This is a genomic window from Rhodococcus sp. DMU1 (assembly GCF_012272955.1).
GTDB lineage: Bacteria > Actinomycetota > Actinomycetes > Mycobacteriales > Mycobacteriaceae > Rhodococcus > Rhodococcus aetherivorans.
The window spans coordinates 5,249,052-5,306,722 of sequence record NZ_CP050952.1; the positions used below are offsets into that span (position 1 = coordinate 5,249,052).

Genomic DNA, 57,671 nt, shown 5'->3' on the forward strand with positions numbered 1-57,671 from the left:
CAGGAGCCGCACGCCGCACGAGATGTCGAAGCCCACGCCGCCGGGGGAGACGACGCCGCCGTCGTCGATGTCCGTCGCCGCGACCCCGCCGATGGGAAAGCCGTAACCCCAGTGCACGTCCGGCATGGCGAACGACGCGGTGACGATGCCGGGCAGCGTCGCGACGTTGGCGACCTGGGTGAGCGCCTCGTCCCCCTCCGCGACGGGGAGCAGGGACCGGGTGGCGAAGACGATCCCGGGTACGCGCATCGCGCCGGCCCGATCGATCCGGAACCGGTACGGGGTCTCCTCGACGATCCTCATCACTGTCCGATCCGGGGGCGGGAACGCGACGTCGGCGGCCTCGTTCCACCATAGGATCTGCAGTGCCTGCTGCACAGGCCCGGGAGCGAATCATGAACGGAAGCGGGTACCGGTCGGTGCCGCACACGGCGGATCTGCGCATCGAGGCGTGGGCACCGACCCGTGACGAGTGCATCGCGCAGGCGGTGCGCGGCGCCGTCGCGAGCTTCGCCGACATCTCGTCCGCGGGACCCGGCCGGGTCCGCAACCGCCCGTTGACGGCCGACGGCGACGAGGACCTGCTCGTCGCGGTGCTCGACGAGGTGATCTATCTGCTCGACACGGCCGGGGAGATCCCGATCGACGTGGTCGTCGAATCCGGCGGCGGCACAGCGGAGGCGCGGTTCTCGATGGTCGACGCCGCCGCGGTGCCCCAGATCGGTGCGGTCCCGAAGGCGGTGTCGCTCCACGAGCTGCGCCTCGACCGAGGACCGGAAGGGTGGTCGTGCTCGGTGACGCTGGACGTGTGAACCGGCGACGAGCGCCGCAGTACCGGTCGCGGCACGCCGATCGCAGGCGACCGTGTGGGCGCCCTCGCCGTTGTGACTTTCCGCTGTAGATGGCCGGGATTGCCTGCTGGGCCGGTGCCCGTTGCCGGGGCCGAGACCCGGGTGGTCGGCGAGCTCCGGCGAGCGGCTGCGCTACATCGGCATGTTCATCATGGGCATCCCGCCCATCTGGTGGAGCCACATCATCAGCTGGTGCAGCAGGGTGTGCGCCTGGTCCATCATGCCCATCATGTTCACGGCCGTGACCTTTCTGGAGCCGAGTAACCCTCGGGGGCGGGATCGTCCCACTATGACGCTCTGTTGTTCCCCGATGTGCCACCTCGCGTGCGAGATCCGTCTTCTTCAACAGATCTTCACGAGATCTCGACTTTCGGTGTCCGGACACGGCAGGAGTGGGCCGCAGCACCCCCGCACTTCGGAACCTGCCGGCGCGCATGGCGTAGCACCGGTTCATTCGAGCTGTCGTGCGCCGCCTGGGGTGGGTGCGCTGCGGGCTGTGCCAGTGGAGCGGTGCGGTTGCCCGCTCGGAGGTCAGTCCGCAGCGATGATGGGGGTGCCGCGGTCGGCCAGCCACTGCGCCGGGTCGGTCTTGGCGCCGGAGCGGTCTTCGACCTCGAAGTGCAAGTGGGGTCCGGTGGAGTTGCCGCGATCTCCGACGGTGGCGATCTTCTGCCCGGCTTCGACTCGTTGCCCGGCCGTCACCAGGTTGGTGTTGTTGTGGCCGTAGGTGGTCACCGTGCCGTCGTCGTGCCGGATGCGTACCCACAGCCCGTAGCCCTGTGCCGGTCCGGCGCTGATGACCTCCCCGTCGGCGACGGCGACGATCGGTGCGCCCATGGTATCGGCGATGTCGATGCCTCCGTGTCCCCGCCCGTCCCGAAGGTGGAGGTGATCACCCCGGCGGTCGGGGCGACGGACCGCCCGGTCCCGCCCCAGTGCCCGCCGTCGGCCGGGCGCGGCAGGGTGGGGCTTGCGGGTGCGGCGCCGGGGTCTTCCCCTCCGGTGGCGCTCTTGTTGCCGGGGGCCGTATCGGGTGTGCCCCTAGCAGGCGCGTCGTCGCCGCCGGGCGGCGCCCCAGGCTCCGGTGCCGGGGGTTGCCCGAATCTCGCGTGCTCTCGACCGCTACCGTCCCCCCTACACTGAGGGCACTCGGTCTGTCGAGTGTGAGAGGAGCGGAGATGCGGAACCTGTCGCCGCTGACGATCGTGCTGACCGAGCAGGAGCGCCTGCGGGTGCGCGAACAGCTCCGGCAGCGAGCTGCATGAATCGCGACCAGTTCTCCATGGATCTCAAGGCGCGTGCGCGCACCTGGACGAGCCTGCCGGGCGCGGTGTCGGCGTTGGCCGCAGCTGCCCTGCTCGTGGCCGGGTGCTCGTCCCCCGACGCCCCTCGCGCGGCGACCGTACCCTCCGGCGCCGCCACCGCACCGCGCGTTGCGTTGTCCCCGGCGCTCGATCACGTGCACGGGCTGAGCGTCGATTCCGCCGGCACGATCCTGGCCGGCACTCACAGCGGACTGGTCGCGGTCGCGCCGTCCGGCGCCACCACCGAGGTCGGCACCTCCGACGACGATCTGATGGGGCTGGCCGGGGTGTCCGGCAGCGACGTGCTGGTCGCCTCGGGCCATCCGGGTCCGTCGAACCCCGGCCCCAACCCGCTGGGTTTGCGCCGCAGCGACGACGGCGGGCGCACCTGGACCGACCGGTCCCTGCTCGGAGAGGTGGATTTCCACGCCCTGGCCACGGACGGCACCGTGGTGGTCGGTTTCGACGGCACCCGCGGCATCCGGGTGTCCACCGACGCCGGCGCCACCTGGAGCGCCGGTGCCACCGTGGCGGCCGCGGCCCTGGCCCTGACCCCGGACGCGGTGTGGGCGATCACGCCGGCCGGGCTCGAGCGCAGCACCGACCTGGCACGCACCTTCACCCCGGTCGAGGACGCACCCGCCCTCGTGCTGCTGGCCGGCACCGGCGACGGGCTGTGGGGCATCGATGCCGACGGCTACGCCTGGCGCAGCCGGGACGGCGCCGCCTGGGAGCAGCGGGCCTTCGTCGGGCAGGTGGAGGCGCTGACCGCCACCGGGTTCGACACCGCCTACGCCGCCACGGCCGAGGTCTTGTACACACTGAACTGACGCGGTCGGACCGGGCGGTGCTCCCCGCTGACCGGTGGGGCCCGGCACGTCCGCGTGCCGGGCCCCACCGTGTCGACCGCGCGATCGCGGCGGCTTTCTCGCGGTCACAACGAGGACAAAATGTTCTCCATCGTGGTGATCTCCTGCTGCTGCGTCTCGGCGATGGTGCGCGCCATGGCCACCGCATCGGAATTCTGCCCGGAGTCGACCTCGGTCTGCGCCATCGCGATCGCGCCGCGGTGATGTTCGATCATCTGGGTCAGGAACAGGCGGGACGCGTCGACACCCTGTGCGTCGCGCAGGGCGGTCATGTCCTCGGCCGACATCATCCCGCTCATGCCGCCACCCATCTGTCCGCCGCCGGGCATCGTGGTGGACTGCATCGGCATGTCGTGTCCGGGCATCTCCATCCCGGGGGACGACATGGGCATGTTCGGAGTGGCCATCGGCATGCTGGTCGTGCCCATGGGCATGGTGGGCTGCCCCCAGTCGGTGAGCCAGCTCTGCAGCTGCTCGATCTCCGGGCCCTGGGCGGCCTTGATCTGCTGGGCCAGTTCGGTGACCCGCGGGTCGATGCCCTCCTTGGCCAGGATGACGTCGCTCATCTCGATGGCCTGGCTGTGGTGCGGGATCATCTGCTGGGCGAAGGTCACATCCGCCTGGTTGTGGTCGGCGGCCGTCTCGGCGGAGGCGCTGGTGGTCGCCGTCGCCGACGGGCTCGCCTGCGAGGCCTGATCGTTGCCCGAGTCGCTGCAGGCGGCCAGGGTGAGCGCCGCAGCGACCGCCACTGCGCCGGTGGCCAGAGACTTCTTCCTCACAAGAACATTCCTTTCCGTCGTGTACACGCACCGGGCCGACACCACGGTCGCGATAGCGAAGGCATCCCCCACAGCGGCTGCGGCAAACCCGGCCCGCCTCACCCCTCGGCGGGGGACGCGGACCACTGCGGGTGTGATACGCCCTCTGCGGTGCGGCCGACCGGCCGGCCGCACCTCGTCCGGATCCGAGCCTGGCAGCCGCACCCGGCGACAACTCGGACCTTTCGGTGAAGATTTCCTGAAGAACCACCGCGCCGAGCCCGGAGCCGGGGTCACACGGCGCTCCGTGCCCGGACCGTGGACGCTGCGGCCCCTTCCCGCCCCGGCCCCTCCGGCAATCGGCGACCGACCCGGACGCCTGGGCGACCATCGCCGCTGTTCTTGAGCAGATCTTCACGGAAACGACGGCGAAGAGCTCATCGAGGCCGGGCACCGTGGACAGCGAACACACCGGGACCGCGCACCGCTGCCCCACGCGGGGTGCCGGTGCTGCGGCCGACCGGGTCGGACAGCCGGTGTCCGGTAGCGCCGACCGAGGGCGAGGAAGGGTGGTTTCGATGATGTTCTGGTACGGCAACGGCATGAACGGTTGGGGTTATGTGCTCATGACCGTCGGGATGGTGGCGTTCTGGGCGTTGGTGATCGTCGGCATCGTGATGCTGGTGCGCGCCGCGACTCCCCGGTCGACACCACCGCCGGCGCCCCATGCCCCGACGCCGGAAGAGATTGTGGCCATGCGCTTCGCCCGCGGCGAGATCGACGAGGACGAGTACCGGCGCCGTCTCGACGCCCTGCACACCCATCGGCCCGGCCCGGGGGCGTGAAGACCGCAGTCAGGTCGAATCGCCCTGCCCACCTCAGGTGCGCCGGGTCAGGAGCGGCGGTGTCAGCGGCGGTAGTGGCGACCGTCGGAGTCGTCGGTGACCAGGCGGTACAGCACGTAGACCGAGAACCAGACGATCAGCACGGACACCAGCACGAGCGCGATCTCGTACACGAGGACCACACCACCGATCCTACGGCCGCGCCGGCCACCCGATCCCACCCTGGCGTCGACCCCTGGATGCGCCGACACCGCGGTGAGGTCAGCGGTGCGGGCTGGTAGGGATCGGCTCCGGTGCCGGGCGCGGCGCCGGTTGCTCCTGCGGTGGGGACGGCAACCGCAGCCGCTTGAGCATCAGCGCATTGACCGCGACGATCAGGCTCGAGCCGGACATCGACAACGCCGCGATCTCCGGGCGCAGCACCAGCCCGAAGGCGGGCTCGAACACGCCGGCGGCGATCGGCAGCGCGATGACGTTGTAACCGACCGCCCAGCCGAGATTCTGCCGCATCTTGCGCAAGGTGCCCCGGCCGATGCGCAGCGCAATCGGCACATCCAGCGGGTCCGAGCGCATCAGCACCAGATCGGCGGTTTCGATCGCGACGTCGGTGCCGGCACCGATGGCGATCCCCAGATCCGCCTGCGCGAGGGCGGGTGCGTCGTTGACGCCGTCGCCGACCATGGCGACCTTCTTCCCGGCTCTTTGCAGTTCGGCGATCTTGTCGGCCTTGTCGCCGGGCAGCACCTCGGCGATGACGGTGTCGATGCCCAGTTGTCCGGCGATGCGGCGGGCTGTGGCCACGTTGTCGCCGGAGAGCATGACCACCTCGATGCCGAGTTCGTGCAGCGACGCCACCGCCTCGGCCGAGGTCTCCCGGGCGGCGTCGGCCAGGGCAATCGCCCCGACGCCGCGGCCGTCGACAGCGACGAGGACCGCGGTGCGGCCGGTCGAAGCCAGCTCGTCGCGCCGGTCCATCAACGCGCCGAAGTCGACGTTCTCGGCGACCATGAGTTTGCGGTTGCCGATGGCCACCCGCCGGCCCGCCACCTCGGCGACCGCACCGTGTCCGGGCACGTTGCGGAAGTTCTCCAACGACACCGCGGGAAGGCCGCGGGCGGCGGCATAGCGCACGATCGCACCGGCGAGAGGATGCTCGGATTCGCGTTCGACCGCCGTCACGAGGGTCAGCAGCTCGTCCTCGGTGAGACCGTCGACGACGACGTCGGTGACCTCCGGCTCGCCCTTGGTCAAGGTGCCGGTCTTGTCCATCACCACGGTGTCGATGCGGGCCGAGGTCTCGAGGGCAGCGGCGTTCTTGAACAGCACGCCGCGCTGGGCGCCGAGACCGGTGCCGACCATGATCGCGGTCGGGGTGGCCAACCCGAGCGCGTCGGGGCAGGTGATCACCACGACGGTGATGGCGAACAGCAGCGCCCGCTGCACATCCCCGTCGACCGCCCACCACACCACGAACGTGCCCAGCCCCCCGATCAGGGCGACGAGCACCAGCCAGAATGCGGCGCGATCGGCCAGGCGCTGGCCGGGTGCCTTGGAGTTCTGGGCCTCCTGCACCAGCGCGACGATCTGCGCGAGGGCGGTGTCGGAGCCGACCTTGGTCGCCCGTACCCGCAGAGTGCCGGTGGTGTTGATCGACGCACCGATCACCTCGGATCCTTCGGCCTTGGTCACCGGCAGGGACTCCCCGGTGACCATGGATTCGTCGACCTCGGAACTGCCGGTCTCGACGGTGCCGTCGACCGGGATCTTCGCCCCCGGTCGGATCAGGAGCAGGTCCCCGACCACGACCTCGGCGGTGGGGATCTCCACCGGCTGCCCGTCGCGCAGTACCACCGCCATCGGCGGGGCGAGTTCGAGCAGGGTCCGGATGGCATCGTTGGCGCCGCCGCGGGCGCGCATCTCGAACCAGTGCCCGAGCAGCACGAAGCTCGCCAGCACGGAGGCGGCCTCGTAGAACACCTCGCCGCCGCCCGTCAGTGTCACGCCCACGCTGTAGAGCCAGCCGGTGCCGATCGCGACGGCGACGAGCACCATCATGTCCAGGGTCCGCGCCTTCAAGGCCCGGTAGGCACCGTCGAAGAAGATCCACGACGAGTAGAAGATCACCGGCAGGCTCAGCAACAGGGTGAACACGTCGTCGCGCAGGCCGAACGGCGCCGGGACGGTGAACCCGAACATCTCGCGACCCATCGGCGACCACAACATGATCGGGATCGACAGCACCAGCGCCACCAGGAACCGATTGCGCATGTCGCGGACCATGGCGTCCATCGACATCCCGGCGTGACCGCCGTGATCCATCAGCTCCTGCGCGGTGTGCCCGCCAGGCATCTCGTGCGCCGCCGGCTGCGGGGGATGTGCGGGTGTGCCCGGGCCCGGAGCCGGTTCGCTCATCGGGTCGCACACGTGCTCGGGCACCGAGCGGCCGGCGCAGTGATAGCCGCAGTCCCGCACCCATTTCGACAGCTCCGCCACCGACGTGCGGTCCGGATCGTAGGTGACGGTGGCGGTCTGGTTCACCGCGTTGGCCTCCACCGCGGTCACTCCCGGTCGGCGCAGCAGGGTCGATTCGATGACCGGCGTCGACGTCGCCCAGTGCAGGCCGCCTACTTCGAGAACGGTGGTTCGGTTCATTCGATCCGGTCCCTCCCTCTGATGGCGGGGACGCGTTACTCGCCCCGTACGCAGTGCGGTTCCGCCGAACCGCAGTACCGATAGCCGACACCGGTGAACGGTCATCGCTGATCGAGTCCGAGTCTGCCCCGCCCCGACCCGGCATCTTCTGGTGGTTGGATGAAGATCCGTTGAAGAAGTCCGGGTCCCGGGTCAGGGTCCGTGCTCGTCGGTACCAGTGCCCCGGCGATGATCAGCCATCTCGCCTCCTCGGATTCCCGATGTGCGGGTCGGTGGGTACCGGAGCCGTGCGCCGATGACTCTTCCCGCCGCGGTGGGGGTTTCGGCTGGTGGTTCGGTGAAGATCTGTTGAAGACTCTGTATCCCCCGAAACGGGTACCGCCGGGCCCTGCGGTGACAGTCCCTCAGCCGCTGTGGTGTTCGCCGTGGTCGGCCGGGACGGTGGTCGTCGGCACCGAGTTCGGTCCCGGCGCCGGTGCAGGGTTCGGGGCCGAGGGGCCGGTCAGAGCCGGTCCGAGCACGAACGCCGAGAGCGAGAACATCGCCGCGAACACCACCAGGGCGATCGCCGGGGCCTTCCAGGTGGCAAACCGCCGATACAGCCGGCGCAGCAGCGGAATCGAGAACACCACCCCGAGGGCGAAGAACAACAGGTTGCCCCCGGCGCCGGTGACCAGCGCGGCCCCGGCGATCAGGCCGACGTGGTGCAGCACGTGCGGCGCCAGCCCCATCACCGCGCCGAGGGCCGCGGACACGGCGTTCCAGGTCGCGGCCAGCGGGCCCTTGCGGGCCGGCACGGCCGCCGGTGGGGTGCTCATGGCTTCGGCGGTGGCGGGGTGCTCGCCGGGAGGAGTCGTCATACGCAGACTCCGTCTTCTCAGGCGCGGTAGGACAGGGTCGTCATCATTCCGGCTTCCTGGTGGTAGGCGTTGTGGCAGTGCAGGGCCCACTGGCCCGGGTTGTCGGCGTCGAACTCGATTTCCACAGTCTGCATCGGACGCACCGTCACGGTATCCTTGCGGGCTCCGCCGTCGACCAGGGCGAAGGTGTGTCCGTGCACGTGCATCGGGTGGAACATGGCCGACATGTTCCGTAACCGCATCCGTACCCGTTGTCCCTGGGCGACGGTCAGCGGCGCGGTGTCGGGGAAGGTGGCGCCGTTGAGCATCCACCGGTACGGGGCCATCGTGCCGCCCATGTCGACGCTCAGGTAGTTGTCGTGGGATCGTCGGGGCAACCGCACCTGCTCGGCCGGGGACAGGGCGGTGCCGAGCAGCACCCGCCGATCCAGCTCGCCGGGCCGGGTATCGGTGGCGGCCGTCCCGGCGGCGGTGCGCACGACGGCCACCGCGTGGCCGGGTTTGCCTTCGGCGGCGGCGTAGAGCGGGAACACCCCGTCGGCGAGGGTGACCAGCACATCGAACCGTTCGCCCATACCGATCAGCACCGCGTCGGTGTTCCGGGGGGACACGGGGAAACCGTCACTGTGGGTGACCGTCATCGCATGTCCACCGAGCCCGACGCGGAAGGCGGTGTCCGAGGCGGCATTGACCAGCCGGATCCGCACCCGCTGCCCCGGGGCGGCGGTCAGGGTCACCGGGTCGACGGGGGTGCGGCCGTTGAGCAGGTAGTACGGGTAGTTCACGTCGCCGGCGCCGCCGAGCAGGTCCGAGCGCATGCTCTCTGCACCCATCATCGAGCCCATGCCGCCCATCGCGCCGTGGTCCATCATCGAGCCCATCCCACCCGCACGGGGGGCGGGCCGGCCGGGGGCCGGCATGCCGAGTTCGCGGGCGACATCGTCGGGGGTGCGGCCGGTGCCGTCGACCCAGTCGTCGAGCACGACGACCCATTCGTCGTCGTAGCCGCCGGGCTCGGCCGGGTCGTCGATCACCACCACCCCGTACAGGCCGCGGTCGAGCTGCAGCCCGGTATGCGAGTGGTAGAAGTAGGTGCCCGGATGCGGGGGCGTGAATTCGTAGGTGAACGACTCCCCGGCGACGATGGGCTCCTGCGTGAGCCCCGGTACCCCGTCCATGTCGTTGCTCATCGCGATGCCGTGGAAGTGGATGCTGGTGTCGGCCTCGAGTCGGTTGTCGACCCGCACCTGCAGCAGATCCCCGGCCCGGGCCCGCAGCAGCGGACCGGGCAGCGTGTCACCATAGCCCCAGGTCGAGACCACCGTACCGCCGAGGTCGACCTGCACAGGCCGCGCCGTCACCTGCGCGGCGACCACCGCCTGCCCGGTGGTACGGCGTTGGGCCTCGAGCCGGCGCACCGCCTCGGCGCCCGGCCCGACCGGATTTCCCGCTACACCGGGGCGGGCGCAGCCGACCGGCCCACCGAGGGCCATCGCCCCGGCGGCCGCGGACGCACCGAGCAGAAACATACGGCGGGACATCTGCACCACACACATCTCCTGGAAACGTTGGGACGACAACGGACGACACGAGGTCGGCGCCGCTCACCGATAGGGACGCAGCGCCCGCCGCCGGGCTTGGTACTCGTCGGCGTCGATCTCGCCCCGTGCGAAACGGTCGTCGAGGACGCGCAGCGGATCGGCCGGCGGTGGCGGGGTGCCGGTGCGGTGACCGGTGCGGAACAGCGCGGCGATGCCGAAGGCCACCAACGCCCAGAAACCGATCATCGTCAGCGCCATCACCATCCAGCCGGCCCAGCCCACTGCGCCCGATCCCCACATCACGGCCGCTCCTTTCCTCGAAAGGCCCGGATCCGAGTCTGGGCCCGTTACCCGACGCCGCGGGTTGGCGTTCGATGAAGGTTCGCTGAAGAACGTCGCCACCGGCCCGCCGCGGCGGTCACGATGGGACATGGCCTCCGGTTCCGATCAGCTCGTCCCCGCCTCTGCCTCGAGCGCAGCGGTCCCCCCGAGCGGCCTGCGGGCGCTGGTGGTCGAAGACGAAGTGGCGCTGGCCCGGGTTGTGGGCACCTACCTCGAACGCGCCGGCTGCGAGGTCACGCTCGTGCACGACGGGCTCGACGCCGTCGAGCGCGCCCGGCAGGTCGATCCGGATGTCGTGGTGCTCGATCTGGGGTTGCCGCACCTGGACGGGATCGAGGTGTGCCGGCAGCTGCGCACGTTCTCCGACGCCTACGTCGTCATGCTCACCGCCCGCGCCGACGAGATCGACACCCTGGTCGGCCTGTCGGTCGGCGCCGACGACTACATGACCAAACCCTTCAGTCCGCGTGAACTCATCGCCCGCATCCAGGCCATGTTGCGGCGCCCCCGACCCTCGACCGGGGACGGCCGCACCCCCGCGCAGTCCGGCACCGATACCGGCCGCCGTACGTTCGGGTCGTTGACCCTCGATGCGGCCGGCCGCGAGGTGTGGGTCGACGGTACCCCGATCGCCTTGACCCGCACCGAATTCGACCTCCTCGCCGCGCTGTCCGCACACCCCAACATGGTGTTCACCCGGGCGCAGCTCATCACCGCGGTGTGGGGCCCGAGCTGGGTCGGCGACGAACACCTGGTCGACGTGCACATCGGGCACCTGCGCCGCAAACTCGGCGACGACGCCACCCGCGGGGTCTTCGTGCGCACCGTGCGCGGGGTCGGATACCGCATGGGAGCCGGGCAGTGACCACACCACCCCCACGGGCGGCAGCAGGGCGGAGGCCCGGGCGCCGCAGTGTCGGATTCGGCAGCCGGCTACTGGCCGCGCAGGCGATCGTCGTCGTCGGCGGCGCGATCAGCGCCTGGCTGGTGGCCGCCGCCGTCGCCCCGGGACTGTTCCACAACCACCTCGAGCAGGCAGGTATCGAGCACGTCTCGACCGAGGCGGCGCATGTGGAGGAGGCGTTCACTTCGGCGATGATCATCTCGCTGGCCATCGCGCTGGTGGTCTCGGCGCTGATGGCGCTGGCGGTGAGCTGGTACTTCACCCGCAGGGTGCAGCGCTCGGTCACCGGCGTGGCCGCCTCGGCCACCGAGATCGCCGGCGGCCACTACGGCGTGCGTCTGCCCGGACCCGGTCTCGGGCACGAATTCGACCAGCTCGCCGAGACGTTCAACCAGCTCGCCGATCGGCTGGACTCGGTCGAAACCACCCGGCGGCGCATGCTCTCGGATCTCGCGCACGAGATGCGCACCCCGCTGGCCACTCTCGATGCCCACCTCGAGGCCCTCGAAGACGGCATCCGGGTTCCCGACGCCGAGACCCTCGCGGTCCTGCGGTCGAGCACCGCCCGGCTCGGGCGGCTCGCCGAGGACATGGGCGCGGTCTCGCGCGCCGAAGAGGGCCGGCTGTCCGTCACGCCCGTGCCCACCGACACCCGCACCCTCGTCGACGCCGCGGTCCGCGTCGCCGCCGACCGCTACGCCGCCAAGGGCGTCGCCCTGGTCGAAGACGTCGAGCACCCCGCCGCGGTCACGGTCGACCCGGACCGGATCGGGCAGGTGCTGGGCAATCTGCTCGACAACGCCCTGCGGCACACCCCCGCCGGGGGCACGGTCACCGTCGCCACCACCGCCGTCGACGGAGAAGCCGGGATCACCGTCACCGACACCGGCGACGGCATCGCCGCCGAGCACCTGAGTCATCTGTTCGACCGGTTCTACCGTGCCGACCCCGCCCGCCGACGGCAAGAAGGCGGCAGCGGCATCGGATTGACCATCGCCCGCGCCCTGGTCGAAGCCCACGGCGGTACGCTGACCGCCTCCAGCGGCGGAGCCGGAACCGGCGCCCGATTCACCGTGCACCTGCCCACCGCCGCAGGCGCCCGCAGCAGCGCGCGCACCACCCCTCCGCGGGGTGCCGTGCACGCCGGCACCGGTCCCCGGGAGCGGCGATGAAGAAGCTTGCGCTCGATGCGCTCGCCCGTCACCTGGCCGCGCATGCCGCCGCCGCGCCCAGCGGCCGCAGCGCCGAGACCGTCTACGGCGGGCACGAACACGTGCTGCGGCAGACCCTCGTGGCGTTGCAGGCCGGACAGTCCATGGCCGAGCACGTCAGTCCCGGTGAGGCCACGGTGTACATCCTGCGCGGGCGCATCCGTGTCGTCGCCGACCGGACGAGCTGGGACGGACGCAGCGGCGACCTGATCGCCTTACCCCGCACCCGGCACCGGATCGACGCCGTCGCCGACACGGTCGCGCTGCTCACCGTCGCCAAGTACTGACCTCCGGGTGGTTCAGAGCCCGTCGCCGGGGAGCGGCTGCGCCCACTGCGACGGCTCCGGCTGCAGCATCGGGCTCTGCCCGATCCCCAGATCCTCGAACGGCACCAAGAACGCGATGAACGTCCGATGTCGGCGCTGCCCACCGCTACCGACTGGCGCCGAGCCGGGAATCCGCCCCGGTCCGCTACGGAGGTGGGCTGCGACAAAGCCCTGCTAGGGCAACAGGCCTTGCCGACGGGCCTCGACGACCGCCTCGTGCCGGCTGCCGACCTCGAGCTTGCCCATCAGATTGCGCATGTAGCTCTTGACGGTCTCCACGCTCAGCGACAGCCGCTCGGCGATCTCGGCGTTGCGGCACCCGAGCGCCACATACGCCAGCACATCCCGTTCCCGCGCCGAGAGCCGCACCGTCGGTGTGGCCGCCCCGCCGGTCAGCGTCCGCAGCTTCTCCTCGACCTCCCGCAGGCGCGCTTCGATCCCCGGGTCGGACGTCTGTGCCGCGATCTCCCGCAGGGCCAGGTAGCTCTCGGTGATGCCCTCCGACACCGACGCGGACACGGCGGACGGGGCGGCGGCGCGGGCGTTGTCGATGAGGGCGACCCGCCGGTCCACCTCGTCCCGGATCTCGATCTCGCGGGCGAGCCTGCGGGCCGACCGCATCACCTGCTCGACGACCACGTCGCCGATCGGCAGGCTGGTCCGCAGGCCGCCGTACAGGGCGGCGCGGGTGCGGCGGCGCACCACCACCGGAACGGCGAGCAGCGACTCGATGCCCTCCCCCGCGACCTCCCGGTCGTACTCGTGGGAGATCTGGGGGGAGTTGAAGTAGTCCGACACCGCACCGGGCCGTTGCTCGGCGACCACCTTGCCGCCGAGTCCGCACTCGGAGCTGATCACCAGGTCGCGGAGGATGCCGCTGCGGGTGCCGACGAAACCGGACAGCAGCATGTCCCCCCCGTGCACGGTGCCACCGAACAGCACGGGCATCCCGGTCGAGATCTGCAGCTGCCGCAGCTCGGCGCGCAGGGCGTCCTCGTCGCTCGGCCGCAGGTGCGCGTGCGGGCCCTGGCGCGTCGCCGCAACATTCGGCGTCCCGACCCGTGTCGATGCCGGGTTCGTCGACGCCGTGCTCGTCGACGCTGGGTTCGTCGACGCTGGGTTCGTCGACACAGACCTCACCGGAACCACCTCCGAGACCGCGAATACCCACTTCGGAGGGTAGCGGGGAATCTGTCGTGACTCATAACCTCCACCCGTTCCGGTGTTGCAGCGATCACAATGGCGTACACCGACCGAGTGCCGAAGTCCCGGAGGTATCCGTGCCCACCCCCACGTCCGTCCCCACCGCCCGAACGGCGAACCACACCCCGCTCAGCCCCCTGCGGTTCCTCGAGCGTTCGTCGTCCGTGTTCCCCGACCGCACCGCGATCGTCCACGGCGACCGCCGCTACACGTACGCGCAGTTCGCCGACGAGGCGCAGCGCCTGGCCCGCGTCCTGCGCAGCCGGATCCAGCCGGGTGACCGGGTGGCCTTCCTGGCGCCGAACGTGCCGGAACTGCTCATCGCGCACTTCGCGGTGCCGCTCGCCGGAGGCGTGCTGATCGCGCTGAACTCCCGGCTCGCCGGGCCCGAACTCGAGTACATCCTCGGGCACGCGGAGGCGTCGCTGCTGTTCGTCGACTCGGAGTTCGTGGGGTCGGTCGCCGGTGTCACGGCCGGCGTGCCGTCGCTGACGGCGGTCGTGGAGGTGCCGGATTCGACGGTCCCGTACCCCGACGTGCCGGCCGGGATCGTCACCACCCGGTACGACGAGTTCCTCGCCGCCGCCGACGACCTCGACGACACCCCGCTGCCCTGGGGCGTCGACGACGAGGAGCAGGTCATCACCCTGAACTACACGTCGGGCACCACCGGCAAGCCGAAGGGCGTGATGTACACGCACCGCGGCGCCTACCTCAATTCCTTCGGCGAGACGTTCCACAACGGGTTCGACGGGAAGACGCAGTACCTGTGGACCCTGCCGATGTTCCACTGCAACGGCTGGTGCACGCCGTGGGCCGTGACGGCGGCCGCCGGCACGCACATCTGCCTGCGGGCCGTGCGGGCGGACGCGATCTGGGACGCCATCGACAACCTGGGCGTGACCAACCTCTGCGGCGCCCCCGCGGTGTGCTCGACCATCGCCGAGGCCCCGCAGGCCCACCGGCTGGACCGGCCGCTACGGATCACCACGGCGGGCGCGCCCCCGTCGCCGACGGTGATCGCGCAGCTCGAGGCGATCGGCGTGACCGTCGTGCACGTGTACGGCCTCACCGAGGTCTACGGGCCGTACACGATCTGCGAATACCAGGACTCGTGGGACGACAAGCCCGCCGAGGAACGCGCGGCGCTCCTGTCGCGGCAGGGCGTGGGCATGCTGCAGGCGGAGAACGCACGGGTCGTCGACGCGAACATGAACGACGTGCCCGCGGACGGGCAGACGATGGGCGAGATCGTGCTGCGCGGCAACAACGTCATGGCGGGGTACTTCAAGGATCCGGAGGCCACGGCGGAGGCGTTCAAGGGCGGCTGGTTCCACACCGGCGACCTGGGCGTGATGTACCCGGACGGATACATCCAGCTCAAGGACCGCGCCAAGGACATCATCATCTCCGGCGGCGAGAACATCTCCACCGTGGAGGTCGAGCAGGCCATCGTCAGCCACCCGGCCGTGCTGGACGTCGCGGTGGTGGGCGTGCCCGACGAGAAGTGGGGCGAGCGTCCCAAGGCGTTCGTGATCCTGAAGAAGGGCGAGACCGTGACGGCCGAGGAGCTGATCTCCTACACGCGCACGTTGCTCGCCGGGTACAAGGTGCCGCGGGAGATCGTGTTCCCGCTGGATCTGCCGCGGACGCCGACCGGCAAGATCCTCAAGTTCGAGCTGCGGGCCGCGCACTCGGCGCAGGCCTGACGCCGGCCGCGCCGCCGGGTCCGGCGGCGCGGCCGTTTCGACTTCGATACCGCGGATTGGATACTGAGAACCATGGCACTCGGTCCCGACTCCGCCCGCCGCATCGACGCGACCGGCCCCGATCCCGCCCAGTTCCGGGTGCACGTGGTGACGCAGGCGATCCGCCTGTTCTCCGAGTACGGCTACGAGTCGACCACCGTCGAGCAGATCGCGTCGGCCGCGGGAGTGTCGCGACGGACCTTCTTCCGGCAGTTCCGCTCGAAGGAGGACGTGATCTTCGCCGATCACGAATCGCTGCTCGAGCAGGTCGGACACTATCTGTCGGGGAACTTCGACGATCCGTGGGCGGCCGCCGCCGAGGCCGCCGAGCTGGTGTTCGGGCACTTCCGGGACAAGCGGGAGCTTGCGGTGTGGCGGTATCGCGTGGTGCAGCGGGTGCCTGCGCTGCGCGAGCGGGAGCTGGTCACGACGTACCGCTACGAGCGGCTGTTCACCGACTACCTGCGCTCGGCGGTGCCGTCGGAGTCGGGGGTGCGGATCGTCAGCTTCGCGGCCGCGATGACCGCGACGCACAACTTCCTGCTGCGCGCGATGATCCGCGGCGACGAGTCCGCGACGGCGGAGGAACTGCGCCGCGCGCTGCTCGAGGTGCGGCGCTCGTTCGGTGTCGCACCGGGGCAGAGCGCCGCGCCGGCCGTCGGTCCGGCGCGGGACGCCGAGCGCGCGATCACGGTGGTGACCTATCCCCCGGGCACGTCGCCCGCGGAGGTCGCCCGCCAGGTGCAGGCGCAGCTCGAGGCGGCGTCGGACTGACGTCAGGGGGTGGCCGACGATCCACCACCCCATTGACGTGGCACTGAGTGCCGTGGTTCACTGGAACCGATTTCGTGACGTCGCGAGCCCTCCACTCAGTAGGATGGATGCGACACCCAAACAAGAACTGGCACTGCGTGCCGATAGGAGTCCGCCGTCATGGCCTTCAACCCGGAGTTCGGTCTGTTCAAGCTGGGCGAGGAGCACGATGAGCTTCGCGCCGCCATCCGCGCGCTGGCCGAAAAGGAGATCGCGCCCTACGCCAAGGACGTCGACGAGAACTCCCGCTTCCCGCAGGAGGCCCTCGACGCCCTCAACAAGTCCGGCTTGAACGCGATCCACGTCCCCACGGAGTACGGCGGCGACGGCGCCGACTCGGTCGCCACCTGCATCGTCATCGAGGAGGTCGCCCGCGTCTGCGGTTCGTCCTCGCTGATCCCGGCCGTGAACAAGCTCGGCACCATGGGCCTGATCCTGTCCGGCTCCGAGGAACTCAAGCAGAAGGTCCTGCCCGACCTGGTCAAGGGCGACATGGCGTCCTACGCGCTGTCCGAGCGGGAGGCCGGCTCCGACGCCGCGGGCATGCGTACCCGCGCCAAGGCCGACGGCGACGACTGGATCCTCAACGGCTCCAAGTGCTGGATCACCAACGGCGGCAAGTCCAGCTGGTACACCGTCATGGCCGTCACCGACCCCGACAAGGGCGCCAACGGCATCTCCGCGTTCATGGTCCACAAGGACGACGAGGGCTTCGTCGTCGGCCCCAAGGAGAAGAAGCTCGGCATCAAGGGCTCCCCGACCGCCGAGCTGTACTTCGAGAACTGCCGCATCCCCGGCGACCGCATCATCGGCGAGCCCGGCACCGGCTTCAAGACCGCCCTCGCGACCCTCGACCACACCCGCCCCACCATCGGCGCGCAGGCGGTCGGCCTCGCGCAGGGTGCGCTCGACGCGGCGATCGCCTACACCAAGGACCGCAAGCAGTTCGGCAAGCCGATCTCCGACTTCCAGGGTGTGCAGTTCATGCTGGCCGACATGGCCATGAAGGTCGAGGCGGCACGCCTGATGGTGTACACCTCCGCGGCGCGCGCCGAGCGCGGGGAGCCGAACCTGGGCTTCATCTCCTCCGCCGCCAAGTGCTTCGCCTCCGACGTCGCGATGGAGGTCACCACGGACGCCGTGCAGCTGTTCGGCGGTGCCGGCTACACCACCGACTTCCCGGTCGAGCGGATGATGCGCGACGCCAAGATCACCCAGATCTACGAGGGCACCAACCAGATCCAGCGGGTCGTCATGTCCCGCGCGCTGCTCCGCTGACGCGGCGGCAGTAAGTTCACCCTGGTCCAACCTTCGTATCGAGGAGAATCTCCCGTGGCAGTGGAATTGATCGGTGTAGTCGGTGGCGGCACGATGGGGGCCGGCATCGCCGAGGTGTGCGCCAAGGCCGGCAGCGACGTGATCGTGCTCGAGACCAGCGAGGAGTTCGCCGACGCGGCCCGCAAGCGCGTCTCCGGCTCGATCGGCAAGGGCGTCGCCCGCGGCAAGATCACGCAGGAGGAGGCCGACGCCGCGATCGCGCGGGTTCGGGTCACCACCGATGTCGCCGATCTCGCCGACCGTGATCTCGTCATCGAGGCGGCGCCCGAGATCGAGTCGCTCAAGGTCGACATCTTCACCAAGCTCGACGCGGTCGTGAAGCCCTCCGGCATCCTGGCGACCAACACGTCGTCGCTCCCGGTGATCAAGATGGCCCAGGCGACGTCGCGTCCGGGACAGGTGGTGGGTGTGCACTTCTTCAACCCGGTGCCGGTGATGCCGCTGGTGGAGATCATCTCGGCGCTGACCACCGAGGAGGAGACGGCGAACGCCGTCTTCGACTACGTCAAGAACACCCTCGGCAAGATGACGGTCCGCGCGGGCGACCGCGCCGGCTTCATCGTCAACGCGCTGCTGATCCCGTACCTGACGTCCGCCGTGCGGATGCTCGAGTCGGGCTACGCGACGAAGGAAGACATCGACGCCGCGATGAAGGGCGGCTGCGGCTACCCGATGGGCCCGCTCACCCTCATCGACACCGTCGGTCTCGACGTCACCCTCAACGCCGCCCAGTCGCTGTACGACGAGTTCGCCGAGCCGCACTACGCGCCCCCGGCGCTGCTGCGCCGCATGGTCGACGCCGGCCGCCTCGGCCGCAAGACCGGCCAGGGCTTCTACAGCTACAACTGAGCCCCGCAGCACGAACCCCGTCGCGACGCGCTCGCGGCGGGGTTCGTCGTATCCGTGATCCCCCGCGCGCATCGGTGCCGTCCGCGCGCGGCCACGCCGGGCGAGCGGACCTACGCCGGGGGTGCGTCCCGGTCCGCCTCGGACCGCTCCTCCACGTGCCGCTGCAACGCGCCGATCCGCGAGTCGAGATCCCGGGCGCTCTCCGCGGCGGCGCGCAGTTCGTCGAGCATCTCCCGCGGGACGTGACCGTCGAACTCGGTGCGCAGCCGCGTCGCCACGCTCTCCCACGACTCCATGACCCCGGTGCGGATCTGCACCTCCACGTACACGGTCCGCACCCGGCCGGTCGACGCCACCGGCACCTCCACGACGAGGCACAGCCCGCGGTACCCGTCCGGGCCGGCGCGCTTGATGTAGTCCCTCGCCTCGATCACCCGCACGTCCCGCCGGGCGACGAGCAGGTCCCGTACGCGGTACACGTCGGCGGTGACGGCGCACGTGAGCCGGATCCCGGCGACGTCCCGCCCGAGGTCCTCGACCCGCAGCGGTGGATCGGCCTCGTCCAGGACCGAGTCGGGCGTGGTCAGCCACGTTTCGGCATGCTCGACGGGATCGTAACCGTGGGTGTCGGCGAACTCGCTGCGGACGATGTCGATCTTCGTCCGCAACTCTTCGACACCGAACCCGCAGGTCTTCAGGAACCGAGCCAGATCCCGCCGGAGGATGTCAGTCCGCCCGGGTCCGCTCCCCGTCATCGCCAGCCTCCTCGATCCGCGTCTGCGAATTCGCCGGCCCCGCGCGACGACCGTCGCGCAGCACCTGCCGCAGCGTCCGCGGCGACACGCCCGCCTCGCGGCGGGCCTTGCCGCGGGTGACGAGCACCCCGATGATCGCCACGACCCACACGGGATACTGCGCCAGCCAGGCGACCCGGAACGCCTCGAAGGTGTAGCCGCCGAGACGCTGCAGGATCAACCCCATCGCCTGGATCACCAGCAGGGACGCCAGGAATCCGCCGATGTTGACCATGCCCTGGGCGGTGCCGAGCGCGGTGCTCGGGTTGAATGTCCGCGCATAGTCGAATCCGATCATAGACCCGGGTCCGCCCACCGAGATGGTCACGATCAGGAGGACGAGCAGCCACATCGGGGCTGGCGCCGGCAACAGCAGCACGACCGTCCACATCGCGGCGTTGCTCACCATGATCGACAGCACCAGCCACGATCGGTGCAGCGGGAACCGGCCGCTGAGGATCCCGAGCACCGGGCCGGCCGCGATCGCCGAGACCACGGAGAGGGTGAGCAGCGAACCGGCGGCCGCCGCGGACAGGCCCTGCGCCGACTGGAGGTACGGCACGCCCCACAGCAATGCGAACGTGGTGATGGAGAATTGGGTGCCCATGTGGGTGAAGAAGCCGAGCCGTGTGCCCGGTCTGCGCCACACCACCCTGATCTGCCCGAGCACCTGCCGCATCCCGGCAGCCTCGGTCCGCACGACCACCCCCGGCGGCGCGTCGCGCACCACTGCGACCGCGAGCACGCAGGCGAGCACGCCGAGCGCCGCGGCGCTCGCGAACGCCGCGCTCCACCCCGCTCCGCCCAGGATCAGCACGAAGGGCAGCGCCGAGAGCACCTGACCCAGCTGCCCCAGGATGCCGGTCAGCTGCGACACCAGCGGCACCCGCCGCGTGTCGAACCACACCGGCACCAGCCGCAGCACCGAGATGAAGGTCAGCGCGTCGCCCGCCCCGACGAAGACGCGGGCCGCATAGGCGGCGGGCAGGGACTCGGTGAACGCCAGCACCAGCTGCGCCACCGCCATGATCGCCGCACCCGAGGCGATCATCACCCGGGAACCGAACCGGTCGAGCAGCACCCCGGCCGGGATCTGCATGCTCGCGTACACCACGATCTGCAGGACCACGAAGCCCGACAGCACGGCCGGGGTGATGTCGAAGCGTTCGGTCGCGGCGAGTCCGGATACGCCGAACGACGTGCGATGCATGACGGCCACGACATAGGCGAGGACACCCACGCCCCACACCCACCAAACCCGTTTCATGATGAAACGACCCTACGCGGCGACGCGACTACCCGCCGGTAGTCACTCCCGGCCCCACGACACCCAGGTCGGGTCCGCGGCCCGCCCACCCACGACCGCGTCGGCGAGGGTGTCGAGCCTGGCGACGTGCTCGTCGGTGAGACGCACGTCGAGCGCGCCGGCGTTCTCGGTGACCCGCGCGGCGGAGCGGCTGCCCGGGATCGCCACCGACGGCAGCCCGAACTGCCGCGCCTTGGCGTCGAGCCACGCCAGCGCCACCTGCGCGATCGTCGCGCCCACCTCGTCGGCCACCGCGCGCACCGCGGCACGCACCTGCAGGTTCGCGGGCAGCGCGTCGGCGGCGAATCGGGGGAAGCGCCGGCGCAGGTCCTTCTCCCCGATCCGGGCGGCATCGAACGCGTCGGTGAGCAGACCTCGGCTGACCGGCGAGTACGGCACGAAGCCGATGCCCAGCTCGGCGGCGGTCGGCACGACGTTCTTCTCGACGTCCCGGGAGACGATGCTCCACTCGGACTGGATCGCGGCGATCGGGTGCACGGCGTGCGCGCGGCGCAGCTCGTCGCCGGTGGCCTCGGACAACCCGATGTGCCGGATCTTGCCGGCCTGCACCAGCTCGGCCAACGCGCCGACCGTGTCCTCGATGGGCACGTCCGGGTCCACACGGTGCAGGTAGTACAGGTCGACGCGGTCCACCCCGAGCCGGCCGAGGGACTCGTCGAGGGCCTTCTTCGCGTACTCGGGACGGCCGTCGATGCCGCGATTACCGCTGCCCAGCGCACCGACGAGCCCGAACTTCGTGGCCACCTGCACCTCGTCGCCGCGGTCCTGCAGCAGCTTCCCGACGACCCGTTCGCTGGTGCCGTCGCCGTAGACGTTCGCGGTATCGACAAACGTGACCCCCAGGTCGACGGCGTGATGCAGCGTCGCCAAGGCCTCGTCGAGATCGACGGGTCCGTAGGCGGGCGAGACCGACATCGCGCCGTATCCCTGTGCGCTGACGGTCAGGCCGGGGGCGAGGTCGACGGTGGGGACGGGCATGACTACTCCAGTACTGTCCGGACGATCGGGGGACCGCACCAGGTGCGGCGACACCGATCCTTCCGAACATCGCGGGCCGCCGCACGCCGGGAAACCCGGTGCCGCCGCCACCGCCCGCCTAGGCTGAATCCATGTCGTACGACTGGCTCGAACTGCAGCACATCGCCCGGCAAGGTTTCGAGAGCCGGCTCTCGGCGGTCACCGACTGGTCCGCCCCCACCCCCGACACCGAATGGGACGTCGCCACCCTGGTCCGGCACGTCGTGGACGAGCAGCGGTGGGTGCCGCCGCTGCTCGCCGGCAGGACGATCGCCGAGGCGGAGGCCGAACTCGACCCGCTCGGCGACGACCTGTCCGCCGAATGGGACCGGCACGCCGTCGATGCCTCCGTCGCGTGGGCGTCCACCGACCCGGACAAGCAGGTGCACCTGTCCTACGGGATGGTGCCCGTCCGCGACTATCTGCGGCAGCAGGTCGCGGACATCGCGATCCACACGTGGGACCTGGCCCGGGCCGTGGGGGCCGACGAGCGCCTCGATCCCGACCTGGTGGCGGCCGTGTGGGAGGACATACAACCGCAGCGGGACATGCTGGCCGCGAGCGGGCTGTTCGCGCCGCCCGTGCCGGTGCCCGACGACGCGGCCGTGCAGGACCGGTTGCTGGCGCTGACCGGGCGTGATCCCCGGTCGGGAGGAACGCGATGAGCACGCCGACCGAGCCGGAGGCGAGCAGCGCGACCGAGCCGGACATCAAGCCCCGCAGCCGCGACGTCACCGACGGCCTCGAGAAGACCGCGGCGCGCGGCATGCTCCGCGCGGTCGGCATGGGCGACGACGACTGGGGCAAGCCGCAGATCGGGGTGGCCTCGTCGTGGAACGAGATCACCCCGTGCAACCTGTCGCTGGACCGGCTGGCGCAGGCGGTCAAGGACGGCGTGCACGCCGCCGGCGGGTATCCACTCGAGTTCGGCACGATCTCCGTCTCCGACGGCATCTCGATGGGCCACGAGGGGATGCACTTCTCGCTGGTGTCGCGGGAGGTGATCGCCGACAGCGTGGAGACGGTCATGCAGGCGGAGCGGCTCGACGGGTCGGTACTGCTCGCAGGATGCGACAAGTCCCTGCCCGGAATGCTGATGGCCGCCGCGCGTCTCGACCTGGCGGCCGTGTTCCTGTATGCGGGGTCGATCCTGCCGGGCGTCGCGAAGCTGTCCGACGGATCCGAACGCGACGTGACGATCATCGACGCCTTCGAGGCGGTCGGCGCCTGCGCCCGCGGGCTGATGAGCCGGGAGGACGTCGACGCGATCGAGCGGGCCATCTGCCCCGGCGAGGGCGCGTGCGGCGGCATGTACACGGCGAACACGATGGCCAGCGCGGCCGAGGCGCTCGGCATGTCGCTGCCGGGAAGCGCGGCGCCGCCGGCGACGGACCGCCGCCGCGACGGGTACGCCCGCCGCAGCGGGCAGGCCGTGGTGAACCTGCTGCGCCGCGGCATCACCGCCTCCGACATCCTCACGAAGGAGGCGTTCGAGAACGCGATCGCCGTGGTGATGGCGTTCGGTGGGTCGACCAACGCGGTGCTGCATCTGCTCGCGATCGCGCACGAGACGCAGGTCGAGCTGAGCCTGGACGACTTCTCCCGCATCGGTGCGCGCGTCCCGCACCTGGCCGACGTCAAGCCGTTCGGCCGGCACGTGATGCAGGACGTCGACCGCATCGGCGGCGTGCCGGTGATCATGAAGACCCTGCTCGACGCGGGCCTGCTGCACGGCGACTGTCTCACCGTCACCGGGCGGACCGTCGCCGAGAACCTGGCCGAGATCGCCCCGCCCGACCCGGACGGGAAGGTGTTGCGCGCACTGAGCGAGCCCATCCATCCAACGGGGGGCATCACGATCCTGAAGGGCAGCCTCGCCCCGGGCGGCGCGGTGGTGAAGTCCGCCGGGTTCGACGAGTCGGTGTTCGAGGGCACCGCCCGGGTCTTCGAGCGCGAGCGTGCCGCGATGGACGCGCTCGAGGACGGCACGATCACCGCGGGAGACGTGGTGGTGATCCGGTACGAGGGCCCGAAGGGCGGGCCGGGAATGCGGGAGATGCTCGCCATCACCGGCGCGATCAAGGGTGCCGGCCTCGGTAAGGACGTGCTGCTGCTCACCGACGGGCGGTTCTCCGGCGGCACGACGGGCCTGTGCGTCGGGCACGTGGCTCCCGAGGCGGTGGACGGTGGCCCGATCGCCTTCGTCCGCGACGGCGACCCGATCCGCCTCGACGTCGCGAACGGCACCCTCGACGTGCTGGTCGACGAGGAGGAACTCGCGTCCCGCCGGCAGGGGTGGGAGCCGCTGCCTCCCCGCTACACCCGCGGGGTGCTGGCCAAGTACACGAAGCTGGTCGGTTCGGCGTCGAGCGGCGCGGTCTGCGGCTGACCCGATTCGCGGATCCGTCGAGGCGGTGGAGAATCGGCCTGCGCGACGGCGCCCTACAGATCGAGGCCGAGGTCGACGTCCCGGCCGTCGAGGGCGCCCCGCAGGATCGCCTGGTCGGCCAGGTCCTCGGCCAGGAATTCCCGGAGCAGGTCCACCGCCTGCACGATCTTCCGGCTGCGCAGCGAATAGAAGACGTTGTTGCCGGAACGTCGCGCGTTCACGATGCCGCGCTCGCGGAGAACGGACAGATGCTGGCTGGCGTTGGACTGGCTGAAGCCCAGCGCCTCGCACAGGTCACCGACGCTGAGTTCGCCGTCCCGCAGCTCGTTGATGATGAGCAGTCGCTTGGGGTCGGCGATGGCCTTGCAGACTCGGGCGTGGAGTTCCTGCAACTGTGCCGCGATGTCCTGTTCCATCACCCCTCCGAACCGAGCGTCGGGTGCCGATTATAGGTGCGCCGGCCGGGCGGCAGCGGATCGCGGCGGGGCGCCGGCCCGGCGAGCGCGACGGTGCCGTCGGTGGCCGCACCGCTCAGTGGGCGGTCTTCAGCGAGGTGGCTGCCGCGCATTGGTTGCGGCCGACGTCGAGGACCTCGAGCTCGTCGTCGGCGGGGGCGAGTTGTCCGGCGTTCACGCGGCGGATCGTCTCGTAGGTGTGCGGGGCTGCGGGCAGCGAGTTCACGATCTGCTCGACGAAGCGTTCGAGGGCGTGCTCGTTCAGCAGTGTGGCGGTGAAAACCTCCTCCAACGTGGTGACGACCAGTCCTTCGGCGTTGATCTCCTCGCTGCTCGACCAGTGGGCCGGGGCGATCATCGTTCGCGGGTCGAGGGGGCGCAGCCTGTCGTGCACGCTGCGGAACAGATCCCGCGCCAGCTCCTCGGCCCGGCCGGTCAGGTCGGGCCGGCCGAGTCCCCGGACGAAGACGGTGTCGCCGACGAGCAGGACCGAATCGCTGACCAGCAGCGCCGTCGTGCCGGGGGTGTGGCCCGGCAGGTGCATGGTCATGGCCCGGACGACGGTGGACCCCAGGTCGAGTGCGTCGCCCTCCTTCAGCGGCCGGTTGGGGAACGGGACGATGCCGCCGGCGTCCTCCGGCGGCAGGTGATACTCCGCATCGAGCCGGGCGGCCAGTGCCGGGCCACCACTGACATGGTCCGCGTGCACGTGGGTGTCCACGACGTGCACGATCGAAACATCTTGCATTCGAGCAAGTTCCAGGTATGCCTCGGTCGATCTGGCGGGGTCGACGACGATGCCGCGGCCGCCGGGCACGCCGACGAGGTACGACAGGCAGGCCTTCGCCGGGCGCTGGAACTGCCAGATGCGCACGTCGCCGGGGAGTCCGGTGATCTCGACGGGAACGAGGAGCCGGTTCCACGCGTCGGTACCGCCCTCGAGGGAGAGGGTGCGCAGGCCCAGCGTCTCGAACTCCTCGGCGACCAGTTCGGAGCCGTTGCCCTGTCCGCAGACGACGACGGCGCCCGCCCGCGTGACGGCGGCCTGTTCCTCGAGTTCTTCCATCACCCGATAGACCGGGACGTGGCGAATGGGAACGGGCCGGGGTCCTTCGATCCGGCCGGCCCGGAAATCCTCGGTGCTGCGGATGTCGAGGATCTCGGGAACGGTGCCCGCCTGGAGCTCGCGAAACAGTTCCAACGCTGTGACGGTATCGGCCACGTGTCCTCCCAGGGACGAAACGGGCGGGTGGTCCGCACACCGGGAGGGTGACTTTCCGAACCATCTTGCGGTATGCGCATACACGAATGTAGTGTTCTGGATCACATATCGCAACACTCCGCGCGAAGGCCGCACGAGGCCTCCCCGGCAACCACGAAAGGGGCCGGCGCATGTCGGACAACCCGCAGCGTGACGTCGACGACGCCCCGGAGAGCATGACGATCGTGGCGTGGAGCGGCGATCTGGACAGAATGTGGCCAACCCTGATCCTCGGCTCCACCGGCGCCGCCTACGGCATGTCCACGACGATCTTCTTCACCTTCTGGGGACTGTTCCCCCTGGTGCGCGACGACGTCCGGATCACCGGCACCGACGCGATGACCAAGGCGCTGGCCGGCATGAACCGGCCGGGCATGCGGCACATGAAGCTGTCGAAGCTCCACCTGGCCGGCGCCGGGCCCTGGATGATGAAACGACTTGCGCGCCAGAAGAACGTGGCCCACCCCGCCGAGCTGGTCGAGATGTGCACCGAGCTGGGCGTGAACCTGTGGCCGTGCGAGATGACCATGGACCTGCTGGGCCTTCGCCGCGACCAGCTCCTCGAGGGAGTGGGCGAGCCCGTCGGTGCCGCCACCGCCCTGTCCGCGATGAGCAGGTCCCAGATCAGCCTCTTCATCTGACCCTTCGGAACCCAGGAGCGGACCGTGGACTACCAGATCGACGTCGTCGTCGACGCCAAGGGACAGAAATGCCCGATGCCCGTGCTGCTCGCCTCGCGTGCGATCAAGAAGCTCGAGACCGGGCAGATCCTGCTCGTCGAGGCCACCGACGGCGGATCGAAACGCGACATCCCGTCGTGGGCGACCGACACGGGAAACGAACTGCTGGACAACAACAGCGAGGACGGCGTCCACCGCTACCTCATCCGGAAGAAGTGAGACGGTGCGCTACGGCTTCGCGATCGATCAGCGCACGTGCATCGGCTGCCACGCCTGCACGGTCGCCTGCAAGACCGAGCACGAGGTGCCGCTCGGCCAGTTCCGCACGTGGGTGAAGTACGTCGACGCCGGTGAGTTTCCGAACACCACAAGATCTTTCGGTGTGATGCGCTGCAACCACTGCACCGACGCACCGTGCGTGAAGATCTGCCCCACCGGCGCGCTGTTCAAGCGCGACGACGGAATCGTCGACTTCGACAACGAGCGCTGCATCGGCTGCAAGAGCTGCATGCAGGCGTGCCCCTACGACGCCATCTACATCGATCAGGACACCCACACCGCGGCGAAGTGCAACATGTGCGCGCACCGCGTCGACAACGACATGGAGCCTGCCTGCGTCGTGGTGTGCCCCACCCACTCGATCTGGGTCGGCGACCTCGACGACCCGACCAGCGGCATCGCCACCCTGGTCAGCACGCAGCAGACCGCCGTGCGCTCGCCGGAACAGAACACCGGGCCGAACGTCTTCTATCTCGGTGCCGACCGGGCGGTCCTCGATCCGCTGGTCGCCCCGGTCGCCGACACCTACATCTGGGCCGAGCCGGACGCGCACCGCCGCGAGACCGCGGCCGACCTGCCCGGGGATCGCACCACGAAGGCTCGCACCACGCTGAACACCGCGCATCCCCGGCCGTGGGGATGGCGCGTGACGACCTACCTGTGGACCAAGGCCGTCGCCGCCGGCGCCCTCGCCGTCGCGGGGCTGGCCCACATCCTGGGCATCGACCTGGGGTGGCTGGGTGACTACGCGGCGCCCGCAGTGGCCATGGCGGGCGCGGCCCTCACCGGAGTCCTGCTGATCTGGGACCTGAAGCGGCCGGAGCGTTTTCTCTACATCTTCCTGAGATCCAACTGGTCCTCGTGGCTCGTGTGGGGCGCCTACGCGCTGGCCGCCTTCGGCGGGGTGGCCGCCCTGTGGGTCCTCGCCGCCTTCCTCGGATCGGCTTGGGGCGCAACCGTGCTCGCCTGGGCCGCCCTGGTCTCCGGCGCGCTGGTCGCCGGCTACACCGGATTCCTCTTCGGGCAGGCCGAGGGCCGCGACCTGTGGCAGTCACCGTTGTTGTTCTGGCACCTGCTGGTTCAGGCCGCCATGGTCGGGACCGGGGCGCTGCTCGTCGTCGCGCCGTTCGCGGGTCTCTCCGACGGGGCGGTCGGCTTCCTCGTGCGCGTCTTCGTGCTCTCGACCGGACTGCACCTGCTGATGCTGCTCATCGAGTACTCCGGCCGGCACGCCAGCCGGCAGGCGACCCTGGCCGCGCACATCATCACCCGCGGCCGCTACGCCCGGCTGTTCTGGCTGGGGGCGATCGTCCCGGCAGTGGTGGCGGCCGCACTGGCCGCCCCGTCGTGGAACGGCTCCGCCGGGGCCGCCCTCCTCGTCGCGGCCGGCCTGCTGACGCAGATCTCACTGCTGGCCTACGAGACTGCGTTCGTCCGGGCGGGCCAGGACCCACCCCTGTCGTGAGCGGCCCGACCGGCACCCGACCACCCACCCGAAGGGAACCCCATGACTGCCGAGACGGAGCACACCCCGACCGGGTCGGCGCTGCCCGGTCAGCGCACGCACGAGCGGCTGCGGAACTTTCCTCCGGTCGAAAACTGGGACCACCACGTCGAATACGACGCCAAGGCCCACCCTCGTAAGGTGCCGCACGAATACATGCTGGTGCCCACCACCTGCTTCAACTGCGAATCGGCGTGCGGCCTGCTCGCGTACGTGGACAAGTCCGACCTGTCCATCAAGCGGCTCGAGGGGAACCCGGCGCATCCGGGCTCACGCGGACGCAACTGCGCCAAAGGTCCCGCGACCATCAACCAGATCAAGGACCCCGAGCGCATCCTGTACCCGCTCAAGCGCGTCGGTGCCCGCGGCAGTGGGCAGTGGGAGCGCATCGGCTGGGACGAGGCCCTCGACGACATCGCCGCCCGGATCCGGGCCGCCATCGTCGAGGACCGCCGGGACGAGGTCGTCTACCACGTGGGCCGACCCGGCGAGGACGGCTTCGCCGAGCGGTTCCTGCTGGCGTGGGGGGTGGACGGACACAACAGCCACACCAACATCTGCTCCGCCGGCGCCCGGCTGGGCTACGCCCTGTGGGGTGGCTACGACCGGCCCTCACCGGACTACGCGAACGCCAAGGTCATCCTGCTGATCTCGAGCCACCTCGAGACCGGGCACTACTTCAACCCGCACGCGCAGCGGATCATGGAGGGCAAGGTCGAGGGCGGCGCCAAGGTCGTCGTGCTCGATCCGCGGCTGTCGAACACCGCGTCCCACGCCGACCTGTGGATCGCCCCGTGGCCCGGCAGCGAGGCGGCGATCCTGCTGTCCGTCGCGTCGTACCTGCTGCGCACCGGCCACATCGACCGGGCATTCCTGCGCCGCTGGGTGAACTGGCCCACCTACATGAAGCACCGCCACCCCGACCTGCCCGCCGACGACTTCGACGTGTTCGTCGGCGCACTGACCGAGGACTACGCCTGCTTCACCTTCGCCTTCGCCGCGCAGGAGGCGCAGGTACCCGAGAAGCAGATCGCCGAACTCGCCCGGATCGTCGCCACCGCCGGCTCGGCCCTGTCGGCGCACGTGTGGCGGGCGGCGACCGCCGGCAACCTCGGCGGGTGGCAGGTCTCGCGGGCCCTGTTCTTCCTCAACGTGCTCACCGGCAGCGTCGGCACCAAGGGCGGCACCAGCCCCAACGGCTGGGACAAGATCATCGCCCACGGCCCGAACCTGCCCCAGGGACACGAGTCCTGGAACGAGCTGCTCTGGCCCCCCGAGTTCCCCCTGTCGACCAACGAGATGTCGATCCTGCTGCCGCATCTGCTCCAGGACGGCCGCGGCACGCTGTCGATGTACTTCTCGCGCGTCTACAACCCGGTGTGGACCAACCCCGACGGCTTCAGCTGGCTGGAGGCCCTGACCGACGAATCGCTCGTGGGCTGCCACGTCGCACTCACCCCCACGTGGTCCGAGACGGCAACCTTCGCCGACTACGTCCTGCCCATGGGGCACAGCACCGAGCGGCACGACACCCAGTCCTACGAGCAGTACGCCGGCAAGTGGCTCGGATTCCGCCAGCCCGTCACCCGGGTGGCGCTCGAGCGCATGGGCCGGAGCGTGTCCGACTCCCGCGAGTCCAATCCCGGAGAGGTGTGGGAGGAGAACGAGTTCTGGTTCGAGCTGTCCTGGCGCATCGACCCCGACGGCAGCCTCGGCATCCGCAAGTTCTTCGAATCCCCCTACCGGCCCGGGCAGAAGGTCACCGTCGACGAGTACTACCGGTGGGTGTTCGAGAACAGCGTGCCCGGCCTGCCGAAGGCCGCGGCCGACCAAGGGCTCACCCCGCTGGAGTACATGCGCAGATACGGCGTCTTCGAGGTCGCCAAGGACACCTACCGGCTCGACGAGCGGCCGCTGACGGCCGCCGAGACCGAGGGGGCGGACCCGGACGAGCACGGGGTGCTGCGCAAACCCGTCACCCTGGACTCGACCCCGCCGCTCGTCGGCGAGGCGGGTGCCGTCGGTGTCGTCCACGAGGACGGCAGCAGGACCGCCGGGTGGCTCACCCCGTCGCGCAAACTCGAGCTGTTCAGCGAGACCATGGTCGACTTCGGGTGGGAGGAGTACGCCACGCCCGGCTACATCGAGTCCCACGTCGGGCACCGCTCGATCGACCCGGCGAACAACGAGATCGTGCTCGTGCCGACCTTCCGCCTGCCGACCCTGGTCCACACCCGGTCCGCGAACGCGAAGTACCTCAACGAGATCAGCAACACGCATCCGCTGTGGACGAATCCCTCGGACGCCGCGCGCTTCGGCGTCGGCACGGGTGACCTGGTCCGGGTCAACACCGAGATCGGGTACTTCGTGGCCCGTGTGTGGGCGACCGAGTCGATCCGCCCCGGCGTCCTCGCGCTCTCGCACCACATGGGCCGCTGGCGCACGTCCGAGAACGCCGGATCCCGTTGGGCTATGGGCCTCGTCGATCTCGACAACGACGGAGACGGGGTGTGGCGGTTGCGCTACAAGCAGGGCGTACAGCCGTTCCGCAGCGACGACCCGGACAGCGAGCGGATCTACTGGGAAGACCCCGGCGTGCATCAGAACCTCGCCTTCGCCGTGCACCCCGACCCGCTGTCGGGCATGCACTGCTGGCACCAGAAGGTGCGTGTGGAGAAGGCCCACACCGACGACCGGTACGGCGACGTGGTGGTGGACACCCGGCGGTCCCGCGAGGTCTACCGCGCCTGGCTGGCATACACCCGGCCCGGCCCCAGCCGGTCCGGGCTGCGCCGCCCGGAGTTCCTGATGCGCCCGGTCAAACCCCGCCGGCGTGCCTTCCGCGCGCCCGGGACGGAGGAGCGAACATGAGCCTGCTGTCGCGGAGGACGTCCGGCCCGGCGGTCTCCGCGGCTGCGGTGCGTGCCGCGCTGGCCCGGGTCGAGGATCCCGAGCTGCATCTGCCGCTCGAGCAGGCCGGCATGCTCGGCGAGGTGAGGATCGATCGCTCCGGACTCGTCCGGGTGACCGTCCGGCTCACCACCTCCTCGTGTCCGATGCAGGCCTCCCTCTCCGCCGACGTCACCGCGGCCGCCGGGGCAGTCGCCGGCGTGACCGGCGTCGAGGTCGTCTTCACGGCGATGAGCGAAGCCGAGCGGAGGCGGCTCGCCGCCCGCTTGCGCGGCACGAGACCAGAGGACGCTCCCCCCTTCGGTCCCGATTCGGCGACCCGGGTGTACGCCGTGGCCTCCGGCAAGGGCGGCGTCGGCAAGTCGACGCTCACGGCCAACCTCGCGGTGGCGCTGGCCCAGCAGGGCAAGCGGGTCGGCGTTCTCGACGCCGACGTCTGGGGTTATTCCGTTCCGCATCTGTTCGGGGTGCGCCGCGCACCGGTCGCCCTGCACGGAACGATGCTGCCGGTCGAGGCGTTCGGCGTCGCCCTCATGTCCGTCGGGTTCTTCGTCCGCGACGACGAGCCGGTCGTCTGGCGCGGCCCCATGCTGCACAAGGCGATCGAGCAGTTCCTGCGCGACGTGTACTGGGGTGAACTCGACGTCCTGCTCATCGACCTGCCACCGGGCACCGGAGATGTGACACTCTCGCTGCTCGAACTCGTGCCGGACGCGGCGCTCCTCGTCGTCACCACGCCCCAGCCGGCGGCCCAGACCGTCGCCCAACGGGTGGGCCGCATGGCGCGTGATCTGCGGATGCCGGTTGCCGGCGTCGTGGAGAACATGTCGGCGCTGGTGTGCTCGTCGTGCCACGCGAGCACACCGTTGTTCGGTACCGGAGGCGGCGAGCGCCTCGCCCGGGCCGTCGCGGCACCGCTCCTCGGGCAGGTGCCCCTCGACCTCGACCTGCGCGCGGCGGGCGACAGCGGCATCCCGGCCATGGTGGCGACGCCGCACGCCCATTCCGTCTCGCAGATCCGGCAGATCGCCGCGGCCCTGCCGGCCCCGAGACGAAGCCTCGTCGGCCGGCCGCTACCGCTGTCGGTCCCGTAGCCGGCCGACGAGCCCGCGCCTGTACGTCAGATGGGGCGGTAACCCGCGCCGACGCCGCCCCGGGCGTCGACGTCGCCGAGGATCGTGACGAAGTTGGTGCCCACCTCCGGGCCGATGCACGGTGTGAGCAGGTAGGCGTTGACCATCGCGACGAGCGTCGTGCCGACGACCAGCGGGGCGCCGGAGTCGCCCTCGACGACGCACACCTGCGTCCAGGTCTCCTGGGAATTGAACACGTCGCCCCACACGACACCACAGGTGTTGCCGGTGGTGCGGCCTTCCTTGCACGCCACGTTGGGGAACCCCACGGGGGTGCCGACGCCGGTGATGGTGACGTTGCCGACCCGGTTCACCGGCGCGACGCGGCCGCGGTCGAACTCGATCACCGAGTAGTCGAGCACCTCGTTGGTGCCGACGATGCGCCCGACGACCCCGGCCCCGGGGTCCGCCTCGGACTTCACGGTCGTCCCGGGACCGCCGCAGTGACCGGCGGTGAAGCCGACGAGCCGGCCGGCACGGTCGTTGCCGATCGTGGCGAGCGTGCAGTCGAACAGATCCTCGGATCCGTTGCCGAGCGTGATGCCCGACCCGCCCCCGAGCGGAACCGGCGGCGCCGCCACCGCGACCCCCGTCCCACCTGTCAGCAGTGCGACCCCCGCGACGATCGCCATCGCAACGCGCTTGAACATGAGCCCTCCCGCCCGGCCGGTTCCGGCCGCATCAGCGGATCAGACTACCCGGTCGGGCCCGATCCCAGGCTCTCCAACGCCTTTCTGGCCTCCTCGAGTTCGCGGCTGAGCTGCGCGACGCGTTCCTCCGCGGCCTGGCGCGCCGCGTCGATCACGGACCGGACCGCCTCGAGGGCCGCCTCGTCGCCGAGCTCGAGCACCGCGCGCTCCACGGCGTCGGGGCTGACGGGATTGGCCTTGCTCAGGCGCCGGGTGCCCTGCGCGACACCGACCGTCCACTCCTGCTCGGGGTCGATGGTGATGGTGACGGTCACGCCGGGCTGCTTCTTGGGCCGGCGCGACGCCGCCTTCGGCTTCGGGGTCGCGCCGGTCTGCGGTTCGGGTGCGGTCGGCGGCACGGTGGTGGTCTCCTTCGTGGCGGGGGTGGATGCCGGGGACGACGAGCTCTTCGGGGCGGGAGCGCGGGAGGGACCCGACGCGGTGGGCTGCGACGCGGACGTGCGCGGGGTGGTGGGGCGCGGGGTGGTGGGGCGCGGGGTCGATCGATCCGCGGCCTTGCGGACCGGCTTCGACGGCTCCTTCGTCAGACGCAGCTCCTCGGCCTCGAAGGGCAGCTCGTCGTCGACGCCCTTGGGACGGACGGTGACCGTGCGGCCCGCCACCGACACCGCCCGGGCCGACGCGCCCGGGGCGATGCCCAGGCTCGGAATGCCCTCGATGAGATAGACGGTGGCGCGGCGACCGTCCGCGACGGCGGTGGTCAGCTCGGCGAGCTGCTCGTCGGTGAGGTGATCCGGGCCGGTTGTGCCGGCTCGTCTGCGGGGCGGCATGCCACGTCCTTTCGGGCTGGGTGGTGCAGGAGGCGCGACCACTGTCGCACACAGGTGCGACACTCTCGCGGATTCGTTGCGCGCGCGAACCGAGGTGGGCCATGCTGGGTCGGCCGGTCACGTTCGGCGGCCGGGAAGGAGCGACGTGAGCGCGTCGGAGCAACCGGAGCTCGAGCCCGAGCTCCTGCAGGCCGTGCAGGCCGAACTCGAGCGGACCCTGCTCGGCGGCGAGCGCCGCTACACCCAGCGGGAGAGCGCCGACCTGGCCGGGGTGGACTCCGAACGCGCCCAACGGCTCTGGCAGGCGCTCGGATTCACCGTGGATCCGGACCCGGACGCGCGGACCTTCACGGACGGCGACGTCGCGGCGCTGCGGAACATCGACGCGATCGTGGCGAGCGGCGCCCTGCATCCCGACCTGGAACTGGCGGCCGCGCGGTCGCTGGGACAGTCCATGTCGCGGCTGGCCGAGTGGGAGGTGGCCCTGATGAACACCCACATCCTCGATCGGCTCGAGACCGAGTACACCGGGACCACCCCCTCCGAGCGGGAGATCCGGGCGTTCGTCGACGAACTGCTGCAACGGGTCCTGCCCCTGACCGAGACCTTGCAGCTGTACGTGTGGCGCCGGCACCTGGCGGCAACGACGGGACGCAACGTGGTGCGGGCCGGGGGCGAGTCGGCCGGCCGGGTCCTGGTTGTCGGCTTCGCCGACATGGTGGGGTACACCCGCCTGACCCGTCGGATCGGCGCCGACGAGCTCAACGACCTGCTCGAGGACTTCGAGTCGACCGCGACGGGGATCGTGACCCAGGGCGGCGGCTGGGTGATCAAGACCGTGGGCGACGAGGTGATGTTCGCCGCCGAGGATCCGGCGGACGCCGCACGGATCGCGCTGGCGCTGCAGGAGTCGTCCGGCTCCCGTCCCGACGCCCCGGATCTCCGGGTTGGTATGGCGCAGGGGCCGGTGCTGGCCCGGTTCGGGGACGTGTTCGGGTCGGCGGTCAACATCGCGGCGCGGCTGACCGGTGCCGCGCGGCCGGGAACGGTGCTGGTCGATTCGACCCTCGCCGGCGTGCTCGACGGCGACGACCGGTTCCGGCTGCGTCCCCTGCGCGCGCTGCGGGTCAAGGACTTCCACCGGCTGCGGCCGTCGGTGCTGCGTCCGCCTCAGGACTGAGACGCCGGCACCGGGACAGTCCGAGAACGCCGACGGCCCGGTCGCGCGCTCGACGATGCCGGGGGTGGCCCTCGAGCAGAGGTGCTGCGCCGGCCCCCAGACCCCGGGCTCACCGTCCCGAATCCGGGGTACGTCATTCCCTCAGCGATCCCTGCGGTGGCGAACGGTGGCCGCACTCGGTCGTCCGGGACGGGATCAAGTCGCCCCGACGGGGCCGGCGACGATCTTGTTCTGCTCCGACGACCCGGCGGGGCGGAGTGAGAAGGGGTCAGGTCGACGCCGGAGCGGACGTCGGTCTCAGCACACGGAGGAGTTCCGCCGGGACGCGGTCGCGTTGTCTCGCGCAGTCGGCGGTGCCCGCACCCACGCGGCCGTGGCCGCGGACCTCGGCATCAGCGGCGAGACCCCGCGGACCTGGGTCCGCAAGGACAACGCCACTGGCTTCGGCCAGTCGGGCGTAGGTGGTCGAGACTCGGTCGTGGTCCCCGGGACAGTCGTCGACGGTGACCCGTACTGTCTCTCCGGTGGCCCAGACGGTGGCTCCGTCGACGAATCGGCCGAGGCGGATCCTGGGGGCCTTGTAGGTCGGCGAGAATCCCGACCGATCGGCCGGTGGCCGCTGCTGCCGAGCGGACCCGGTCGTAGTTCGCCCCGTGGTCGATGTGCTCGCCGTGGCTGAAATTCAGCCGAGCGATGTCCATCCCGGTCTCCATCAGTGCACGTACCGTGCTGTCGGTGGCGACTGCAGGCCCGAGGGTGCAGACGATCTTTGCTCTCCGCGGTGAGAACAGGGCGCCGGGGCCGGCAGGTAGTCGGGTGGCGAACTGGCGAGAACGATGCTCGGTGACAGTCATGAAGTTCCTCCAGAAGGAGTGCGGTACAGGCGTTGGAGGTGCGATCGAGGGTGACGGTTACAGGACCGCGAGAGTTTCGGGGATCAGGAAGGCGACACCGCTGATGAAGACCGCCTGTGCGGCCTGGGCGGACATTCCAAGGACGAGCATCCACCATCGGCGGGCGGTTCCGACCTCCGATGGTGCCTCCATCGATGTTGTCATATCCATTTCAATACCTAGGCATGCCTCTCACATTGGGCGAGTTCGAAGTTCAACCACCGCCCAAGCAGCACCGGCAGCTCTGGGCAGGCATCTTGCCCGCTGGCGGGCGCGCCCCGGAGAACGATGGGAACACAGAAGTTACTGTAGATCATCTATATAAAATAGGGGGCTCTATTGACTGATCTGTGGGTTTGTTCAGCCGGGTAGCCAGGGTCGGTCGCCTCCGAGGCTGAGCATGGCCAGGGCAATGACAGCCTCGGGGTGTGGAACCCGAAGCCGTGGCGGACGATGAACCGAATCTTGGTGTTGACCGATTCGACCCGCCCGTTCGACAACCGGTGTTCGATCGTGGCCAAGATCGCCGACCGTCGGGCGGTGATACTGCGGGCCAGGCCCAAGAACACCAGCAGGCCACAGGCGGTGGCGTGCAGCTTCAAGATCAGCCGTAGTTGCTCCTCGAGCTGCTGGCCCGGAACAACCGGGCGTCATGAGCCCGGATCTAGGCCCACTGATCACGCTGGGCCGCGAGGACTGCTTTCAGCGGGGTGAGGAACGAGGCGGGCCTGGACCAGTATCAGGTGCGCACCTACCGGGCCCGGTACGCCCACACTACTTGTCGCTCCTCGCTCTCACCTGGCTTCCCGGGACGAAACCGAAGCGACAACAAGAGGAATCGGAATCGACCATCACGGCATGATCGGCTACACGGTACCTTCAGATCCGGCGGCTACTCGTGCATCTGATCCTGCGACACGCCCACCCCGACGAGCGCACCTGGTCCTGGTCACGCTGGCACAGACGTCGACAGCATCAGGCTCGCACCTGCCACTACCGAAATCGCGGCCATCTCCCAAGTGCCGTTGCAGTACCACTCGCGGCACAACAGCCACGGGCAGGGTCAACTGTGATCGTTTGGTCGGGAGCCGACATCTCGTCGAGGATCGGCCACCGGAAGCGGGGGAACATCCGCACCTCTTTCCACCTCACCGTTCCACCTCACCGCGAAGCCCGGTGTAGTCAACCTCGGGGACCGTCCGTCGCCATACAACCCTTCCTCGACACCGGCCAAGGCCCCCTTCCACACCACGGTCCTCGGAGGATATGACAGACAGAAGAGTGTGTCCTCCATGGACATTTGTCGGTGACCGCTGTAGGCATACTGTCAGCTATGTGCTGCGGATCACCATTCCGATCTGCACATCCGAGTCCGACCCACGCAACAGGCATTCAACAGAGGGTACGCCCGCCATGCGCCTGACAGGACTCGAATACAAGTACAGCAGAAGCCGCGGGCACCATGACCTACTCGGCCAACATCGGTAGTGCCGCCAAGGTGCATCGACGAGCGCCATCACGTATCGGAGGACCAAAGTGACGAGATCCGACCAATCGTGTCGGCCCAGCATCAGCCCCACGCTGACACTGGCAGTCGTTATTGCATCAGTGTTTGCCTACAAGGGCCTCGAAACTATTCTTTCCCCTGCACTACCCTTGATCCAAACCTCGCTTGGAGCCAGTGAAGCACAAATCGCATGGGTCATTACTGGCGTGCTACTGGTGGGCGCTGTGGCCACCCCGCTGGTCGGCAGGCTGTCAGATATTCGAGACAAGAAGACAATTCTATTGTGGGTGCTGGGCATTGTCGCTCTCGGGACTGCCGTCTCAGGGCTCTCCGTGTCGGTTCTGATGCTCACAATCGGTCAATTATTGCAGGGCGTGGGGCTCGCAGTCGTTCCCCTTACTTTCGGCATCATCCGCGATACACAGACCGAGCAACGGATTAAGTCCGGAAATGGGGCTGTGATCGGATTTATCTATGCCGGCACCGCCTTCGCGCTTGTGGGATCGGGACTGATGGTGAGCATCCTCCCTTGGAGGTGGCTCTTCTCCATCCCATTTGCAATCCTTGTCATCATTTTCTTTGCTGCTACGCGCTTCGTCCCGCCCTGTCCGCCCGCAAACCATGGGCGCGTCGACTACAGCGGGGCGGCACTTCTCGGCACTGGCATGGCGGTCATCCTTGTCGGGATTACGAAAGCTCCTGACTGGGGGTGGCTGTCTGTCGAGTTCGGGGCAGCACTGTTGATTTGCGTTGCGTTTTTCTCGGCTTTCGCCATTGTGGAGTTGCGCTCGCCTGAGCCACTTATCGAACTGAGGTTGCTCGCGACCCGACCGCTTGCTGTTAGCTGCCTAACCTATATGTTGGTCGGCTTCGGCACCAACGCTCTGTTTCTTGCGGTGCCGATGTTGGTTCAGCAGCCCGCAATCACTGGATATGGATTAGGAGCCACCGAATTCGCAACCAGCCTGCTCCTTCTGCCGATCGGGCTGGTCGGGGCCGTAGCAGCGCCGATTACCGGGTGGCTTGACGGGCGGATCGGCGGACGGCTCACGATGATCGGTGGCGTACTGCTGACAGGTGTCGCGTTTGCCTTGCTCCTCGTGGCCAACGGCAATTTCATTGTGGTCCTTTGCGCAACAATTCTCATCGGCGCATCGGGTGGTATCACACTCACTCAGGCAATGAATACAGTAGCCCTTACATCCCCGGCCAGCCGAATCGGGGCATTCAGTGGCCTAGCGTTTGTGGTGAAAGCTGTGGGTGGAACGCTCGGCGTCCAGCTTGCCGGAAGTATCCTCGCCACTGGGTCGACCGAAAACGCACCGAGCTGGGGCTCGTTCACCATTGTGTTTGTTATGGGCATCGGCGTGAGCGTTCTTGTAGCGATGAGTTGCCTGCTTCTTCCCGCAAAACCCACAGGCGTGTTCGAGCCGGCAAAACGCTCCGACGTGAAGGAACCAGTCGGGCAAGCCCCAGTGGAGCAATCGACTACCTCCTGACCCGCTGCGGGGTCGCACTCGACGCCTGGACCGGCGAGTGCGACTCCGCAACTGACGAGACACCTGTGCCACTTGAAATATTTGTTTAAACAACGGATTGGCAACCGCCTCCACATCGATATTGAGCGCAACCTTCGAACCGCGATAATCTTATGAATTCACGTCTACACCGAAAAGACAATCAGTCCCCTGATATCGACTTCTGGATTACAGGGGCTCAGCCACCCCGAGAGCAAAAAGTCAGGTCGACCAAACGACCTCGGACGCCCCTCAATCATTGCGAGGAGGGCGCGCGAATGCTTGAGTTCGCCGAGGCCTGGATCTCCTATGGCGGCGCACCCGACGAGGAAATATTCGTCAGGTACGGAATGACGAGAGGTCGTTTCATACAGCAACTTTGGCGTCATATTGATGAGTTGGGACTCGACATGTCAAGCGTGAACTTGCTTACCCTCACGTATCCCCTCAAATCGGGTTAGTCGCGCTACAGAACATCTGGTCCGCAGCGCAAACAGAGCCTGCCACAGCTGTCGACATCAGCCCTTGAAGGCCAGCTGCTAGCGGAGCACAAGCCCTAAGTGACCGCGCCTCGCCAGAACTGCCGCTTTCTCATCCTGCAACCGCGGACTATCCACCGTGTCGCGCGATCCTGACCAGCTACAGAGAAGACCTCGTCGTCGTCGACGGCGACTACAAGCACGTGCGATTCGCCAACGTCTACGGCGCCGCCACCGGCGTCCTCGGCGCGATCTCGGTCCGCCCCTTCGTCCGCGTGATCACCGCGAACGGCGACAACGTCACCACCTACGGCAAGGTCTGGACACTCTAGTCCTGCTCGCCCCACCCCGCAGTAATCCCCACCAAGAAATACGGAGAAATCATGGGAATCAAGTCGCGTGGCTTCAAGGCCGCACGTAACGCCGCGGTGTCCGGTGCCGCCGTCCTGGGCCTGGTCCTCGGTGCGACCGGCTCCGCGCAGGCTGCGGTCGACGATCAGAACCGGATCGTCTCCACGGACGGCTACGAGGTCGTGGTGACCCAGGAGGACACCTTCATCCAGGGTGTTCCGGCCCTGGGTGGCAGCCCGTTCAACCGCGAGTTCTTCCACAACGGCCGCGGCACCGCGAACCTCGTCGGTGAGTCCGCTGCCGACGCCGAGGGCACCACGTTCCAGTTCGGCTACCAGTTCGCGTGGGCCGGCAGCATCGACGGCGCCATCGGCGTCACCTACTCCACGCCGCAGCTCGAGCTGGAGGTCGGCGGCGACGGTGCGACCGCCACCGTGACCGACATCCTCCCGCAGGGCTACGCCGAGCTCGAGCTGACCCCGGCTCCGGGCATCGAGGAACTCGTCGTCGCCGAGGGCGAGTTCGACGGTGACTTCAAGTCCGTGCAGGTCTCCAACGTTCACGGCACCGCCTCCGGCGTCATCGGCGCCGTCCAGGTCCGTCCGTTCGTTCGCGCCATCACCGCGAACGGCGACAACGTGACCACCTACGGCAAGCCCTGGACCATCTAGTCTCAGCAGGGCCACCTTTGGTCCAGGCAAGAAGCCGAGACTCGGTCCCGAACCGGATCGGCCGGTCCGGACCGAACTTGGCTCGCGCCTCGGGACCACTGCCAGCCTGGTTTGCGGCAGCGGCCGTTGTCGGCGTTCATCCAGGCCTCGATGAACGCCGAAAAGGCACTGTGCGGCGCTGGGTGCGGGCAACGCTCTATTTCTCTGGTGCCAGCGATCCATCAACTACCAGCACGGGGTCTTCACATCGCGTCGAGCCCGCGAGGTGGCCATCCCAAACCCAGGCAACGGTCCACCGAAGGACCCAACCGAATCAGCAAATACGTTGGGTACAAACGCAATCTGCTATAATCAAACCGGCCAAAAGGCCGCTGCCGGGGAGGACGGCGGTACGCTTTTGGCACCCGCCCAGGTATTTGCGACAGATGTCTGCACGCTCGGATCCTGCAGCCGTCGCGGGCGGTCCGGAGTGTCACCTCGCCAGGCGACACCGCGCTCTCACTGCCCCCTGCCAATGACGAGCGCGAAAAGGTCGTCCCTAGTGCCGACTCACATTAGGGACGACCTTTTTCCGAGCGACTGCGCCTCCTGATCTCTGGACAGAAGGCGCAATCCGTACGCCCAGCCCCTCAAGCCGGTGGTCCCACATCAAGATGAATGACCTCACGAGGTTCAAAGGCACCTGGCGGCGATACGCACGAGGATCCTGCCGTACGAGCGAGGCGACCGAAACACACTCACACCGCCTTCGCGGTAAAACAGCTGCGGCCCGTGCGCACATTGGCGACCAGGTCGTGCGCATCGGGAGCGCGGGCGGAAAGCAGATCCTCCTGCAATCCAGGCCCAGGATGCGGGGAATGTCGAATAATCGTCCGTCTCTGGGCGAGCAACTCGTGTACAGCGAAGTGACGTTCGCTGGTGCGGGTGGCAATGCAGCCCTCGATCACTCCGGTCGTCTGTCCAACGGGCGGGCCGGTGCCGTCTCGCTCCGGTCGACGGTGAGGGTGCCGGTCGGTGCGTTCAGGTCGGCGCGGTGGCGGACCACCGTCTTCTTCACCGCACCGACCAGGTCACGCCACAAGTGCCAGCGATCGGCGACTTGGACGGCCTCGGGAGGACCGGTACCGGTGCTGTCAGCGTACGCTCCAGCCCGATCCCGGCACACGACCTTACCCCCAGACGCTCTCGCAGCCACGTCGCGACCGTGCCCTTGGCGCGGCGGACGAGCCGTGGCCTCGACGGAGCGCGAAGTCATCGATACCCAGGACCGGGACCTGGTCGATGGGCCCGTCGGGGATCGCACGTACTTCCCGCAGCACGCTGGCGCGACCCACCGTGCCCTCAGAGCTGGTCCGCGAGCCGGGCACCGGCCCGTGCAGACCTAGGGACCTCGATCATGGCCGCCGATGCGGGGTGCGTCGGCTCAACGACTACGTAAAACTGAGGGGATCTGCTCAGCGAAGACCTTTGTGGCGCAGTCGAGGGTATGGCAGAAGAATCCCCGGATCCCCAATGTCGATCCGAACCGGATACCCGCCGATTGCGGTATCGGCACGCTCGCGACGATATCGAGAATGCACTCGACGCGCTTCTGTCGTCACAACGCGGGCATACCGCCCGCTCACCCCGCGGCAGAGCCTCGACGCGGATGGTCGCGCCAACCCACCGGACGTCGAAAACATCGACACTCTCCAAATGCGGGGACGTATCCATCCCGCCGTCTGCAGCGCACCCGCACGATCCTCAACCACCGATGTCAGTGCTGGCCAACGACGCCCATTGCCTTCACCGAATGTGGGCAAGATTCCACATCAAGATGGCCGTTAACCGCACAGGAGCGCACGGATTCCACCTTCTCGTCCGCAAACCGCCACACCGTAGGTTGAATGTACATAGAGCGCGACCGACAGCCCGGTCGAACAACCACCGAACCCGATGGCCGGCCTAGATGGCTGGTGTCGAACGGCGCCTCGAGGCGCCGGATCGCTCACCTTCGCCGGGCAGGATGACCGCCGATGGTCGGTGTGATGCCCGGGTGACGGCGTCAGCACTCGTCCACGGGTGTGCGTCATGACCGCAACGAGGAGCAGAACCGGCCCGTCGTCCGGATCAGGCGATGGCCACGGTCCACTGTCCTGCCCGGTGGGTGATTCCGAAGGTGGCCAGACGAGCGAGGTTGACCGCTGCAGCGAGCAGACCGAAGTCAGCGGCGATCTTCGTGGTGCCCCGGACACGTACTCGACGACCGCCGTGGCGGCGACGCATGAGATGACCGATCTTGCGTTCGACTTTGGGTCGGGTGGCCCGGTACTCGGTTTTCCAGAGCGGATCCTGTTGCCGGATACGTGCTGTGGCCAAGTGCTTCTCGTGTGGGCCGACTGTGATGGTGCGGCCGTCGGAGGCCGAGGTGCACTGCGCTCGCAACGGGCACCGGATGCAGGCGGCACCGAACGAGGCCGCCCCGGCCACGCGGGTGCCGGCCCGGGGCCGGATCGGCACGGTCTCCCCGGCCGGGCAGGTCACCGACATCGCGTCGAGGTCGATTCCGAACCGGTCCTTGGAGAAATGGCCCTTCACCGCAGGTGACGGCTGCACCTTCACTCCGTTGTGAATCCCATTGTCGTCCAAACATTTCAACAACTCTCCGGCACCGTATGCCGCGTCACCGAAGACACGCGTCTCGGCTTCGGCTTCGGCTTCGGCTTCGGCTTCGGCTTCGGCTTCGGCTTCGGCTTCGGCTTCGGCTTCGGCTTCGGCTTCGGCTTCGGCTTCGGAAGGCAGGATGTCGGCAAGCAGGCCCGCCGCGAACTCCGCGTCGCCGCCGTTGCCCGGTGTGACCTCGGTCGCGGTGATGATTTCACTGTCGGGATCGATGGCGATGTGACCCTTGTAACCGTCGAAACCGCGGGCCCGGGTCTTGTGGCCGTGGCGAGACTGCGGATCGACGGTGGAGATGACCCGGTCGGCGGCGACCCTGCGCACGATTCGGAACACCCCGTCGTCGTCGGCAGCGAGGTCCTGACCCAGCACGGTGGCCAGCAGCGTCGAGGCCCGCTCGACCGAGTCGTCGAGTTCGCGGCCGTCGAGATACGCCAACACGGCCAGACCGTCGCAGGCCCGGGAGTCGATCAACTGTGCGCGGGCTGCCTCGTCGTCCCAGTCGATGGACGGTTTGGCGGCACTGGCGTAGTCGTCACCGCTGGTGAGTACCGCTCGCAGCTGCTGCGCCAGGTTTGCATCGACGGCCGCGAGCAGCCCTCGAATCGCCGAACGGACCAGCGTGATCGTGTCCATCGTGGCGACCGCGTCGTACAGCGGAGTCGAGTCCAGCACCCGCTTGCGGCCGATCACCCCGGCCTGGTGGGCCACCTCGAGCACCGCCTCGAAGACCCTGTTCGGCCGAGTCGAACGGGCCAACCTGGCCCGCATGTCCACCAGCACCGTGTGCACGAATCCTGGATAGTCGAAGTCCAATCCACCTGCGGCGTACTTCCACCGAGCATCGAACGCGAACCGATCGACCGCCTCACGATCGGACAGGCCCTCGAGTCGTTGCAACACCATCACCACCGCCACGATCATCGGCGGCACGCTACGACGCCCGACATCGGTGAACAGGTCGGCGAACATCTCATCCGGGAACAACCGGAAGCATTCCCGGTGCAGTACACCGTAAATCGAGTCCTTTCCCACCCGGTCCTGGCAATACTCCACCGTCGAGCGGAGCAGACTCGACTGACCGGACACCCTACCCAGACTCACCCCTTCATTCTGCTCGAGCCGCCTCGATCAGCGCGGCAACGCCACGCGAAAAACACCAGCCATCTAGGAGTCGTTCATTGCCCGAGCCAGCACGCCACCGGTCCGCGCTAGCTCGATACCCACCTCACCAGGTCGGAGCCGACCGAATCAACAGGCCCGACCCTCGGATCGCCGTTTGGTCGACGTGCCACCACCCGGGGCAGAGCGACGGTGACCAGGCGCGGAGGGCTCAGCTGCAAGCGTCTGGCTCTCAGAGCATTTCAGACTCAATATCTATCGTCGAAATCGGGAGCGTCGTGCACAGCGGTTGACAGCGCTTTGTCGACAAGGACTACTGCGACAGCCAACGCCCAAGACACCGGCGTAATGAATATTTTCGATACCATGATCTGCTCCTTGAATGAACTTGGACTACTTCACTTCTTTGCGGTTCTTCCAACGCAGGTGGCGCGGCGACGGCATGCGATCGGTAGCGTTACTGTCGCCAAGGCACAGTCGGCCCTCCTGCGCCATTGGCACCGTTTCATTGGAACGGCACGCCGGTAACTCCACGGTCGAAGTCCACGTAGTCCTGACGCAGCGGGTGAAACCCTTCCACAAATATTGCTCCCTCGGAGCCGACCCGTAATCCGTGCTCAACGCCACTCGGGATTACGTATCCGGATAGTCCAGTCAGTTGGCGCTGCTCCCCCTCGACCAGCAGCGTGGCCTCGCCCCGCAAGAGCATTCCGATCTGTTCTTGCGGATGCGTGTGGATCGGGACCTCCGTGCCCGGGTCGAAAAGCACGTATGTCAGCTGCAGGTTCTCGCCGAGGATCCCCCGCCCGGTCATGCCGGCTATCGGGCTGTAAGGGGCGATATCGCAAATATTCATGACTTTCGCGGCCATGCGGGTCACTGTTCCACCTCGAGCACGAGCTTGCCTAAGGCTTTATTCTCTTCCATGAGCTCGTGTGCGAAATCGATACGGGACCAGGGTAACGCCCGATAAATTATGGGCCTCAACTCTTCGGGAGCCTGATTATCAACCGTGTCGGGCCGGAATGTGGGAATATCTCTGCATAGCGCTTGAACTACGTCAGACTTTTCAGCTGCGGATCTGGTACGGAAAGTGACTCCGACTATTTCCAGACGTTTGAACGCCAGTGCCTCCATATCCAGCGTCCCTTCGGAGCCGCCGAGTCTACCGATCCCGATGATCCTCCCCTGAATCGCTGCGGCTGCCACGTTATCGGGAAGCAGGCCACCCCCGACGTAGTCGAGAATTACATCGAGTCCCTGCCCCCGAGTGACCTCCAAAGCCCTGGATGCGAAGTCGCTGACGCTGGTATCGACCAGTTCGTCTACCCCGACGCGTTTCAGCAGGTCTCTGCCGCGTCCTGACCGCGAGGTTCCGATGATCTGGGAGGCTCCCAGGTATCTGGCGAGTTGGACGGATTGAAGACCGACAGCCGAGGTGGCGGCATGAACGCACACTGTCTCACCACTGGCCATGCGCGCCGCAGTGATCAACGCGTTGTGTGACGTCATGAAGCCGACTACTGCGGCGGCGCCTTCGACGTACGACCAGTTTCTCGGAAGTGAAAGTAGCATCGAGGCGTCTACGACCACCTGCTCTGCGTACCCGCCACCCACCATCGTCATTACTCGGTCTCCCGGAACGAAACCGCCCACATCCGACGAGACCTCGATGATTTCCCCGGCAACATCCAAACCGAGGGGCTGCAGCGCTGGGGCGCTGGTGGTCGAATGATAGGCGCCGTTCCGCTGGAGCAAATCCGCACGATTCACGGATGCGGCGTGCACCCGGATCCTCACCTGGCCTGGCTTCAGCGTTGGCTCGGGAAGGTGCGCGAACGTAATCGATCCGCCCGAGTTATGGTCGATGACTATGGCTTTCACTTGAGCTCTCTCTCATTACATGTTTCAGGAGAAGGCCGACTGGATTGGCGCGGAGCCGCAAGCACCAGACCGCGTACCGAGCGCACACTGAGCCAGATTCTGGAGAGAATTCTGCTACCCGCGGCTTCACGGCCTCCGCGTTCATTGGACGCGCGTGTTATCGATACTCCGGTACGGCATCTGTGTCACACGTTGTGCAGGCACTCGATGAGTAGCGTTCCGGGCCCTTCCAATCTGGACGAAGCCACCAGGCCATACGCTCCGCCGGTGTCCTTAAGCGCTGTGATCATCGTGGCCAAGCAGCGCAGTTCCTCCGCCGCACCCAACAGACCGAATGCGAGCGCGCCGCCGCGAGGGTTGAGCATGTAGGGACTTACACCGAATTCCCTCAACCACATCAGCGGCGAGACAGCCCCCGTCTCGGGAACTTCGAAGTGGTCGATTCGGTCGACCGTGAGTTCGTTCGAATGGAGGAAGGCGCGCACACTATGAAATCCTGCTGCAGGATCACCCGGCAATTTTGCTTCCCTCGGAGTTTCAACTCCGACAAGCCGAGCCCGAGGGTGGACACCCAACTCGTCAGCGCGCTCAGCAGTCATAATCAACAGCGCTACAGCACCGCACGCATCATTCGGCATAGGGTTGTCTTGTGCCGGCGCGGCATAGGAATACTCGGACATGCATCGCATAGGTGTCGGCTCGATCAATCGACTACCGGCTACCGTGTTCGAGCGTCGGGTACGTTGGCCGGCAATGTGCCCGGAGCTTCCCAGCATCGGCACGGTGTCTTGCCCAATGGTCTCTCGCAGGAAGTCTCCGGATCGAGCGCACTCGTCCGCGCGCTGAACAGAATTCAAGGCATAGTCCCATTGGTCATCGCGAGTGATTCCCCATCGATTCGCCACCTGCTCTCGGCAAAGTTGTGGCACCGTTTGCGACCTATCAAGGACTGCCTCGGACGTCGTGCCCCATCCAGCAGAGACGCCGCTGATCACAGCCACTGTCTCGGGTTTTCGCTGAACGAGACTCTGTGCGTGTTGAACCGCAGCAATGGAGGACCGGACGCGGATAATCCTACGGTTGCCGTGGGGCCGCAAGTTGTTGGGCGCTCGTCGGCAGTGGTGTGTTCGGCGCTCGGTGACTTCGATAACCGATGTGATGTATGAATGGTCGATCTTTGCTCTTTCGAGTAGGCCGGAAACTACCTCAGCTCGTAACCGGCGCATATCCGGCGGAGGCGAGCCGGGCATGGGTGCAGTTTGCTGAAAGAGGGAGGTTCTGACGGCCTCGATGATGACGACTTCGCTTGGCATGGGGACTACCCTAGGAAGATCTCAATGTTGCTTGGCTTATGGGAAGTACGGTGTCGGGCACACCGGCACCTCGACTCTCCAAGGCGGCCTTGTTCGCCGTCTCGCGGAAGTGTCGTACGGCCTGGCGGATGAACAGAAGTACTCCGCCGTGCACAATGAACTGTGCACCTTGCGCGATCTCATCGGTAATCGCGTTCGGGTCCGGTTGGAACACTCCATACGCGATACCTTTTTCGGCGCACATCTTTCGGACCTGCTCCTGCGCTTCGACGACGAGTCGATGGTTCGTAGTTCCGGGAACCCCGTAGAGCTGGGCCAGGTCTCCGTTCCCGACCAACGCCATTCCGATGCCGGGAACTAGAAGCTCGTCGAGGGAATCGACCGCTTCCGGCGTCTCGATTACGAGTGAAAGCAGTAGGTTGTCGTTCGCCTGTCGCATCGCCTCGACCGGATCGTCTATCGCCTGATAGTTGACATTCGCACCGCCTACGATCGCAACTCCACGCCGGCCTTGTGGGTGGTAGTGCGCAAGCTCGAGCAGGTCACGCACTTCTGAGGGCTGTCGGACATGCGGAATGAGCAGGGATTGGCAGCCGGCATCGAGCAATCGCGTGATCCACGCATAGTCGATGTGCGGCGGCCTGACCAATGGGGTGATTCCAGCTCCGTGCGCGTGCGCCACGAGATCGAACACGGTCTCGGAATTGCGGAGGTTGTGCTCCTGATCGATGAACACGACATCCGCACCCGCGGATGCCATCGCGTAAATCGTTCCGGGGTCACGTGATTCGTTGAGGCTACATCCGATCGCAAGCTGGCCCACACGCAGTAAGTGGAGTAGCTTGTTTTGCCTATAATGCATCTGGCTCCCCTTCCCGACTGTCGAACGCTCCTGCGTCTGACGGCGATCGTTGAATGGCTCTTTGCGGTGATGCGCTGGCGGTGACACAGCTGGGAGATGGATGTGCCAGCAGGCACGGCGCTCTGGGGTGTGGGGTGGGGGCCCCAGAGCGCCGCGGGGGTGTGTTGCCGCAGTGGCGTGGTGTCAGACGGTGACGGCCTGGTGGGGGTTGACGCCCTGCTTTTCCAGGGCCTTGGCGTAGAGCCGGGCCGCGTTGTCCCACAGCACGGCGCGGCGGACCTCTTCCGGTTGCCGACCGAGGACGAGTTCGATGTTCTCCTCGAGGGTCGGCCGGTGGTAGCCGGTCGGATGCGGGAAGTCCGTCTCGAACAGGATCGGGCGCAGCGAGAGCGTCTCGAGGTGGTAGTCGTCGAGCTCTTCGAACCAGAAGTTCAACGACACCTGCCGCTTGAAGAAGTCGCTGGGCAGCATGTCCCCGAACTCCGGATGGGACCGGAAGACCCCGTTCTTCTGGAAACGCTTGTCGAGCGCTTCGAGCACGAACGGTGCCCAGCCGATCCCGCTCTCCACCGAGACGAACTGCAGCGTGGGGAACCGCGCGAGGATGCCGGACATCAGCAGGTCACCGACGATGACCGCGTTGGCGAGGTACATGTGCGGCCCGTCCCGGGCGATCAGCGCACCGCCGGTGACCTCGTCCTCTTCGTTGCGCTTGAGCAGCTCCCGGAAGTCGCCACTGGCGGTGTGGAAACTGACCGACAGCCCGGCCTCCTCGCAGGCCTTCCACAGCGGATCCCATTTGCGGCTGCCCAGCGGCGGCTGCCCGTGCTCGTGCGGGGCGCCGGTGGTGACGATGCCACCGAAACCCGCGTCCGCCAGGCGTTCGATCTCGGCGAGGGTGGCCTCGAGATCCCAGTACGGGATCACCATCATGGGAATGAACCGGCCCGGGTACTTCTGCACCCATTCGAGCTGGAAATCGTTGTACGCGGCCAGGTGCGCCATCGCCAGCTGCGGGTTGGGATGCTGCACGAACGGCTTCCAGTCGAACCCGGCGAGGTTGGGGTAGAGCACCTGCATCTCGAAGCCCTGCGCGTCCATGAACGCCACCCGGGCGTCGACGTCGTACGCCGCCGGGTTCGCCTCCTCGAGCCGCGCCGGCCCGGTGCCGTCGTGGACGTCGGAGTTGTAGTGCTTCCACCCCCAGTTCGCCCAGGTCCATGCGCCCTTGAGCGGCTCGTCGCCGAAGAACCACAGATCCGACTGGGTCTTGTCGTCCCACTTGACGTGCAGAACGTCCGAACCCCACGCCTTGGGCAGGCGATCGGTCCACAGATTCGCCGGCTCGATGAGATGAGTATCGGTGTCGATAACCCTGTACTTGCTCACGGCACCACAATCCTTCCTGACTCGGTACGTGATGAGACCCTCTAAATCATCTATAGGAACTCGGTCTGTGTCAACCATCACGCCGCCAGGCACACGAACATGTAGACAGCTGAACCCGAGCCGCCGTAAGCGGCCTTGGGCTCGACAGGATCGGCTCCAAACGCGCTCGCGCCTCTGTGCAGCGCCGCCAAGCAGGGCTCGTGACAATCGTGGGCGCCGAGCGCAACCGATTGGGGCGGAGTACTGGGTTAGCGGTGGGTTAGCGACGGTCTTCTCGACCGGGCCGAGAACCGGGCAACGGAGGTACGCGTTGCGAACCGCAACCTCTCGCTGGGGCTGTCCTACCCCATGATGACGAACCCCGGCTCTTCGAGCGCTTCGGGTAGGCGCTGTGCACCGCAGAGGAAACGTGCGTGAATCACCACGGCCCAGCAAGGCGCCGACGTGCGCACCTCGGCGGGCTCGCCAACGAATCCCATCGCCGTGGAGTCGACGATTGCGCGCCGGTCGGAACTGGGCTGTTCGTGATCGGCTGGTGGCGCTCGATACCCCCCGCTGAGGCATCCGCACATGTGAGACGCCACTCGCAAGGGTCAGTCCGTCCTGGTCCGGGGCTCGCAACCGGGCCAGCAAGGCAACGTGCACTCCGCGTCACACTTGCCGGCGGTCCACGCGCACGGCACGGACGTGCAGAACACCTTTGTGCAATCCCTCGACGGTTGCTTCGCCAGTCCCTATTGTCGTCATCGAGACTTGGGAGGTACTCCACGCTCTGTTTGCCCCAAGCTGGCCAAAGGCGACACCGGCATATCGCTCTTCCGGCCCGCTCTGCTGCGCGAGGCTCTCTGGAGCTGTAGAACTACCTTTGCTCTCGGGTACGCATGCGTTACCATCGTCCGACCACGTCCGACGGTCATGGACCAGTAGATGCGCTTCGTCGGAGCACATGGACGGTTGGTAAGGAATGTTCCTACGCTGTCGCCCGCATACCTGTCTGGGGCAACCCGCATTCCGGAGTGACCATCATCATGGGGGCTATCATGACTGACATGAAGGTCGTAGGTCGCAAGACTGCACGTCTCGTCGCAGGTCAGATTGTGCAGGACATTGCATCCGAAGGGCTCACTCGGTTGCCACCGGAATCGGAGCTGCTCGAACGGTATGCAGTGAGTCGACCCTCACTTCGTGAAGCGCTGCGCATTCTGGAAATGTACGGTGTCATCTCCATTCGGCCGGGCCCGGGTAGCGGAACAACCGTTAATCCTGTTGCAAGTTATCAGTATGCGAATGCATCGTCACTGTACTTTCACCTGCTCGGCCTAACGCTGCGAGATGTACTGAGAACTCGGCTGCAGGTCGAGCCGCTTATGGCTCGGCTTGCAAGCGAACGCGTCAAGTCAGGCGTTCCGTGGGAAATCGACGACCCAGACTCTGGTGGGGAGGAAGATAACGACAGTGGAAACTTTCACTTTGCAGTAGCGCGTTTCGCCGGCGACCCGATCCTCCTTCTTTTTGCCGACGCGCTCAGGAACATCTACGTCGACGAGTCGAGTAGTGGAAAAATTCCGAACAAGGGACTTGCCGTTACTCATGACCAAATTCTCGACGCGATCCAGTCCGGCGACTCCGAAAAATCGGAACAATTGATGCGCGAGCATATTTCCAGCTACATCAAGATACTCGAGAAGAACTGTCCCGAAGTGCTGGGGCAAGTCGTCGACTGGAGATGACACAAGGAGAGGGATCCAGTGCCGTCTCCTGGCACCCACGTCGACAAGCCCTGATCATCCGAGCTGGCTCACACAGAGTCGACAAGCAGGTACTCCGATCGAACACACCGCCCCAATGCAACTCGCCGCCATGCCGGCCGGAGGGGCCGACATGGCGGCGAACTCAGAGTGAGGGCATCGCCACGATTCAACGATTTCGGAGTCGGGACAACAACTTATACCCCGGCCTCTTTGATCTGTGAACGCCTGATCTTTCCTACGCTCGTACGCGGCAACTCCTCCACGTAGTGCCAATCTCGCGGACATGCCTGAGGAGTGAGGTTGGCGTACGCCCACACCTTCAACGTCTCGACATCGGGCGGATTCGAGCCGTCCCGGGGCACTACATACGCCACCGGAACACAGTCACGTACAGGGTCGGGACGAGGCACCACCGCCACCTCCAGAACGCCCGGAGCCTGCGCCAACGCCGCCTCCACCTCGGTCAAACTCACATTCTCACCAGACACCTTGATCACATCGTCGATACGCCCAACAAACTTCAACCGGCCGGAGCGGTCCGCAGTGACAAGGTCTCCGGTGCGCAACCAAATCTGCCCGTCTCGCTCGACGAACGCAGCCGACGTTGCCTGCGCATCCGAGAGGTACTCCTTGAACAAGCTACATCCCGGAGTGCCTGCTACGAGCAGCAGACCAGGCAATCCGTCGTCGACTGGCTCGAGGGACTCCGCATCGACTATCGCCGTCCTGCGTCCGGCTTCAGACGGCCTTCCGATGAAGTCAGGACGGGCATCGTCGATTCCCTCCGCTGTCACCATCGCAATCGTCTCCGTCATGCCATACAACTGACGGGGCGTGCAGCCGACAATCGACGCGAACTCCTCAAAATGGCCCGATGCCAGGCTCTGAGCGAACCACACGTGCTTGAGGTTCAATCGCGGTTCACCCTTGGGGCGTCGCGCGAGGATCATCCGGATCGGGGCCGCAAAAAGACTTGCGTGCGTCGCCTGAAGCCGTGCCGCCTGCCGGCACCAATTCGATGCAGAGAAGCTACTAGTCAGGGCCACACTCGCACCAACTGCGATAGCTGAAGCAAAGCAATAGTATTGTGCGTTCGCGTGAAAAAGTGGAAGGGTCACCAACCACCGATCCTCGGGGCCCAGTTCCGCCGTTCTTGCCATACCGCTCGCGACGTGCGCATAGTTGCACTGGGTGAGTACCACACCCTTGGGCTCAGAGGTAGTTCCCGATGTGAACATCACCGCAAGCCGATCGTGGGGGCGAGGGCGAGGCGTTCCCTCGGCGGACAGCCAGTCCCCCGACGTGACCAACGCGCCATCCGCACGCACGTCGGTTGCGTCCTCTTCTACAGCGATCAAGGCAATCTCCGCCGCGGCGGAAATCCCGTCGATGATCGCGCGATCGACGCCCTCCAAGTAGACCGCCGCATTCCGCGAACCACACACGGTTACCACCGGACTCGTCCTGCGGATCTGCATCGCAATATCCCTCGACGAAGACGCAGGATCCGCAAACACAACAACTGCCCCGATACGTGCCGCCGCAAGCCAGACGGCAACGAACCCCGGGCAGTTCTTCAGCACCACGTGAATCACAGACCCTCGCCGTGCCCCGGCGCCCTCGAGAGCGGCAGCAGTACGATCAACAATCTGGTCGAACTCTCCGTAGGTCCATTGAGCGACATCAAGTTCAGGGCCTTCGAACACCAGGAACGGCCTCGTCGAGTGAGCCGAAACGGTGTCATCCCAGTACTGAGCGAAGGTCGCACAGGCGATGGTGTCCAAGCGTGCACCTCACAGAGCTATTTGCGGCTGGCATTGTCCTTCTCTGGCCGGTCCGCGGTCAGAGAGTTATGAGTGGCCGGACCCCTATCCCGGCGCAGCCTCGAGCCTACGGTCACGCCGAGTGATCCGACATGTCCTGGACAGACGGCAAATACGTCCACTATGGTCCTCAGAAGACGGCGTGCGGCCGAATCAGGAACCCTCCGCGCGCCATGCGACCAATGCCTTAGCGGCGACGAGGCGATCATGAAAATTCATCCTTCTTCGAGCTCTTCCCCCGTACGGCGGGCCAACGAAAGTGCCCTGGACCTCCTACGAGTGGCAGCCGGCCTCATACGCGCAGTTTCACAGACGAACTACCAGCCCAACGAGGTCGAGCGCGCCGTAGCCCGAACGCTGGCCGCTATGACAGATGCACCGGTGCATCAAGATGATCCGGGCTTCCGGGCCGCGGTTTCAGACCTGGCCCACGCGATCAACGATCGAGACAAGCCGCGAGACGCGCAATATCGCGCCCTGCTGGATACTGTCGCCGATATTACCTCGGAGGAGGACCCCAAGAGGCTCCTCGGAGGTATCGCAGACCGAGCACGTCGGCTGCTCAACGCTGATGTCGTGTACCTTTGGCTGGCCGATAAAGACCAGGGATACGCCTACCTGGGCGCCGCTTCAGGCGGTATGAGTTCCGAACTCGTCGATCTGCGCGTGCCGGCCGCGAAAGCCATGACCGGCCGCATAATCGACACAGGCATGCCACTGATAGTCGCGAACTACGCTACAGACGACACCTTCAGTCACTACCCCCAAATAGATCGCGTAATGGAGAAGGAACGAATTGTCGCCACCGTTGGTGTCCCTTTGGTAAATGGAACGACGACCCTCGGGGCGCTCATAGCGGCGAATCGCGACGAACGCACATACCAACCCTCAGACCTGGAGCTACTGCGGTCTCTCGCTTCGCACGCTGCGATCGCAATAGAACGCACTCGACTCTCCGAGGAGATGAAGCGCGCGGTTCATTCGCTGGAATCTGCAAATCGCGAACTTGCCAAGAAAAGCACCGAATCAGAGCGAGCAACCACAGCGCACATCACCCTTTCCCAAGTGGCACTTGCTGGCGGCAATATCGACAATCTCGTCAACGAGATCGTCACGATTGTCGGCGGTGATTTGGCAGTTTTCGACCCGGACGGACGCCTACTGGCCGAGGCAGGAGATTTTTCCGATTCGAATCAGTTCGCATCATTGATACTGAAGGCAACGACCACACGCACCACCCACACCGAACCTGGACTTGCAGTCGTTCCGGTCCTCGCCGCAGCAAGACTTCTCGGCGTCCTGTGCTTCAAAGTCTCATCCGGACCCGCACAACCGGACATCGAAATTCTCGAACGGGCCGCTGTCGTGGTCGCTCTGCTCCTACTGCTGGCCGAGGCCGAGGCAGGGGCGGCAGGATTCAGACGCGATGACTTCATCGACGACTTGTTGACAGGGGACGAATCCCCAGGTCGTTTGATACACCGCGGCGCCCAGCTGAAAATTGAACTTCGTCGCCCGTATACGGTTCATATTGTACGAGCGAAGGCACAGGAACGACGACTGGCATATGTCGTTAACGAGGCAGCCAGATCGCGCGGCGGACTTGCCGGACAGTGCCGTCTCCTCCCGCGCGGAAAAAACACAGCTGTGGTCGCACTACTGCCCGGAGAAGACGCCCACAAGAACTCCCAGGAATTAGCTTCCGGAGTGCAACGAGCCGGAGGAATAATCGCCTCGGTTGCCGGCGCAGGGCCGACAATCGAAGTGACAGAAGTTCGCAGCATCTTCAACGAGGCCGCGACATGCAGTGATGCGATGGAGCGAATTTTCGAATTAGGCGTGTCCGGAACGATGGAGCAGCTCGGCTTCATGGGGCTGGTGATGAGCGGGAAACCCAACATCGATCGGTTCATCACCTTAACTCTGGGGCCAGTGCTCGACTACGATGCGCAGCATCGCACCGAACTCTTGGACACACTCGAGGCTCTGGCATCTACTGACAACGGCCCAACAGCGGCGGCAGAGGCCCTGCACATCCACGTCAGTACGGTCAAACAAAGAATGCAGCGGCTTGGCCATCTACTCGGCGAAAACTGGCGCACCGTGGAAAAAATGAGCGAAATCCGATTCGCCATCAAGCTCTACAAGCTGAAGACGTCCCACAACAGCGAGAATTAGTAGAGGATGTCCCATTTGGACAGCTTTTTCCAGCACGTCAGCGCGGCGGCGAGTTGGAGGAAGCTGGCCAAACAGGATGATGTCCTGCAAGAGGGCGGAAAGCCCTGCTTCGATGATCCCTTAATCATCGAAGCAGGGTTCAGGCAGCCCGAATGCAGGGGGTGTCGGAATCTGCCCGTGCCCGCACATGGAGGGCACGCCGCCTCGCCCATGCTGCACGCACGCCACTGGTCCGACATGTTGCCAGCGGTGGATGCTTGTGGGACGAGCCGTCAACAGGTATGGCCGTCCTCCCCGGCGACCACATGCACTATCGACATCGCTACAGTACTCAATTCTGCTCTATAACAACAGCATTCAGTTCAATCGGTTGTCTTGCTGCATCACCTACACGGCGGTGACCCGATCGCTGGGCATCAATGTGAGCAAACGCCAGCAGTGACTGTTGCACCCAGGGATGGGAGTGCCCATAAGAGGGTGTTTCATGCGAAGAGCCTCCTGAGTTAGGACATTACTGGCGGGTAGAACACCTGCCGAGGCTTCCACCTGCGCATTCACGACGTCGACGAAGCGGATCGGGACACTAAGCAGGTAGGTTCGGGCCGTGGCATTCGTGCGGAAAGTGCGCACCGCATCCGGGGCGGTAGCGGTGCAGGTCGTGCGCAAACACCGCGGCCGGCACGAGATCCTCGCTCACGTCGGGTCCGCGCATACCGACGTCGAGCTGGGCATTCTGCTCGAACGAGCCCGACACCTGCTGCACGGCGATCAAGGCGTGCTGGAGCTGGATGTGCCGACGCCCGTCGAGCAGATCGCCGATGTTGCCGACTGGCGGACCGGCCAACTGCCCGGCCCGACGACGAGCAAGGGTGGCGAGCTCGCCGGGGCGGGACGAACCGTGCGCACCAGCGCCCGGTTGCTCTACGACGTGCTCACCTTCGTCTACGACGGGCTCGGCTTCGACATCATCGACGACGCGGTGTTCAAAGACCTGGTCATCGCCCGGATCGTCGAACCGACCTCGAAGATCGATGCCCTGCGCGTCCTCGACGATCTCGGCGCTGATCCGGTGTCGTACAAAAGGATTCAACGCCACCTCGCGCAGATCATCACCGGCGACTACCGCGACCGGATCGCCCGCCGTTGCTTCGAGTACGCGGCCAGCACCGGCGGGTTGGGATTGCTGCTGTTCGATGTGACCACCTTGTACTTCGAGGCCGAGAAGGAAGACGACCTGCGCAAGGTCGGCTACTCCAAAGAGCGCCGGGTCGATCCACAAATCGTGGTCGGGTTGCTCGTCGACCGCACCGGGTTCCCACTGGAGATCGCCTGTTTCGAGGGCAACAAGGCCGAAACGCACACCCTGGTCCCCATGGTGCGTCAGTTCCAAGCCCGGCACGACCTCGAGGGCGTGGAGATGGTCATCGCCGCCGATGCCGGCATGCTGTCGGCGGCGAATCTCACCGCTCTCGACGAGGCCGGCCTGAAGTTCATCGTCGGCTCCCGGGTGACGAAGGCGCCCGCTGATCTGACGTCCCATTTCCATTGGCACGGTGATGTGTTCACCGATGGGCAGATCATCGACACCGTCACCCCCCGGCACGCCCGCAGCGTGGTCAACACCGTGAAAAGGCGGGCCGAACCGGTCTGGGATCCGGTTCGGCATCCCACCTCGTGGCGGGCGATCTGGCAGTACACCCGCAAACGTGCCGTGCGCGACAACCAGACTCTCAATGCCCAGGAGGCGAGGGCGCGGGCGGTGGTCGAGGGCACCCAGAAGTCGAAGGCGACGCGCTTCGTCAAGACCACCACCGCAGGTCAGCGACTCGATGATGCCGCGCTGGCACGAGCTCGATCGCTGGTCGGCTTGAAGGGATACGTCACCAATATCCCGGTCACGCTCATGGAACCGGGCGAGGTGATCGGCAAGTACCACGACCTGTGGCATGTCGAGCAGTCGTTTCGCATGTCGAAGACCGATCTGCGGGCACGGCCGATGTTCCACCGCACCCGCGACGCCATCGAGGCGCACCTGACCATCGTGTTCGCCGCTCTGGCCGTCGCCCGCTGCGCCCAGGACCACACCGGTGTGGCGATCGCGAGGCTGGTCAAGCAACTGCGGCCGCTACGAACCTCGACCATCGCCATCAACGGCGCCGTCCAGGACTTTCCGCCGCAGATCCCTGCTGCTGAACTGGAGATTCTCACCCGTCTCGGCTTCGAATCGGGACACTAAGAGCGTGTCTTGTATGGGTCGGATCCTGTGTACGGCATGATGCATGGCGTGGTCGATGCGTTGTCTACTCGGTTGGTGCCGGATGCGTTGTGGGAGATCGTCGAACCGCTGCTGCCTCGGTTCTCGCCGAGGCCGCAGGGCGGCGGCCGGGCGGCGCTCGATGATCGGGCGGTGTTCACCGCCGTCGTCTACGTGCTCACCAGTGGCTGCGCCT

General features: G+C 67.2%; 45 protein-coding genes and 7 pseudogenes (2 of these 52 cut by a window edge). 27 read left to right on the top strand and 25 right to left on the bottom strand.

Features of this window, described 5'->3' with window-relative positions:
• Nucleotides 1-303, bottom strand: partial view of an RtcB family protein gene (locus tag HFP48_RS23915; RefSeq protein WP_072636380.1) — the start only. The gene continues 1,119 nt to the left of window position 1, outside the view; the window shows 303 of its 1,422 coding nt (coding positions 1-303); its start codon is at nt 301-303; its stop codon lies beyond the left edge, outside the window.
• 92 nt (nt 304-395) lie between these two features.
• On the opposite strand from HFP48_RS23915, the gene HFP48_RS23920 reads away from it, so the two are divergent.
• Complete coding sequence (locus tag HFP48_RS23920) at nt 396-812, top strand: archease (RefSeq protein WP_006931695.1); 417 nt, start codon at nt 396-398, stop codon at nt 810-812.
• A 570-nt stretch (nt 813-1,382) separates the two neighbouring features.
• Here the strand turns inward: HFP48_RS23920 and HFP48_RS23925 are convergent.
• Nucleotides 1,383-1,780, bottom strand: a pseudogene (locus HFP48_RS23925) (M23 family metallopeptidase); the annotation flags it as partial.
• A gap of 332 nt (nt 1,781-2,112) precedes the next feature.
• Here HFP48_RS23925 and HFP48_RS23930 point away from each other — a divergent pair.
• The gene (locus HFP48_RS23930) at nt 2,113-2,985 is read left to right on the top strand and encodes a F510_1955 family glycosylhydrolase (protein WP_235431121.1); all 873 of its coding nucleotides are present in this window, start codon (nt 2,113-2,115) and stop codon (nt 2,983-2,985) included.
• Between the two features lie 104 nt (nt 2,986-3,089).
• On the opposite strand, the gene HFP48_RS23935 is transcribed toward HFP48_RS23930, so the two are convergent.
• The gene (locus tag HFP48_RS23935; RefSeq protein WP_029546334.1) at nt 3,090-3,803 is read right to left on the bottom strand and encodes a DUF305 domain-containing protein; all 714 of its coding nucleotides are present in this window, start codon (nt 3,801-3,803) and stop codon (nt 3,090-3,092) included.
• Nucleotides 3,804-4,360: 557 nt separating this feature from the next.
• On the opposite strand from HFP48_RS23935, the gene HFP48_RS23940 reads away from it, so the two are divergent.
• Nucleotides 4,361-4,627, top strand: a complete 267-nt coding sequence (locus tag HFP48_RS23940; protein ID WP_050035965.1) for a hypothetical protein — start codon at nt 4,361-4,363, stop codon at nt 4,625-4,627.
• Nucleotides 4,628-4,888: 261 nt separating this feature from the next.
• Here the strand turns inward: HFP48_RS23940 and HFP48_RS23945 are convergent, their stop codons facing one another.
• The 4 genes from HFP48_RS23945 to HFP48_RS23960 all read right to left on the bottom strand — a co-directional run bounded on the left by HFP48_RS23945 (nt 4,889) and on the right by HFP48_RS23960 (nt 9,980).
• Entirely contained in the window at nt 4,889-7,279 is a 2,391-nt protein-coding gene (locus HFP48_RS23945) for a heavy metal translocating P-type ATPase (protein WP_168580160.1), read from the bottom strand.
• Between the two features lie 404 nt (nt 7,280-7,683).
• Nucleotides 7,684-8,139 (bottom strand): hypothetical protein, encoded by a 456-nt coding sequence (locus HFP48_RS23950; protein WP_168580161.1) that lies wholly within the window; start codon nt 8,137-8,139, stop codon nt 7,684-7,686.
• A gap of 17 nt (nt 8,140-8,156) precedes the next feature.
• Nucleotides 8,157-9,689, bottom strand: a complete 1,533-nt coding sequence (locus tag HFP48_RS23955; protein WP_282597441.1) for a multicopper oxidase family protein — start codon at nt 9,687-9,689, stop codon at nt 8,157-8,159.
• Between the two features lie 54 nt (nt 9,690-9,743).
• The gene (locus HFP48_RS23960) at nt 9,744-9,980 is read right to left on the bottom strand and encodes an SHOCT domain-containing protein (RefSeq protein WP_037201187.1); all 237 of its coding nucleotides are present in this window, start codon (nt 9,978-9,980) and stop codon (nt 9,744-9,746) included.
• A gap of 205 nt (nt 9,981-10,185) precedes the next feature.
• On the opposite strand from HFP48_RS23960, the gene HFP48_RS23965 reads away from it, so the two are divergent.
• From HFP48_RS23965 to HFP48_RS23975, 3 genes are read left to right on the top strand one after another with little or no spacing between them, the layout of a single operon-like run.
• Nucleotides 10,186-10,887, top strand: coding sequence for a response regulator transcription factor (locus HFP48_RS23965; RefSeq protein ID WP_029546345.1), 702 nt, complete (start codon nt 10,186-10,188; stop codon nt 10,885-10,887).
• The gene (locus HFP48_RS23970; RefSeq protein WP_065922032.1) at nt 10,884-12,098 is read left to right on the top strand and encodes an ATP-binding protein; all 1,215 of its coding nucleotides are present in this window, start codon (nt 10,884-10,886) and stop codon (nt 12,096-12,098) included. The genes HFP48_RS23965 and HFP48_RS23970 overlap by 4 nt, the downstream gene beginning before the upstream one ends.
• Nucleotides 12,095-12,424, top strand: coding sequence for a cupin domain-containing protein (locus tag HFP48_RS23975; RefSeq protein WP_029546350.1), 330 nt, complete (start codon nt 12,095-12,097; stop codon nt 12,422-12,424). The genes HFP48_RS23970 and HFP48_RS23975 overlap by 4 nt, the downstream gene beginning before the upstream one ends.
• 213 nt (nt 12,425-12,637) lie before the next feature.
• On the opposite strand, the gene HFP48_RS23980 is transcribed toward HFP48_RS23975, so the two are convergent.
• Entirely contained in the window at nt 12,638-13,474 is an 837-nt protein-coding gene (locus HFP48_RS23980) for a LuxR C-terminal-related transcriptional regulator (protein ID WP_037202046.1), read from the bottom strand.
• A gap of 269 nt (nt 13,475-13,743) precedes the next feature.
• Here HFP48_RS23980 and HFP48_RS23985 point away from each other — a divergent pair, with 269 nt between their 5' ends.
• From HFP48_RS23985 to HFP48_RS24000, 4 genes are all read left to right on the top strand, one after another.
• On the top strand, nt 13,744-15,375 hold the full coding sequence (locus tag HFP48_RS23985) for an acyl--CoA ligase family protein (protein ID WP_006930314.1): 1,632 nt from the start codon (nt 13,744-13,746) through the stop codon (nt 15,373-15,375).
• Nucleotides 15,376-15,447: 72 nt separating this feature from the next.
• Nucleotides 15,448-16,188 carry a TetR family transcriptional regulator gene (locus HFP48_RS23990; RefSeq protein ID WP_006930316.1) on the top strand — a complete coding sequence of 247 codons (741 nt, stop codon included), beginning with the start codon at nt 15,448-15,450 and terminating at the stop codon, nt 16,186-16,188.
• A 159-nt stretch (nt 16,189-16,347) separates the two neighbouring features.
• On the top strand, nt 16,348-17,505 hold the full coding sequence (locus HFP48_RS23995) for an acyl-CoA dehydrogenase (protein ID WP_006930317.1): 1,158 nt from the start codon (nt 16,348-16,350) through the stop codon (nt 17,503-17,505).
• A 60-nt stretch (nt 17,506-17,565) separates the two neighbouring features.
• Nucleotides 17,566-18,414, top strand: coding sequence for a 3-hydroxybutyryl-CoA dehydrogenase (locus HFP48_RS24000; RefSeq protein WP_029546354.1), 849 nt, complete (start codon nt 17,566-17,568; stop codon nt 18,412-18,414).
• A 110-nt stretch (nt 18,415-18,524) separates the two neighbouring features.
• Here the strand turns inward: HFP48_RS24000 and HFP48_RS24005 are convergent, their stop codons facing one another.
• The 3 genes from HFP48_RS24005 to HFP48_RS24015 are packed head-to-tail and all read right to left on the bottom strand — an operon-like array spanning nt 18,525 to nt 21,513.
• Entirely contained in the window at nt 18,525-19,169 is a 645-nt protein-coding gene (locus tag HFP48_RS24005) for a (p)ppGpp synthetase (RefSeq protein ID WP_050035970.1), read from the bottom strand.
• The gene (locus HFP48_RS24010; RefSeq protein ID WP_050035971.1) at nt 19,141-20,475 is read right to left on the bottom strand and encodes an MFS transporter; all 1,335 of its coding nucleotides are present in this window, start codon (nt 20,473-20,475) and stop codon (nt 19,141-19,143) included. The genes HFP48_RS24005 and HFP48_RS24010 overlap by 29 nt, the downstream gene beginning before the upstream one ends.
• Nucleotides 20,476-20,517: 42 nt before the next feature.
• Nucleotides 20,518-21,513 (bottom strand): aldo/keto reductase, encoded by a 996-nt coding sequence (locus tag HFP48_RS24015; RefSeq protein WP_050035972.1) that lies wholly within the window; start codon nt 21,511-21,513, stop codon nt 20,518-20,520.
• A 131-nt stretch (nt 21,514-21,644) separates the two neighbouring features.
• Here HFP48_RS24015 and HFP48_RS24020 point away from each other — a divergent pair, with 131 nt between their 5' ends.
• On the top strand, nt 21,645-22,217 hold the full coding sequence (locus HFP48_RS24020; RefSeq protein ID WP_050035973.1) for a TIGR03086 family metal-binding protein: 573 nt from the start codon (nt 21,645-21,647) through the stop codon (nt 22,215-22,217).
• Nucleotides 22,214-23,941 (top strand): dihydroxy-acid dehydratase, encoded by a 1,728-nt coding sequence (gene ilvD / locus HFP48_RS24025; protein WP_168580162.1) that lies wholly within the window; start codon nt 22,214-22,216, stop codon nt 23,939-23,941. Before HFP48_RS24020 ends, ilvD begins: the two co-directional genes overlap by 4 nt.
• Before the next feature lie 53 nt (nt 23,942-23,994).
• Here ilvD and HFP48_RS24030 read toward each other — a convergent pair whose 3' ends face one another.
• Both HFP48_RS24030 and HFP48_RS24035 read right to left on the bottom strand, forming a co-directional pair.
• The gene (locus tag HFP48_RS24030; protein WP_006930324.1) at nt 23,995-24,357 is read right to left on the bottom strand and encodes a metalloregulator ArsR/SmtB family transcription factor; all 363 of its coding nucleotides are present in this window, start codon (nt 24,355-24,357) and stop codon (nt 23,995-23,997) included.
• A 115-nt stretch (nt 24,358-24,472) separates the two neighbouring features.
• Nucleotides 24,473-25,597 carry an MBL fold metallo-hydrolase gene (locus tag HFP48_RS24035; RefSeq protein WP_246872468.1) on the bottom strand — a complete coding sequence of 375 codons (1,125 nt, stop codon included), beginning with the start codon at nt 25,595-25,597 and terminating at the stop codon, nt 24,473-24,475.
• Between the two features lie 191 nt (nt 25,598-25,788).
• Between HFP48_RS24035 and HFP48_RS24040 the strand changes: the two genes are divergently transcribed.
• The 5 genes from HFP48_RS24040 to HFP48_RS24060 are packed head-to-tail and all read left to right on the top strand — an operon-like array spanning nt 25,789 to nt 32,124.
• A complete protein-coding gene (locus tag HFP48_RS24040; RefSeq protein ID WP_006930336.1) occupies nt 25,789-26,298 on the top strand; it encodes a DsrE/DsrF/DrsH-like family protein in 510 nt (169 codons plus the stop codon).
• 24 nt (nt 26,299-26,322) lie between these two features.
• Nucleotides 26,323-26,556: a sulfurtransferase TusA family protein gene (locus HFP48_RS24045; protein ID WP_168580164.1), complete on the top strand. Its 234-nt coding sequence runs from the start codon at nt 26,323-26,325 to the stop codon at nt 26,554-26,556.
• Nucleotides 26,557-26,560: 4 nt separating this feature from the next.
• A complete protein-coding gene (locus tag HFP48_RS24050; RefSeq protein ID WP_043802902.1) occupies nt 26,561-28,081 on the top strand; it encodes a 4Fe-4S dicluster domain-containing protein in 1,521 nt (506 codons plus the stop codon).
• A gap of 42 nt (nt 28,082-28,123) precedes the next feature.
• Nucleotides 28,124-30,991, top strand: coding sequence for a molybdopterin-dependent oxidoreductase (locus HFP48_RS24055; protein WP_102800584.1), 2,868 nt, complete (start codon nt 28,124-28,126; stop codon nt 30,989-30,991).
• A complete protein-coding gene (locus HFP48_RS24060) occupies nt 30,988-32,124 on the top strand; it encodes an Mrp/NBP35 family ATP-binding protein (protein WP_168580165.1) in 1,137 nt (378 codons plus the stop codon). The genes HFP48_RS24055 and HFP48_RS24060 overlap by 4 nt, the downstream gene beginning before the upstream one ends.
• A gap of 26 nt (nt 32,125-32,150) precedes the next feature.
• Here the strand turns inward: HFP48_RS24060 and HFP48_RS24065 are convergent, their stop codons facing one another.
• Nucleotides 32,151-32,813 carry a hypothetical protein gene (locus tag HFP48_RS24065; protein WP_006930345.1) on the bottom strand — a complete coding sequence of 221 codons (663 nt, stop codon included), beginning with the start codon at nt 32,811-32,813 and terminating at the stop codon, nt 32,151-32,153.
• A gap of 44 nt (nt 32,814-32,857) precedes the next feature.
• Nucleotides 32,858-33,643 (bottom strand): DUF6319 family protein, encoded by a 786-nt coding sequence (locus HFP48_RS24070; RefSeq protein ID WP_168580166.1) that lies wholly within the window; start codon nt 33,641-33,643, stop codon nt 32,858-32,860.
• Between the two features lie 145 nt (nt 33,644-33,788).
• On the opposite strand from HFP48_RS24070, the gene HFP48_RS24075 reads away from it, so the two are divergent.
• Together HFP48_RS24075 and HFP48_RS31735 are read left to right on the top strand one after the other, a co-directional pair.
• Complete coding sequence (locus tag HFP48_RS24075; protein WP_168580167.1) at nt 33,789-34,823, top strand: adenylate/guanylate cyclase domain-containing protein; 1,035 nt, start codon at nt 33,789-33,791, stop codon at nt 34,821-34,823.
• A 226-nt stretch (nt 34,824-35,049) separates the two neighbouring features.
• A pseudogene (locus HFP48_RS31735) lies at nt 35,050-35,259 on the top strand (transposase); the annotation flags it as partial.
• Here the strand turns inward: HFP48_RS31735 and HFP48_RS24080 are convergent.
• The 3 pseudogenes from HFP48_RS24080 to HFP48_RS31740 form a co-directional block, all read right to left on the bottom strand.
• A pseudogene (locus tag HFP48_RS24080) lies at nt 35,212-35,677 on the bottom strand (pyruvate kinase); the annotation flags it as partial. The pseudogenes HFP48_RS31735 and HFP48_RS24080 sit on opposite strands and share 48 nt — an antisense overlap.
• Nucleotides 35,678-35,755: 78 nt before the next feature.
• Nucleotides 35,756-35,881, bottom strand: a pseudogene (locus tag HFP48_RS24085) (MFS transporter); the annotation flags it as partial.
• 195 nt (nt 35,882-36,076) lie between these two features.
• Nucleotides 36,077-36,368, bottom strand: a pseudogene (locus HFP48_RS31740) (transposase); the annotation flags it as partial.
• A gap of 61 nt (nt 36,369-36,429) precedes the next feature.
• On the opposite strand from HFP48_RS31740, the pseudogene HFP48_RS24095 reads away from it, so the two are divergent.
• The 4 genes and pseudogenes from HFP48_RS24095 to HFP48_RS24110 form a co-directional block, all read left to right on the top strand.
• Nucleotides 36,430-36,578 (top strand): annotated as a pseudogene (locus HFP48_RS24095) (IS701 family transposase); the annotation flags it as partial.
• Between the two features lie 674 nt (nt 36,579-37,252).
• Complete coding sequence (locus HFP48_RS24100) at nt 37,253-38,722, top strand: MFS transporter (RefSeq protein WP_168580169.1); 1,470 nt, start codon at nt 37,253-37,255, stop codon at nt 38,720-38,722.
• 664 nt (nt 38,723-39,386) lie between these two features.
• Nucleotides 39,387-39,551 (top strand): annotated as a pseudogene (locus HFP48_RS24105) (MspA family porin); the annotation flags it as partial.
• A 51-nt stretch (nt 39,552-39,602) separates the two neighbouring features.
• Nucleotides 39,603-40,241 (top strand): MspA family porin, encoded by a 639-nt coding sequence (locus HFP48_RS24110; RefSeq protein WP_168580170.1) that lies wholly within the window; start codon nt 39,603-39,605, stop codon nt 40,239-40,241.
• Nucleotides 40,242-42,350: 2,109 nt separating this feature from the next.
• On the opposite strand, the gene HFP48_RS24115 is transcribed toward HFP48_RS24110, so the two are convergent.
• The 6 genes from HFP48_RS24115 to HFP48_RS24140 all read right to left on the bottom strand — a co-directional run bounded on the left by HFP48_RS24115 (nt 42,351) and on the right by HFP48_RS24140 (nt 49,469).
• Nucleotides 42,351-44,003: a transposase gene (locus HFP48_RS24115; RefSeq protein WP_168580171.1), complete on the bottom strand. Its 1,653-nt coding sequence runs from the start codon at nt 44,001-44,003 to the stop codon at nt 42,351-42,353.
• A gap of 523 nt (nt 44,004-44,526) precedes the next feature.
• Nucleotides 44,527-44,892 carry a cupin domain-containing protein gene (locus HFP48_RS24120; protein WP_168580172.1) on the bottom strand — a complete coding sequence of 122 codons (366 nt, stop codon included), beginning with the start codon at nt 44,890-44,892 and terminating at the stop codon, nt 44,527-44,529.
• A 5-nt stretch (nt 44,893-44,897) separates the two neighbouring features.
• Complete coding sequence (locus tag HFP48_RS24125; protein WP_246872469.1) at nt 44,898-45,905, bottom strand: zinc-binding dehydrogenase; 1,008 nt, start codon at nt 45,903-45,905, stop codon at nt 44,898-44,900.
• A gap of 185 nt (nt 45,906-46,090) precedes the next feature.
• On the bottom strand, nt 46,091-46,585 hold the full coding sequence (locus HFP48_RS24130; protein WP_168580173.1) for a hypothetical protein: 495 nt from the start codon (nt 46,583-46,585) through the stop codon (nt 46,091-46,093).
• Between the two features lie 643 nt (nt 46,586-47,228).
• Nucleotides 47,229-48,041: an aldolase/citrate lyase family protein gene (locus tag HFP48_RS24135; protein WP_246872470.1), complete on the bottom strand. Its 813-nt coding sequence runs from the start codon at nt 48,039-48,041 to the stop codon at nt 47,229-47,231.
• Between the two features lie 222 nt (nt 48,042-48,263).
• Nucleotides 48,264-49,469, bottom strand: coding sequence for an amidohydrolase family protein (locus tag HFP48_RS24140; RefSeq protein ID WP_168580174.1), 1,206 nt, complete (start codon nt 49,467-49,469; stop codon nt 48,264-48,266).
• 1,016 nt (nt 49,470-50,485) lie between these two features.
• Here HFP48_RS24140 and HFP48_RS24145 point away from each other — a divergent pair.
• Nucleotides 50,486-51,199, top strand: coding sequence for an FCD domain-containing protein (locus tag HFP48_RS24145; RefSeq protein ID WP_246872471.1), 714 nt, complete (start codon nt 50,486-50,488; stop codon nt 51,197-51,199).
• 215 nt (nt 51,200-51,414) lie between these two features.
• Here the strand turns inward: HFP48_RS24145 and HFP48_RS24150 are convergent, their stop codons facing one another.
• Entirely contained in the window at nt 51,415-53,004 is a 1,590-nt protein-coding gene (locus HFP48_RS24150; protein WP_168580175.1) for an AMP-binding protein, read from the bottom strand.
• A 405-nt stretch (nt 53,005-53,409) separates the two neighbouring features.
• On the opposite strand from HFP48_RS24150, the gene HFP48_RS24155 reads away from it, so the two are divergent.
• From HFP48_RS24155 to HFP48_RS24165, 3 genes are all read left to right on the top strand, one after another.
• Entirely contained in the window at nt 53,410-55,221 is a 1,812-nt protein-coding gene (locus HFP48_RS24155) for a GAF domain-containing protein (protein WP_168580176.1), read from the top strand.
• Between the two features lie 604 nt (nt 55,222-55,825).
• Nucleotides 55,826-57,457 carry an IS1634 family transposase gene (locus tag HFP48_RS24160; RefSeq protein WP_168579021.1) on the top strand — a complete coding sequence of 544 codons (1,632 nt, stop codon included), beginning with the start codon at nt 55,826-55,828 and terminating at the stop codon, nt 57,455-57,457.
• 39 nt (nt 57,458-57,496) lie between these two features.
• Nucleotides 57,497-57,671, top strand: a protein-coding gene (locus HFP48_RS24165; protein WP_246872563.1) for an IS5 family transposase; it runs 643 nt beyond the window's last position. Within the gene, nt 57,497-57,671 belong to an annotated coding region that runs on past the window's edge; the region does not span the whole gene.

Coding starts and splice junctions, on each gene's coding strand:
- HFP48_RS23920 (WP_006931695.1), top strand. CDS start 396: ATGAACGGAAGCGGGTACCGGTCGGTGCCGCACACGGCGGATCTGCGC.
- HFP48_RS23930 (WP_235431121.1), top strand. CDS start 2,113: ATGAATCGCGACCAGTTCTCCATGGATCTCAAGGCGCGTGCGCGCACC.
- HFP48_RS23940 (WP_050035965.1), top strand. CDS start 4,361: ATGATGTTCTGGTACGGCAACGGCATGAACGGTTGGGGTTATGTGCTC.
- HFP48_RS23945 (WP_168580160.1), bottom strand. CDS start 7,279: ATGAACCGAACCACCGTTCTCGAAGTAGGCGGCCTGCACTGGGCGACG.
- HFP48_RS23950 (WP_168580161.1), bottom strand. CDS start 8,139: ATGACGACTCCTCCCGGCGAGCACCCCGCCACCGCCGAAGCCATGAGC.
- HFP48_RS23960 (WP_037201187.1), bottom strand. CDS start 9,980: ATGTGGGGATCGGGCGCAGTGGGCTGGGCCGGCTGGATGGTGATGGCG.
- HFP48_RS23975 (WP_029546350.1), top strand. CDS start 12,095: ATGAAGAAGCTTGCGCTCGATGCGCTCGCCCGTCACCTGGCCGCGCAT.
- HFP48_RS23990 (WP_006930316.1), top strand. CDS start 15,448: ATGGCACTCGGTCCCGACTCCGCCCGCCGCATCGACGCGACCGGCCCC.
- HFP48_RS23995 (WP_006930317.1), top strand. CDS start 16,348: ATGGCCTTCAACCCGGAGTTCGGTCTGTTCAAGCTGGGCGAGGAGCAC.
- HFP48_RS24005 (WP_050035970.1), bottom strand. CDS start 19,169: ATGACGGGGAGCGGACCCGGGCGGACTGACATCCTCCGGCGGGATCTG.
- HFP48_RS24010 (WP_050035971.1), bottom strand. CDS start 20,475: ATGAAACGGGTTTGGTGGGTGTGGGGCGTGGGTGTCCTCGCCTATGTC.
- HFP48_RS24015 (WP_050035972.1), bottom strand. CDS start 21,513: ATGCCCGTCCCCACCGTCGACCTCGCCCCCGGCCTGACCGTCAGCGCA.
- HFP48_RS24020 (WP_050035973.1), top strand. CDS start 21,645: ATGTCGTACGACTGGCTCGAACTGCAGCACATCGCCCGGCAAGGTTTC.
- ilvD (WP_168580162.1), top strand. CDS start 22,214: ATGAGCACGCCGACCGAGCCGGAGGCGAGCAGCGCGACCGAGCCGGAC.
- HFP48_RS24030 (WP_006930324.1), bottom strand. CDS start 24,357: ATGGAACAGGACATCGCGGCACAGTTGCAGGAACTCCACGCCCGAGTC.
- HFP48_RS24040 (WP_006930336.1), top strand. CDS start 25,789: ATGTCGGACAACCCGCAGCGTGACGTCGACGACGCCCCGGAGAGCATG.
- HFP48_RS24055 (WP_102800584.1), top strand. CDS start 28,124: ATGACTGCCGAGACGGAGCACACCCCGACCGGGTCGGCGCTGCCCGGT.
- HFP48_RS24060 (WP_168580165.1), top strand. CDS start 30,988: ATGAGCCTGCTGTCGCGGAGGACGTCCGGCCCGGCGGTCTCCGCGGCT.
- HFP48_RS24065 (WP_006930345.1), bottom strand. CDS start 32,813: ATGTTCAAGCGCGTTGCGATGGCGATCGTCGCGGGGGTCGCACTGCTG.
- HFP48_RS24070 (WP_168580166.1), bottom strand. CDS start 33,643: ATGCCGCCCCGCAGACGAGCCGGCACAACCGGCCCGGATCACCTCACC.
- HFP48_RS24110 (WP_168580170.1), top strand. CDS start 39,603: ATGGGAATCAAGTCGCGTGGCTTCAAGGCCGCACGTAACGCCGCGGTG.
- HFP48_RS24120 (WP_168580172.1), bottom strand. CDS start 44,892: ATGGCCGCGAAAGTCATGAATATTTGCGATATCGCCCCTTACAGCCCG.
- HFP48_RS24130 (WP_168580173.1), bottom strand. CDS start 46,585: ATGTCCGAGTATTCCTATGCCGCGCCGGCACAAGACAACCCTATGCCG.
- HFP48_RS24155 (WP_168580176.1), top strand. CDS start 53,410: ATGACAGATGCACCGGTGCATCAAGATGATCCGGGCTTCCGGGCCGCG.